Source organism: Gluconobacter cerevisiae (genome assembly GCF_015244675.1).
Classification (GTDB): Bacteria; Pseudomonadota; Alphaproteobacteria; order Acetobacterales; family Acetobacteraceae; genus Gluconobacter; species Gluconobacter cerevisiae.
This window is the reverse complement of record NZ_JABCQO010000002.1, coordinates 1-56805: the sequence shown is the minus strand read 5'-3', so window position 1 is coordinate 56805 and position 56805 is coordinate 1. Positions and strand designations below refer to the sequence as shown.

59 protein-coding genes and 2 tRNA genes (1 of these 61 only partly in view) are annotated in these 56805 nt (G+C 59.2%); 29 read left to right on the top strand and 32 right to left on the bottom strand.

Features of this window, described 5'->3' with window-relative positions; all coding sequences use genetic code 11:
* Nucleotides 1–258, top strand: the 3' end of a protein-coding gene (locus HKD21_RS03110; RefSeq protein ID WP_194254456.1) for an AAA family ATPase. The gene continues 996 nt to the left of window position 1, outside the view; only the last 258 of its 1254 coding nucleotides appear in the window; the start codon falls outside the window, past its left edge; the stop codon is at nt 256–258.
* Between the two features lie 3 nt (nt 259–261).
* Complete coding sequence (locus tag HKD21_RS03105) at nt 262–1203, top strand: hypothetical protein (RefSeq protein WP_194254159.1); 942 nt, start codon at nt 262–264, stop codon at nt 1201–1203.
* A gap of 21 nt (nt 1204–1224) precedes the next feature.
* Here the strand turns inward: HKD21_RS03105 and HKD21_RS03100 are convergent, their stop codons facing one another.
* Complete coding sequence (locus HKD21_RS03100; protein ID WP_194254158.1) at nt 1225–2757, bottom strand: ABC transporter substrate-binding protein/permease; 1533 nt, start codon at nt 2755–2757, stop codon at nt 1225–1227.
* Nucleotides 2757–3503 carry an ATP-binding cassette domain-containing protein gene (locus tag HKD21_RS03095; RefSeq protein WP_194254157.1) on the bottom strand — a complete coding sequence of 249 codons (747 nt, stop codon included), beginning with the start codon at nt 3501–3503 and terminating at the stop codon, nt 2757–2759. Before HKD21_RS03095 ends, HKD21_RS03100 begins: the two co-directional genes overlap by 1 nt.
* A 249-nt stretch (nt 3504–3752) precedes the next feature.
* On the opposite strand from HKD21_RS03095, the gene ccmA reads away from it, so the two are divergent.
* The 3 genes from ccmA (at nt 3753) to HKD21_RS03080 (ending at nt 8474) form a co-directional block, all read left to right on the top strand.
* The gene (gene ccmA / locus HKD21_RS03090; protein ID WP_194254156.1) at nt 3753–4388 is read left to right on the top strand and encodes a heme ABC exporter ATP-binding protein CcmA; all 636 of its coding nucleotides are present in this window, start codon (nt 3753–3755) and stop codon (nt 4386–4388) included.
* Nucleotides 4385–5050 (top strand): heme exporter protein CcmB, encoded by a 666-nt coding sequence (gene ccmB, locus HKD21_RS03085; protein WP_194254155.1) that lies wholly within the window; start codon nt 4385–4387, stop codon nt 5048–5050. Before ccmA ends, ccmB begins: the two co-directional genes overlap by 4 nt.
* Nucleotides 5051–5153: 103 nt before the next feature.
* Nucleotides 5154–8474 (top strand): S41 family peptidase, encoded by a 3321-nt coding sequence (locus HKD21_RS03080; RefSeq protein ID WP_228120886.1) that lies wholly within the window; start codon nt 5154–5156, stop codon nt 8472–8474.
* Nucleotides 8475–8809: 335 nt separating this feature from the next.
* On the opposite strand, the gene HKD21_RS03075 is transcribed toward HKD21_RS03080, so the two are convergent.
* Nucleotides 8810–9358, bottom strand: coding sequence for a cytochrome b (locus tag HKD21_RS03075; protein ID WP_194254154.1), 549 nt, complete (start codon nt 9356–9358; stop codon nt 8810–8812).
* Between the two features lie 144 nt (nt 9359–9502).
* Here HKD21_RS03075 and HKD21_RS03070 point away from each other — a divergent pair, with 144 nt between their 5' ends.
* Nucleotides 9503–10081, top strand: a complete 579-nt coding sequence (locus HKD21_RS03070; protein ID WP_194254454.1) for a YqaA family protein — start codon at nt 9503–9505, stop codon at nt 10079–10081.
* Nucleotides 10082–10106: 25 nt separating this feature from the next.
* Here HKD21_RS03070 and HKD21_RS03065 read toward each other — a convergent pair whose 3' ends face one another.
* Nucleotides 10107–12071, bottom strand: coding sequence for a transglycosylase SLT domain-containing protein (locus HKD21_RS03065; RefSeq protein WP_194254153.1), 1965 nt, complete (start codon nt 12069–12071; stop codon nt 10107–10109).
* Between the two features lie 182 nt (nt 12072–12253).
* Entirely contained in the window at nt 12254–13111 is an 858-nt protein-coding gene (locus tag HKD21_RS03060) for a uracil-DNA glycosylase (protein ID WP_194254152.1), read from the bottom strand.
* Between the two features lie 99 nt (nt 13112–13210).
* On the opposite strand from HKD21_RS03060, the gene HKD21_RS03055 reads away from it, so the two are divergent.
* Genes HKD21_RS03055 through HKD21_RS03045 form a run of 3 tightly spaced genes read left to right on the top strand, consistent with a single transcriptional unit; the run spans nt 13211 to nt 16325 of the window.
* Nucleotides 13211–14986 (top strand): tetratricopeptide repeat protein, encoded by a 1776-nt coding sequence (locus tag HKD21_RS03055; RefSeq protein WP_194254151.1) that lies wholly within the window; start codon nt 13211–13213, stop codon nt 14984–14986.
* Complete coding sequence (locus HKD21_RS03050) at nt 14983–15897, top strand: 4-(cytidine 5'-diphospho)-2-C-methyl-D-erythritol kinase (RefSeq protein ID WP_194254150.1); 915 nt, start codon at nt 14983–14985, stop codon at nt 15895–15897. The genes HKD21_RS03055 and HKD21_RS03050 overlap by 4 nt, the downstream gene beginning before the upstream one ends.
* Before the next feature lie 47 nt (nt 15898–15944).
* Nucleotides 15945–16325: a hypothetical protein gene (locus HKD21_RS03045; RefSeq protein WP_194254453.1), complete on the top strand. Its 381-nt coding sequence runs from the start codon at nt 15945–15947 to the stop codon at nt 16323–16325.
* A 4-nt stretch (nt 16326–16329) separates the two neighbouring features.
* Here HKD21_RS03045 and HKD21_RS03040 read toward each other — a convergent pair whose 3' ends face one another.
* From HKD21_RS03040 to HKD21_RS02995, 10 genes are all read right to left on the bottom strand, one after another.
* On the bottom strand, nt 16330–16659 hold the full coding sequence (locus HKD21_RS03040; protein WP_194254149.1) for a hypothetical protein: 330 nt from the start codon (nt 16657–16659) through the stop codon (nt 16330–16332).
* 1 nt (nt 16660) lies between these two features.
* Nucleotides 16661–17056 (bottom strand): response regulator, encoded by a 396-nt coding sequence (locus HKD21_RS03035; RefSeq protein ID WP_194254148.1) that lies wholly within the window; start codon nt 17054–17056, stop codon nt 16661–16663.
* Nucleotides 17053–18114, bottom strand: coding sequence for a protein-glutamate methylesterase/protein-glutamine glutaminase (locus HKD21_RS03030; protein ID WP_194254147.1), 1062 nt, complete (start codon nt 18112–18114; stop codon nt 17053–17055). The genes HKD21_RS03035 and HKD21_RS03030 overlap by 4 nt, the downstream gene beginning before the upstream one ends.
* Nucleotides 18111–18968: a CheR family methyltransferase gene (locus tag HKD21_RS03025; protein ID WP_194254146.1), complete on the bottom strand. Its 858-nt coding sequence runs from the start codon at nt 18966–18968 to the stop codon at nt 18111–18113. The genes HKD21_RS03030 and HKD21_RS03025 overlap by 4 nt, the downstream gene beginning before the upstream one ends.
* Nucleotides 18965–19387, bottom strand: a complete 423-nt coding sequence (locus HKD21_RS03020; RefSeq protein WP_194254145.1) for a chemotaxis protein CheW — start codon at nt 19385–19387, stop codon at nt 18965–18967. The genes HKD21_RS03025 and HKD21_RS03020 overlap by 4 nt, the downstream gene beginning before the upstream one ends.
* Nucleotides 19388–19389: 2 nt before the next feature.
* A complete protein-coding gene (locus HKD21_RS03015; RefSeq protein ID WP_194254144.1) occupies nt 19390–21438 on the bottom strand; it encodes a chemotaxis protein CheA in 2049 nt (682 codons plus the stop codon).
* The gene (locus tag HKD21_RS03010) at nt 21435–21794 is read right to left on the bottom strand and encodes a response regulator (protein ID WP_194254143.1); all 360 of its coding nucleotides are present in this window, start codon (nt 21792–21794) and stop codon (nt 21435–21437) included. The genes HKD21_RS03015 and HKD21_RS03010 overlap by 4 nt, the downstream gene beginning before the upstream one ends.
* Nucleotides 21791–22063 carry an STAS domain-containing protein gene (locus HKD21_RS03005; protein WP_194254142.1) on the bottom strand — a complete coding sequence of 91 codons (273 nt, stop codon included), beginning with the start codon at nt 22061–22063 and terminating at the stop codon, nt 21791–21793. The genes HKD21_RS03010 and HKD21_RS03005 overlap by 4 nt, the downstream gene beginning before the upstream one ends.
* The gene (locus HKD21_RS03000) at nt 22060–23532 is read right to left on the bottom strand and encodes a methyl-accepting chemotaxis protein (protein ID WP_194254141.1); all 1473 of its coding nucleotides are present in this window, start codon (nt 23530–23532) and stop codon (nt 22060–22062) included. The genes HKD21_RS03005 and HKD21_RS03000 overlap by 4 nt, the downstream gene beginning before the upstream one ends.
* Before the next feature lie 116 nt (nt 23533–23648).
* On the bottom strand, nt 23649–24671 hold the full coding sequence (locus HKD21_RS02995; RefSeq protein WP_322782894.1) for a retroviral-like aspartic protease family protein: 1023 nt from the start codon (nt 24669–24671) through the stop codon (nt 23649–23651).
* Nucleotides 24672–24779: 108 nt separating this feature from the next.
* Between HKD21_RS02995 and HKD21_RS02990 the strand changes: the two genes are divergently transcribed.
* A tRNA-Asp gene (locus tag HKD21_RS02990) sits at nt 24780–24856 on the top strand.
* 76 nt (nt 24857–24932) lie between these two features.
* Nucleotides 24933–25280 carry a DUF3147 family protein gene (locus tag HKD21_RS02985; RefSeq protein WP_456305534.1) on the top strand — a complete coding sequence of 116 codons (348 nt, stop codon included), beginning with the start codon at nt 24933–24935 and terminating at the stop codon, nt 25278–25280.
* A 9-nt stretch (nt 25281–25289) separates the two neighbouring features.
* Here the strand turns inward: HKD21_RS02985 and HKD21_RS02980 are convergent, their stop codons facing one another.
* A complete protein-coding gene (locus HKD21_RS02980; RefSeq protein ID WP_194254139.1) occupies nt 25290–26060 on the bottom strand; it encodes an ABC transporter ATP-binding protein in 771 nt (256 codons plus the stop codon).
* Between the two features lie 4 nt (nt 26061–26064).
* Nucleotides 26065–26904, bottom strand: coding sequence for an ABC transporter permease (locus HKD21_RS02975; protein ID WP_194254138.1), 840 nt, complete (start codon nt 26902–26904; stop codon nt 26065–26067).
* A gap of 136 nt (nt 26905–27040) precedes the next feature.
* On the opposite strand from HKD21_RS02975, the gene queE reads away from it, so the two are divergent.
* Genes queE through HKD21_RS02960 form a run of 3 tightly spaced genes read left to right on the top strand, consistent with a single transcriptional unit; the run spans nt 27041 to nt 28943 of the window.
* Entirely contained in the window at nt 27041–27682 is a 642-nt protein-coding gene (gene queE, locus HKD21_RS02970) for a 7-carboxy-7-deazaguanine synthase (protein WP_194254451.1), read from the top strand.
* A 2-nt stretch (nt 27683–27684) separates the two neighbouring features.
* The gene (gene queC, locus HKD21_RS02965) at nt 27685–28419 is read left to right on the top strand and encodes a 7-cyano-7-deazaguanine synthase QueC (RefSeq protein WP_194254137.1); all 735 of its coding nucleotides are present in this window, start codon (nt 27685–27687) and stop codon (nt 28417–28419) included.
* Complete coding sequence (locus HKD21_RS02960; protein WP_194254136.1) at nt 28416–28943, top strand: 6-carboxytetrahydropterin synthase; 528 nt, start codon at nt 28416–28418, stop codon at nt 28941–28943. Before queC ends, HKD21_RS02960 begins: the two co-directional genes overlap by 4 nt.
* 15 nt (nt 28944–28958) lie before the next feature.
* On the opposite strand, the gene HKD21_RS02955 is transcribed toward HKD21_RS02960, so the two are convergent.
* The 11 genes from HKD21_RS02955 to HKD21_RS02905 all read right to left on the bottom strand — a co-directional run bounded on the left by HKD21_RS02955 (nt 28959) and on the right by HKD21_RS02905 (nt 39938).
* Nucleotides 28959–29858, bottom strand: a complete 900-nt coding sequence (locus tag HKD21_RS02955; RefSeq protein ID WP_194254135.1) for a fructose bisphosphate aldolase — start codon at nt 29856–29858, stop codon at nt 28959–28961.
* 191 nt (nt 29859–30049) lie between these two features.
* Nucleotides 30050–30655 (bottom strand): CatB-related O-acetyltransferase, encoded by a 606-nt coding sequence (locus tag HKD21_RS02950; RefSeq protein WP_194254134.1) that lies wholly within the window; start codon nt 30653–30655, stop codon nt 30050–30052.
* 115 nt (nt 30656–30770) lie between these two features.
* On the bottom strand, nt 30771–31778 hold the full coding sequence (locus HKD21_RS02945) for a fatty acid desaturase family protein (RefSeq protein ID WP_194254133.1): 1008 nt from the start codon (nt 31776–31778) through the stop codon (nt 30771–30773).
* 176 nt (nt 31779–31954) lie between these two features.
* Nucleotides 31955–32863: an NAD-dependent epimerase/dehydratase family protein gene (locus tag HKD21_RS02940; RefSeq protein ID WP_194254132.1), complete on the bottom strand. Its 909-nt coding sequence runs from the start codon at nt 32861–32863 to the stop codon at nt 31955–31957.
* 19 nt (nt 32864–32882) lie between these two features.
* Nucleotides 32883–33275, bottom strand: a complete 393-nt coding sequence (locus HKD21_RS02935; RefSeq protein WP_228120881.1) for a cupin domain-containing protein — start codon at nt 33273–33275, stop codon at nt 32883–32885.
* Nucleotides 33276–33305: 30 nt separating this feature from the next.
* Nucleotides 33306–33848 (bottom strand): RrF2 family transcriptional regulator, encoded by a 543-nt coding sequence (locus HKD21_RS02930; protein WP_194254131.1) that lies wholly within the window; start codon nt 33846–33848, stop codon nt 33306–33308.
* A 118-nt stretch (nt 33849–33966) separates the two neighbouring features.
* Nucleotides 33967–34641, bottom strand: a complete 675-nt coding sequence (gene folE, locus HKD21_RS02925; RefSeq protein WP_228120879.1) for a GTP cyclohydrolase I FolE — start codon at nt 34639–34641, stop codon at nt 33967–33969.
* Nucleotides 34638–35537, bottom strand: a complete 900-nt coding sequence (folK, locus tag HKD21_RS02920; RefSeq protein ID WP_194254130.1) for a 2-amino-4-hydroxy-6-hydroxymethyldihydropteridine diphosphokinase — start codon at nt 35535–35537, stop codon at nt 34638–34640. The genes folE and folK overlap by 4 nt, the downstream gene beginning before the upstream one ends.
* Complete coding sequence (gene folP / locus HKD21_RS02915) at nt 35534–36331, bottom strand: dihydropteroate synthase (protein ID WP_215748009.1); 798 nt, start codon at nt 36329–36331, stop codon at nt 35534–35536. The genes folK and folP overlap by 4 nt, the downstream gene beginning before the upstream one ends.
* A 34-nt stretch (nt 36332–36365) precedes the next feature.
* Entirely contained in the window at nt 36366–38951 is a 2586-nt protein-coding gene (locus HKD21_RS02910) for a putative bifunctional diguanylate cyclase/phosphodiesterase (protein WP_194254129.1), read from the bottom strand.
* Between the two features lie 228 nt (nt 38952–39179).
* The gene (locus HKD21_RS02905; protein WP_228120876.1) at nt 39180–39938 is read right to left on the bottom strand and encodes a DsbA family protein; all 759 of its coding nucleotides are present in this window, start codon (nt 39936–39938) and stop codon (nt 39180–39182) included.
* 232 nt (nt 39939–40170) lie between these two features.
* On the opposite strand from HKD21_RS02905, the gene HKD21_RS02900 reads away from it, so the two are divergent.
* The gene (locus tag HKD21_RS02900; protein ID WP_194254127.1) at nt 40171–41601 is read left to right on the top strand and encodes a gamma-glutamyltransferase; all 1431 of its coding nucleotides are present in this window, start codon (nt 40171–40173) and stop codon (nt 41599–41601) included.
* Nucleotides 41602–41655: 54 nt separating this feature from the next.
* Here the strand turns inward: HKD21_RS02900 and fliP are convergent, their stop codons facing one another.
* Entirely contained in the window at nt 41656–42408 is a 753-nt protein-coding gene (gene fliP / locus HKD21_RS02895; RefSeq protein WP_194254448.1) for a flagellar type III secretion system pore protein FliP, read from the bottom strand.
* Nucleotides 42409–42419: 11 nt separating this feature from the next.
* A complete protein-coding gene (locus HKD21_RS02890; protein ID WP_194254126.1) occupies nt 42420–42725 on the bottom strand; it encodes a flagellar biosynthetic protein FliO in 306 nt (101 codons plus the stop codon).
* Between the two features lie 225 nt (nt 42726–42950).
* On the opposite strand from HKD21_RS02890, the gene HKD21_RS02885 reads away from it, so the two are divergent.
* From HKD21_RS02885 to recA, 7 genes are all read left to right on the top strand, one after another.
* Entirely contained in the window at nt 42951–43343 is a 393-nt protein-coding gene (locus tag HKD21_RS02885; protein WP_194254125.1) for a flagellar basal body rod protein FlgB, read from the top strand.
* A 13-nt stretch (nt 43344–43356) separates the two neighbouring features.
* Nucleotides 43357–43764 carry a flagellar basal body rod protein FlgC gene (gene flgC, locus HKD21_RS02880; protein WP_194254124.1) on the top strand — a complete coding sequence of 136 codons (408 nt, stop codon included), beginning with the start codon at nt 43357–43359 and terminating at the stop codon, nt 43762–43764.
* A 5-nt stretch (nt 43765–43769) separates the two neighbouring features.
* The gene (fliE, locus tag HKD21_RS02875) at nt 43770–44117 is read left to right on the top strand and encodes a flagellar hook-basal body complex protein FliE (protein WP_194254123.1); all 348 of its coding nucleotides are present in this window, start codon (nt 43770–43772) and stop codon (nt 44115–44117) included.
* Nucleotides 44118–44119: 2 nt separating this feature from the next.
* Nucleotides 44120–44392 (top strand): flagellar biosynthetic protein FliQ, encoded by a 273-nt coding sequence (locus HKD21_RS02870; RefSeq protein WP_194254122.1) that lies wholly within the window; start codon nt 44120–44122, stop codon nt 44390–44392.
* A 59-nt stretch (nt 44393–44451) separates the two neighbouring features.
* On the top strand, nt 44452–45306 hold the full coding sequence (locus HKD21_RS02865; protein ID WP_228120864.1) for a flagellar biosynthetic protein FliR: 855 nt from the start codon (nt 44452–44454) through the stop codon (nt 45304–45306).
* Between the two features lie 3 nt (nt 45307–45309).
* On the top strand, nt 45310–46386 hold the full coding sequence (locus HKD21_RS02860) for an EscU/YscU/HrcU family type III secretion system export apparatus switch protein (protein ID WP_194254121.1): 1077 nt from the start codon (nt 45310–45312) through the stop codon (nt 46384–46386).
* 205 nt (nt 46387–46591) lie between these two features.
* Nucleotides 46592–47629 (top strand): recombinase RecA, encoded by a 1038-nt coding sequence (gene recA / locus HKD21_RS02855; RefSeq protein ID WP_194254120.1) that lies wholly within the window; start codon nt 46592–46594, stop codon nt 47627–47629.
* 64 nt (nt 47630–47693) lie between these two features.
* Here the strand turns inward: recA and HKD21_RS02850 are convergent, their stop codons facing one another.
* Together HKD21_RS02850 and HKD21_RS02845 are read right to left on the bottom strand one after the other, a co-directional pair.
* Complete coding sequence (locus tag HKD21_RS02850) at nt 47694–48668, bottom strand: ferritin-like domain-containing protein (RefSeq protein ID WP_194254119.1); 975 nt, start codon at nt 48666–48668, stop codon at nt 47694–47696.
* A gap of 54 nt (nt 48669–48722) precedes the next feature.
* Complete coding sequence (locus HKD21_RS02845; protein ID WP_194254118.1) at nt 48723–49400, bottom strand: ATP-dependent Clp protease proteolytic subunit; 678 nt, start codon at nt 49398–49400, stop codon at nt 48723–48725.
* Between the two features lie 165 nt (nt 49401–49565).
* Here HKD21_RS02845 and HKD21_RS02840 point away from each other — a divergent pair, with 165 nt between their 5' ends.
* The 7 genes from HKD21_RS02840 to HKD21_RS14615 all read left to right on the top strand — a co-directional run.
* Complete coding sequence (locus HKD21_RS02840; protein WP_194254117.1) at nt 49566–50558, top strand: OmpA family protein; 993 nt, start codon at nt 49566–49568, stop codon at nt 50556–50558.
* 136 nt (nt 50559–50694) lie between these two features.
* A complete protein-coding gene (locus HKD21_RS02835) occupies nt 50695–51921 on the top strand; it encodes an LL-diaminopimelate aminotransferase (RefSeq protein ID WP_194254116.1) in 1227 nt (408 codons plus the stop codon).
* On the top strand, nt 51918–53207 hold the full coding sequence (locus HKD21_RS02830) for a homoserine dehydrogenase (protein WP_194254115.1): 1290 nt from the start codon (nt 51918–51920) through the stop codon (nt 53205–53207). The genes HKD21_RS02835 and HKD21_RS02830 overlap by 4 nt, the downstream gene beginning before the upstream one ends.
* Nucleotides 53204–54205, top strand: coding sequence for a class II fructose-bisphosphatase (gene glpX / locus HKD21_RS02825; protein ID WP_194254114.1), 1002 nt, complete (start codon nt 53204–53206; stop codon nt 54203–54205). Before HKD21_RS02830 ends, glpX begins: the two co-directional genes overlap by 4 nt.
* A 10-nt stretch (nt 54206–54215) precedes the next feature.
* Nucleotides 54216–56015: a single-stranded-DNA-specific exonuclease RecJ gene (recJ, locus tag HKD21_RS02820; RefSeq protein ID WP_194254113.1), complete on the top strand. Its 1800-nt coding sequence runs from the start codon at nt 54216–54218 to the stop codon at nt 56013–56015.
* A 41-nt stretch (nt 56016–56056) separates the two neighbouring features.
* Nucleotides 56057–56132 (top strand) — tRNA-Glu (locus HKD21_RS02815).
* A gap of 538 nt (nt 56133–56670) precedes the next feature.
* Nucleotides 56671–56805: NAD-dependent epimerase/dehydratase family protein (locus HKD21_RS14615; RefSeq protein ID WP_194254112.1), on the top strand; the 135-nt coding region annotated here is incomplete at its 3' end.

The following is a 56805-nucleotide window of genomic DNA, read 5'->3' as shown; positions in this document are numbered from 1 at the left end:
GGCTACGGCCTGCATGTCGAAACCGGAGGCATCGACGCCGGCATTCTGTTCCAGGTCATGATGAAGCAAAAGAACCTCGGTACTGGCGCCAGTGCACGCGATCTCGTCCGCTCCATTGAAGAGATGGTCAGCGAAAGTCTGATCGTCGCACGCCAGAAAGGCGCCAAACGCGTCCGCCTCGTCGCACAGGAGAACGGGACAGTAACCACGGAAATCGCCAACGATTCCGAAGTACAGCTTGGCCGGGTGAGTCGCTGATCCATGACGGCATTTGGACGGCTCTGGGGACGAGCGCCACTATGGCGCACCAGCGTGATCGTAACACTGGGCGCGCTGGGCATGACTGCCTTTTACCCTACCCCGGCGCTCAAAAAAGCCATGCCCTGGCTTCCGGGGAGTGCGCCAGGCGCAGCACGGAGTAACTTGGGTTTCGGCGCATCACAGTCGGACGGGCAGGAGATGCAGACCGGCGACGCGTCTAATCTTGGCGACCAGGTTGCTGCTCCCGATCCGGGGATCGTCGAGCATGGCAGCATCGCCATTGCCGGACGCATCCTCCCGCTTCCGGCCGGAGACTGGCACCCGATCCTGACCTCCCGGAGTGGCGCCCATGGCGAAATCTCCCAGCAGGTTCTGGCCCGGACCGATCGCGGAGTCGTCTCGGGCGTCATCGTCGTACGCTCCACGCAGCAGCCTGTCCCGGCAGATCTGGCCGAACAGCTCGAAACGCCCTGCCACGACGATCGCAACTACGCAGCCCATATTTTGGATAAACCAGACGTCTCGCAGGAATGCAGCTACACCGGCAATGCCGTCCTCGAAAACCAGAGCGTCAGCAGCGACCCATTCATCACGGCGGCATTTAACCGAATGCACACGCTGGGCTTTCCAATCCCGAACCTGATGATCAATATGGGTTGGTATTATGCTGCAGCGGCCAGCAATGGCATGGCTCACATCGAAACGGTCGAGACGCTGGTCGCTCCCATTGAACGCGGATCACGCCAGCTTCTGGCGCCCCAACAATACTGGAGCAAGGCTTCGGTACATAAAAATCCCGAAGCTTCCCAGTTCATCGACGCTCTGGACCGATGGATGATCGGCTGGTCGCGGGTACTGCGTCAGGGATTTGACGGAACGCTGGATACGGCAACGCTCGTGCCCCCACTCATCAACGACCCGTCCGCACCTCAGCCATCCTGAACAGGACGGGGCATCACACTCTCAGTGGTGCCCGGCTCCCGAAAAACCACGCCCCAGCCGCCGCTCCGCCATCCGCGCCAGCCGCACGAACGGCAGGCCGAGCAGCAGATACGCCATGCCGACCATGATTCCCGTTCCAAAATAATCGTAATAGGTCGAGGACAATCGCACATAGGTCTGACTGAGCTCTGTCAGCGTAATGACGGAGACGAGCGAACTATCCTTAAGCAGCGAAATGAAATCATTGGTCATGACCGGCACGACCGTCCGGAATGCCTGCGGCACGATCACCAGCCGCAACGCTTGCCAGTGCGTCATGTTGAGTGCAATCGCCGCTTCCATCTGCCCGCGCGGCACGGAAAGAAGCCCGGCACGGTAGTTTTCCGCCTCATAGGCCGCATAGTTCAGACCCAGCGAAATCACACCCGCCACGAAGGGCGACAGGCGGATTCCGAAGGCGGGCAGCCCATAGAAAATGAACAGCACCTGAATCAGAAGCGGCGTCCCGCGCACGACCTCGACATAGATCCCCGCAACAAAGCGCAGCGGAGCAGGGCCATAATGCCGGGCCAGCGCCAGCAGAAGCCCCAGCGCCACAGCCAGAACCATGGCCAGCGCCGAAACCGCAAGGGTCATCAACGCCGCCTGCCCGATCAACGGCAGGAAACTCACATAGCGCCGCATCAGAACACGCCAGCCACTGCCGGTCGTGTTCGCCATGGCTTCCTGATACCGGTTCCATTCCGTCGGCGCGATATCCGGATGGCTGTTGTCGCCCGTATAGTTCGCCATCAGCGGCGTCCACAGGTTCCAGCGCGCCAGAATGCGATGCAGCGTTCCGTCCTTGATGACCTCGCCGAGCGCCGCATCCACCTGGTCGCGCAGTTCCCGGTTTTCCGGCGAGAACGCGATCCCGTATTCCATGCTGCCAATCGGCTCGCCCACGAGCTTCATGTCCGGCGAGATGCTGCCATAATAAAGTGCAATCGGAGCATCGAGCAGGATCGCATCCAGCCGCCCGTTCCGCAGATCCGAGAACGCATTCGTCTCTTCTTCATAGGAGCGCACATTCGAGCCGCCCTGTCGGCGCAGCATCCGCTCCGCCGTCGTGTCCTTGATCGTCCCGACGGTATGACCCTTGAGGGCTTCCATCGTATCCAGCCCGGTCTGATCATGCCGGACGATGATCCGCTCGCTCGTGACATAATAAGGACGTGAGAACAGAACGGCCGCCTTGTGCTCCGGCGTCATTTCGATGCCGTCCAGCACCATGCCGTACAGCCCGCGGGACAGACCGGGAATCAGACCATCCCAGTCATTCTGGATAAACTTCGCCTTACGGTGCATCCGCTCCGCGATCGCATCGGCCAGATCGTATTCAAAGCCGGTCATTCGCGATTCATGAGCGGGATCATGAAAAACGTAAGGCACGTTCGCCTCACCATCCGAAGCCCAGAGTAGCTCCTGTGGTGCAGCAACCGGAGGTGTATCCGCCAGCGCAAACGATACGGGACTGACCGCAAGAGCCAGCACCAGCGCAAAAAATTTCTTCATCACAGCAAGGTCCGCAGGAACTGGCGTGTCCGTCCCTCCCGGGGGTTGGCGAACATCAGGTCCGGATCACCGCTTTCAACAATTTCTCCGCCCTCCACAAAGAGAACGCGGTCAGAGGCGGCGCGTGCAAAGCGCATGTCATGCGTCACCACAAGCTGCGTCATGCCATCATCGTCCAGCGCTCGCATCACGGACAGGACTTCCTCGGAAAGCTCGGGGTCGAGCGCGGAAGTCGGCTCGTCATACAGCATGACGGACGGCTTCATCGCGAGCGCGCGCGCAATGGCCGCGCGCTGTTTCTGCCCGCCCGAAAGACTGTCCGGATAGCGATCCTTGGTCGCGGCAAGACCGACCTTTTCCAGAAGCTCGCAGGCAATGGACTGCGCCTCGTCACGGGACATCTTCTTGACTTGGATCGGGGCCATCATAACATTGTCGAGCACCGTACGATGGGGAAACAGGTTGAAGGCCTGAAACACCATCCCGACATGCGCGCGCAGCTTATGGGCCTCGGCCTCATTGGCGCGGCTCCAGTGCTTCCCCGCGCGCGCGACCGTCACATCCTCGATCCGGACAGAACCCGCATCCGGATGTTCCAGAAAATTGAGGCAGCGCAGGAACGTGGATTTTCCACATCCCGAAGGTCCGATCATCGAGATCAGCTCCCCACGCTCCACATCGAGCGACAGGCCCTTCAGAACCTCGTTCCCACCAAAAGACTTGGCGATACCACTCGCCTGTAGCACCAGATCAGCCAGTTCCGGAAACCCTTGAAAAAAGACACACGATCACACGACCGTGCAGCCCTCTTAACGGACCTGAGCACGGGTATCGAGACCTTAATGCAGCTCATGGCACAATTCATACGATCATCACATTCCGCCTTGCCCACGCGCAGACGCCACACCAACCCTTGCGAAGGACGCCCGCAGGGTCTCTAAAACAAAAAGACACACACACCGGGACAGAACCGAACCCCGCCCATGAGACCCTCGATGACCACCCCGTCTGATTTTCCGTCCCCTCCCACGCCCGACCGTCTGCTTGATGTCGAGGACGTCACGGTGTTCCGTGGAGACCGTCTGGTGCTCGACGGGGTCTCCCTGACGCTGGACGCCGGAGATGCCATGATCCTGACGGGGCCGAACGGAGCTGGGAAATCCACCCTTCTGCGTACGATCTCCGGCCTGCGCCGTCCCGATTCAGGGGACGTCATCCGTTATGGCGCCCTCGCCTGGCTCGGCCATCAGGATGCCCTCAAACCGGGTCTGACACTGGCGCAGAACCTTGCTCTGGCCGAGAAACTCGGAACAACCAGCCTCTCCGACGCGCTCGACGCGCTCGACCTCACACATCTGACCGATCTTCCGGCCCGGCTCCTGTCCTCGGGGCAAAAACGCCGCGCGGCCTTTGCCCGCGTCATGCTGTCTGGCGCCCCGCTCTGGCTTCTCGACGAACCGACGGTCGGACTGGATGTCGCCAGTATCGAGCGCCTCGATGCCGTCATGGCCGCCCATCGCGCAAAGAGCGGTGCGATGATCGTCACGACGCATGTGCCGCTTCCCCTCGACAACACCCGCTCGCACGAACTGCCCTCGCTCGCGCATGTGGACTCCTTCTGGCTGTCATGACCGCTTTTCTCGCCCTGATCGACCGTGACCTCCGTCTGGCTTTCCGCTTCGGCGCCGACACGCTGGCCTCGCTGCTTTTCTTTATATTATGTGGCAGCCTGTTCCCGCTCGCCCTTGGCCCTTCGCCCGACCTTCTGCGACATATGGGGCCGGGCATCATCTGGGTCTGCGCGCTGCTGGCCTGCCTTCTGCCGCTGGACCGTCTGTTCGGAGCCGAACTCGAAGACGGCTCCCTCGATCTGCTGATGCTGACCGGTCCAGCCCCCGCCGCCGTGGCCTTCGCCAAGATGACCGCCCACTGGCTGACGACCGGCCTGCCTTTGCTGATTGCAAGCATCCCGCTCGGCATCATGCTGGGCGTCAAGGGTCCCGAACTGCCGCTTCTGCTGGTCGGCCTTGCGATGGGCACGATGTCCCTTTCGCTTCTCGGCGGCATGGCAGCCTCAATCGTACTTGGCGCGCGGCGTGGTGGCGTTCTGCTCCCGCTGCTCGTTCTGCCACTGGCAACACCCGTCCTGATCTTTGGTGCGGCCTCGTCCTACGCCGGGCAACTCGCCACATCCCCCGCCGCCAGTCTGGATCTGCTGGGAGCGTGCCTTTTCGCCTGCCTGCCGCTATGCCCCCTCGCCGCCGGGCAAGGCCTCAAGGCCGCCGTGGGATAAAAGAAATGTTATATCTTAACAGGATGTCATCGGAGGGCCTTTGACGCGATGACACCTTTATGAAACGACTGGGGCATAATCGTTTCATATCGGGATCATCATCATGCCCCAACGCCCCTCTCTCAGAAGCTCCCTCCTGTCCTGCGCAGCCTTGATGGGGCTGGGCCTCGGCGTTGCTCAGGCCGAACCGGGCTATCTGCGTGAACCCTCGATTTCCGGCCAGACCGTCCTGTTCAACGCCGAACAGTCCGTCTGGAGCGTTCCCCTCGCAGGCGGCCAGGCCCAGCGCCTGACGACCGTGCCGCAGGGCGCCAACGCCATCGACCCGCACCCCGTCATTTCCCCCGACGGCACCCAGATCGCCTTCGCCGCCAATTTTGATGGTCCGACCGAAATCTACGTCATGCCCCGCAATGGCGGCACGCCGCGCCGTCTGACATTCGAGAACGTCGCCCGCCTGAAGATCATCGGTTGGGACGCACATGCCGGAGTGCTCTATGCCAGCCCTGCCGCAACCGGCCCCTATTACAGCCAAACCGTTTCGGCCATAGATCCGAAAACCGGCGCAACACGCATCTTCCCGCTTTCCGGCGCGAACGATGCCGCTCTCAGCCCGGACGGACACTGGCTTTACGCCGTCCGCTTTGGCCTCGCCACGACCGGCGATCATATGCGCGCCTATCGCGGGGGCGCCCTATCCCAGCTCTGGCGCTTCGATCTTCAGAACGGTAAGGAAGCCGAGCGCATCGGCACGCATGACGCCAACCTGATCCGCCCGATGCCCTGGCGTGACCGCCTGATCGTCATTTCCGACGAGAACGGCCGCTACAATCTGTGGAGCCTCGCCACCGATGGCTCGGACGCGAAACAGCTCACCCATTTCACGGATTACAGCGTTCTCGAAGCCGCTATTTCCGGCGATCACATCGTCTTCCGCAAAGGCGCGGACCTGTTCGATTTCAATCTGGCCAGCGGTGAGACCACCCCCGTCAAGGTGGACCTGACCTCCGACAACCTGCCCCGCAGCCCGTACTGGCTGGAAAAGCCAACGCGCTTCCTGACGTCTTCGATCATTTCGCCAAAGGGGGACGCCGCCGCCTTTACCATGCGCGGTCATGTCGTGATCGCCGGAGCCTCGCCCCGCCGGGTCGTTGTGCTAGCAACGCCTGACAACGTGCGCCTGCGTCTGGCCCAGATCACGCCGGACGGCAGATCCGTCATCGCCTTTAGCGATGTGGGCGGCGATTCCGCCCTGTGGCGTTTTGCAGCCGATGGCAGCGGCAAGGGTGAGGCCATCACCCAGCCCTCATCCACCGAACCTGTGTCCCTATCCCTCTCGCCGGATGGCAAATACGCCGCCCATACCGATCTTCTGGGTCGCCTTTGGCTGACGGACCTATCCACCAAGGCCGACAAGCTGGTCGACAATGCCACCGTGGACGGCACCAACGTCTTTGACTCCGTCTCATGGTCCCCGGATGGACACGTTTTGGCTTACGTCCGCACACGCGGCACGAATCTGCGTCGGCAGATCGCCCTTTACGTTCCCGCCACGGGCCAGTCGAACTGGGTGACGGACGGGCGCTACGAATCCTATACGCCCAGCTTCTCCCCGGACGGAAAATGGCTGTGGTTCCTGTCAGACCGCACGTTCTCGCTCGCCAACGGCTCGCCCTGGGGAGACCGTAATATCGGACCAGCCTTCCCAAAACGCACCGGCATCTACGCCCTCGCTCTTCAATCCGGCGAACGCTTCCCGTTTCAGCCCGCAACCGAACTGGACCCGGCGGACAAGAAGGCCGACGCCGATAAAAAGGACGACAAGAAGAAAGACGGCGACAAGAAAAAATCCCTTCCCGCCATCGAATGGGCTGGGATCGCCACACGTCTCTATCAGGCTCCGATTCCAGCGGGAGACTATGAAGGCCTCGGCGTCTCTGACGACTATCTTTTCACGATCGACAATTCCGGCTCAGGCGACGGTCCGGGCGATCTGAAGTCGATCCATATCGACAATAACGAGCATAAAATCGAAACCTACGCCGCCAAGATTTCGGATTTCGACATCACCCCGGACGGCAAGACCCTGCTGACCCTCAGCCGTCGCGGTAAGAACGCGCCGGAACTGCTCCTGACGCCCACTGGCGAGAAGCAGCCCAAGGAACTGGACGGCAAAAAGATCGAGCTTGATCATCTGCGTCTGCGGATCGACCCTGGACAGGAGTGGTCGGACGAATTCGTGGATGCTTGGCGCCTGCACCGCGACCATTACTATGACCGCGACCTGCACGGCGTGGACTGGAAAGCCGTGCGGGCGCATTTCGCACCGTTCGTGGACCGTCTCGGCGACCGTGCGGATCTCGACGATCTGCTCGGTCAGATGGTCGCGGAAATCGGCGCAATGCACTCGCAGCTCCACGCCCCCACGACCGTCGACCAACCCGCTTCCAGCCTCATTGCAGGCCTCGGCGCGCATCTGACGCATGAGGACAAGGGTTTCCGGATCGACCACATTTATCAGGGCGACCGCGACCTTCCCGACCAGCAATCGCCGCTAGCCGCCCCCGGCGTGGACGCCCGGAACGGTGACCTCATCACCGCCGTCAACGGTCAGTCGACCGCAGGCCAGCCCGACCTCGGCTCGCTCCTTGCCGATCAGGCCGGAAAGCAAGTTCTCCTGACGCTCTCGCGCGGCGGGAAAGACCACAAGATTATCGTGACGCCCGTGTCTTATATGAAAGAGCGTGATTTGCGCGCGCGGGACTGGGAAGTCAGTCGCGCGGATATCGTCGATCGCGCCAGCCACGGCCGCGTCGGTTATCTGCATCTGCAATCCATGGTCGGTGACGACATGGAAGCATTTGCCCGCGAGTTCTATGCCAATATCGACAAGGACGGCCTGATCGTGGACGTCCGCGGCAACACGGGCGGCAATATCGACAGCTGGGTCCTCACCCAGCTCATGCGTCGCCCGTGGATGTTCTGGGGTCGCTACGGCAACGCACCGTCGGTGGACATGCAGCAGTCTTTTCAGGGGCGTCTGATCGTTCTGTCCGATGAAATGACCTACTCGGACGGGGAGACCTTCTCGCAGGGCATCAAATCCCTGCATATCGCTCCTCTTCTCGGAGAGCGTACCGCAGGCGCGGGCGTCTGGCTCTCGGACGGAGACCGCCTGATCGACAACGGTAATGCCCGCACGGCCGAAAATCCGTATTTTGACCTGAACGGACAATGGTTGGTCGAGAACAAAGGTGTCTCTCCGGACATCGAAGTCGAGAACATGCCGGTCGCCACCTTCAACGGACAGGACCAGCAGCTTGACGCCGCCCTCACATGGCTGCGCAAGGATATGGCCGACCATCCGCGCCCAACCCTGAAACCGGCTCCCTTCCCGGCCCAGCAACCCGCCGCGCCACGTTGATTCAGAAAACCTCTGACGGACTGGCAAACAGCTGGTCCGTCAGGATGCGGAAAAATGCCAGAGCCTTACGACCGTCAGATCTGTCGATAACGCAATAGAAGGCACACCCAAGATAATGATGAAATTTTCTCTGTGGGTTTTATTAGTAACTTCTATTCTTATTTTCGTATATATATTATATAATTATAGAACTATGTTTTTAAATAAAAATAAAATTAGCGGATTTATTTTGTCTTTAATTGTTATTTTATTATTTTTAAATATGTTTTATATTTCCTATGTTATTTTCTTTATTATATTCACGCTCTAACGAGCATACCGTACAGAGGTCATTCTCAGAGCATCCGGCTCATGACTGTATCCTTACGGCCGTAGCGATGCAGCAGTGCTGCGATCATGTGTCCAGCGATCAAGATACCTAAAATCCATGACGAGAACTGGTGCAGCACATTCACCAGCGGCACGAAAACGGGTGCCTTATGCGCCAGCGGCGGCAGATCGACGATCCACAGCATCGGGATCGGCAGGCCATGAACCGAACTCCGCACCCAACCCGTCAGCGGTACAACAAGCATCATCGCATAGAGGCCAAAATGCCCGACCTGCACCGCCAGATGCTCTTCCTCGGGAATATCCGATGACATTGCAGGCGGCCGGTGCGTCGCCCGCCAGACAAGCCGCAGAACCGTCAGGATGATGATGAACGGTCCAATTTCCTTGTGGATCAGCAGCAGGAGCGCCTTCTGGGGCGTTGCTGCATGCGGCATGATCCGCCCCACATAAAACCCCAGCAGCCACAGCGGAATGATGATCGCCGCCATACCCCAGTGGAACAGTCTGGCCACAAGGGAATAACGCTGAAACGGCGCAGGGGTGTTGTCCATGAAACGGCAGTACTCCGGAAGAACGGTTCCATGTCCTATAGCCGTTCGTTTACCGAAACACATGTTGCACAGAGTTACGGATTTGCAAGCTCCCGCAGGCCGGGTAGGACAGTACGCACGTTCTTACAGGAATATCAGACCACCATGCTGACACTGCTCTACACCCGCATCACCGAACTGGCCGCCTCTCCGCGTGCCGTCTGGTGGCTGATCGTTGTCGCCGTGGCGGAATCTTCCGTGTTTCCACTCCCCGTGGATCTGATGCTCGTGCCTATGCTGCTCGCCAATCGTGAGCGGGCATGGTTTCTGGCTTTTGTCTGCACGACCGCCAGCGTCGTAGGCGGTCTGATCGGCTGGCTCCTCGGGGCCTTCCTGATGAAGCATATCGGCATGCCGATCGCCCATTTCTATCACGCCGACCAGCGCATCCTGAACCTGGAAGCCATGTTCCGTCGCTATGGCGTCTGGATCATCCTCGCCAAAGGCCTGACCCCGCTTCCCTACAAATTCGTCACGCTGGCGGCAGGTGCGGCGCATTTCCCGCTACTGCCGTTCATCGCCGCCAGCATCGTCACCCGGGGCGCACGCTTCTTTCTGGAAGCCGCTCTGCTTCGCGCTTTCGGAGAGCCCATTCGCGATTTCATCGAAAAGCGTCTGGCGCTCGTCTTGTTCGGCGCCCTGATCCTGATCGCAGGCGGCATCGCCCTGATCGAATTTCTTTAAGACATTCGAATCTTAATTCCGGATCTTAATTCAGGGCCATGCGCTCATGCGCCATAGCCTGTTCTTCACCAAAAGACGGCCATTCCGAGCGCGTCAGCGCCTTCAGGGACGGAGATGGCAGACCCATACGGTGCGCATAGAGCCACGTATAGGTCAGGGCGCGATGGACATAATCGCGCGTCTCATTATTCGGCAGCGTTTCCATGAAGAACAGCGGATCATGCATGTCCGCCTTCTGCGCGCCTTCCCAGCGCGCAATCGCCCCCGGCCCAGCGTTATAGGACGCCAGAACCCGAACCAGATCGCCACCTTCGGGAGGCGTTACCGTCGCAATACGGCTCGACTGGTTCGCCAGATAAAGCACATAAAGCTGCCCGATCTCCAGATTGGAAGACGGATTGTGCAGACGGCTGACCATATCGGGCGCCACTGGAATCACTGCCACGCCATGCGAATCATAGGTCATGTGCGACGTGGTGACGAAACTCGCCGTCACCGGACGGATCTGCATCAAGCCATGCGCACCAGCCCCTGACGTCGCGGACGGATCGAAATTGGATTCCACCCGCGTCAGCGCATAGACCAGCGCCGGATTCATCCGAAAACCATGGCTGGGTTTCAAGGCGGGCAGAGGCAGGGGGGTCGCCGGCGTCACCTCAGATTCCCGATGCATGACCAGAGAGGCAAGCTGCTCGGACAGATCCTCATAACCCGCCGCCTGAGCCACAAGCTGAAGGGATCGCGAGCGCGCGCTATCCGCCGCCACATCAACCCACATGCGCCGGATCAGGTTTTCGGCCCGCATCCGTTCGCCGATCTGAAGCAGTGCAAAAAGCTGACGCCCCTGCGGTAGAGCGCCCACAGCCTCGACGTCAATTTCCGCAAGCACAGGCACTGGGTCATGCAGCGTGACCTCAATCCGCCCACCGGGCAGACGCGCATGGCCATGACGTCCAAGTTCCAGCGTCTGGGAAGCCAGCATGCCATAGAAGGTTTCGTGATGCGTGGCAGCGCGATGCAGCCACTTCACATAGCCCGCCATATCATGACGACGCCCCTCGGCCCGTGCTGCCCAGAACGCGGCAGCTGCACGGATTTCCAGCGCCGTGACAGGCGCATTGGCCGCAGACTGGAACAGGTCATAGGCCGCCTCGACATGCCCTTCGCGCCAGGCAGCAAGCCCGGCAACATAGGCGGGCAGCCCAACCTGATGGTCTCCACGACCAAATCCCGCACTCGCGTTCCGCAAAGCCGCAAGAGTTTCCCCCTGTGACAGCAGACCAAGCGCAATCTCGCCGTAAAGCTGCGCCGCGTAAGGAGCAGTCATCCCCGGTGTGATGTCCACCAAGTGCAAAGCGCTTTCCGCGCCCCGCACACCCGTCAGAGCCCGTTCCTGAACTGTGCGGTCCAGTAGCGGATTGCGGGAAAATGCATGCATCAGCGGGTCAACGGGAACGGCACTCCCCTTCGCATCGTCAGCCCGCGCATCAGCCGCAAGCGGACGAACGAAAGACTGCGCCTGCACCGTTCCCGGCAGCGCGATTTTCAGCAGGAGTGCCTGAATGTTCGACGCATCAGGCTGAGAGGCGTAGTCATGTAACCATTCCCGAAGCTGTTCGACCGCAGGATGCGCGCCCGGCGCCAGATAGCGTTCGGCCAGCACATCGGGCAGTAGAACATGATCCGTCAGCAGACGCATCTGCTCCTGAATAATCCGGGAATTGCCTTCGCGCTGGGCCTGAAAGATCAACCGGTAACGGCTGGCCATCGCCGCCGTCAGAGGATGGGGCAGCGACACAACGCCGTCCCCGCCCAAAGACGGCCGGGCTTCGGCAAACGCAGTCTCATCCCCGACCGGTTCCGGCTGGGGGGAAAGGTTGCGTGTGCTGTCAGCACGCGCCGGAGACAGTGAGCCGCCGGCCAGAATCAGTACGCTGACGAGCAAAGCCCGGGCGCTACTGCCTGAAATGAAAGGGGGGGTCCTTCGCATAGCAGCGGGTTGCTACCCGCTTTGCAGTGCCTTGGCAAGGAATTGTTAAGTTCTACGCATCCTTGGACTGGGCAATGATATAACCCAACCCTAAAACAATCCAGTGGCAAACACCTGTCATCGCGCGTTTTTTTACGTTTTTCCGAAGTTTTTTAACGATAGAATTTGAACCCGTTTAGTCCTCATTCTTCCGGAGACAGTTTCTCCATCAGAATCAGCAGATCCTGCCAGGCATTCCGCCGCGCAGCCGCACTTGCCCGCAGTTGCAGAGGGTGACGCATCGGCAGAAGCGGCAACGGAGTCGCAAGCCCCGGCACCGACACGTTTGTCCACCGTCCCCGCATCCGCCCGACGGCAGCATCCGGACCCACCAGCATCTTCAGCGGCGTCACCCCCATCGTCACCAGAAATCCCGGTTGACACAGGGCGATTGTCCGTAACAGAAGCGGAAGACAGGCCTGCATTTCCGCATCGCTCGGCGTTCTTCCGCCGGGCGGACGCCATGGCAGGGCGGGCGCCATCGAAATCCCTCCACGCTCCAGTCCCGCAGACCGCAGCATTTTCTCCAGCAATGCCCCGCCCTCGCCCGCAAACAGTGTGCCGGAACGGTCCTCATCCGCATCAGGCGCCTCACCGATCAGCATGAACGGCGCCCCCTCCACGAAAACCGGCTCCAGCCGATGCGTGGCAGTCCGGGCCAGAAACAGGTCACCCGGTGCTTCAGTCAGGCGCATCAGCGTCGGCAGATCCGGCGCCTCTTCCACCGCACGCGCAGACAGCCCGCTCACCGACGCACTACCCGCCTTCGCAGGAATCCGACGCACCGCGTCGCCTCCCGAAAAAGCCTCAGGCAAACGTTGCGCAAAGTCCTGCCGCTCCGCGCTGACACGCGGCGGCAGTTGCGGTGTCGCCTCGGCCAGACGATCCACCGGCATTTCACACAGGGCCTCGTCCACACCCCAGTCATACTGGAGCTGAAGCGCGGCCAGCAGATCGGCCCGGCTGAGAACTGCCGACACACTACTGACTGGGGGCGTCATGGTTGATCCGTCCTGATGGCCTCCTGCTCCATCACCACACAGCCCCCGCAGGGATGCCGGTTGGCGTGGAGCCTCAAGAGGGCTAGAGTTTCCTCCATTATGCAGATCACACGCGGCTGGCCCAGATCATTCGAGGAATTTTCCCGCCCGCTCCGTCTGGCGCTCCCCGCCCTTGCGCTGGGCGGTAGCCTGACAGGGAGCGCGCTGGCCGCCTTGCCTCCGGCGGTGAAGCCCACAGTCAACCCGGAAAACTCCCTGACTGGCTGGATGCTGGCCGCCACGGTCATGATGGAACGTGGAGACGTCCCCGCCGCCAATATGGCCCTCTCCCACGCCCTGCCGCTCGCACCGCATAACCTTCAGTTACAGCACGACTCCCTGCGCTATGCGGCCATGGCCGGTCATCAGGCCGAAGCCCTCAAACTCGCCAACGCCCTCCCCGACCAGGGCTCCGGCAGCGATATTGGCACGCTCATTCTCGCGCAGGACGCCTTTGCCCGCCAGGACTGGGCCGCGATGCGCCGCATCCTCACACGCAGCCCCCATCACGGTCCGCTCGTCACGATCGCCGCACCTGTTCTGATGGGCTGGAGCCTTGCTGCGGAAGGCCATCCCGACAAGGCCCTGAACCTGCTGGCGGAAGCCGCAGGTCAGCCTACCACGCGCAGGCTCTATCTTCTGCATGCAGCCATGGTCGCGGAACACCTCCCGACACCCCTGCTCGCAGGCCAACTCTATCACCGCACGGGAAGCGCATCCGGAGATCCACTGACTCTCCAGATCCTCTATGCGCAACTCTATGGCGACTGGCTGGAACGCCATGGTCATCACAAAGAGGCCAGCGACGCCGTCGCCGCTCTGGGCGTAACCTCTCCGCTGGCCGCACTCGTCATCGGCCCGATCCAGCAGGATCTTCAAAACCTTAAAAAGCCGACGCCAGCGCTTGGCGGGGCCATCCTCAACCTTCAGATGGCCCTTATGATCACGGACGCCATCCAGCAGGATGGTATTCCGCGCGACCCGGCCATCATCGCCCTACAACAGGCCATTTTCCTTGATCCCGGCCTGACAATCGCACGCATTTTTCTGGCTGACACCTTCCGCGAAGCCAACCAGATCACCAGCGGCCTGGCCGAGTTGAACAACATTTCGCCCTCCGATCCCCTCGCGGCTCTGGCCGCACAGGAGCGCATCAACCTTGCCCTGCGCTCAGGAGACCTCGCGCAGGAAGCCGATGCCCTGCACCGCGCGCTCGCCCTGCGTCCCGAAAACCCGGAATTCCTGATCCAGCTTGCCGAAGTCGAAGACCAGCGCGGTCATCATACAGACGCCATCGCACTCTATACCCGCGCCCTCGAAGCCTCGCCGCCCCGCAAGGAAATTCTCTGGCCTATTTTGCTGGGCCGCGCGATGGCCGCTCAGGAAAGCGGCAACTGGCCCATGGTGCAGGACGACATGAAACATGCGCTTGAACTCGCCCCGGACCAGCCCGAAGTCCTGAACTTCGTCGGCTATGCCAATATCGAGCATAACGCCGATCAGGCACAGTCTCTCGCCATTCTGAAAAAAGCCGTCGACCTTCAGCCAACAGACGCCTCCATTCAGGATAGCTACGCCTGGGCCCTTCTCAAATACCGGGCTGACCTTAAAACCGCACTCCCCATGCTGATACAAGCTGCCGAGCACGCACCCGGCGACGCCGAAATCGGCTACCATCTTGGCGTGGCCTACTGGTATCTCGGACGGCATACAGAAGCACAGGACCAGTGGAACCAGTCCCTCGACGACAACCCGCAGCCGCAGGATCGCGCCCTTCTCCTTCAGGCGCTCCAGAACGGCGGCCCCCATCTCGCAGCTTTCGAACAGAAACCATGACCTTTTCAGACACACCTCAAGCTACAGCACACGCCAAGATCAACCTGTTCCTGCACATCACGGGCCGACGCGACGACGGATACCACCTGCTCGACAGCCTCGCGGTTTTTGCAGGTGCTGCAGACCGCATCACGCTTGAAGGCCCTGCCGATACGATGTCACTGACGATCGACGGCCCATTCGGTCGAGGACTGGAAGCGGACAGCCAGAATCTGGTCCTGCGCGCCGCCCGCGCCCTTCAGGCCAAGGCCGGCACAGCTTTTAATGGCCTGACCGAATCTTTTCGTCTGAAACTGGAGAAGAACCTGCCCGTGTCTTCAGGCATCGGCGGCGGTTCCGCCGATGCGGCAGCAACGCTGCGTCTGCTGGCCCGTGAATGGGACGCGGATCAGACCATACTCTTTCCGATCGCCGAGAAACTGGGGGCAGACGTCCCAGTTTGCATCGCGCAACGTCCGGCGCGAATGCAGGGGATCGGAGAAATCCTCGCTCCTGCTCCGATCCTGCCCGATGCGGGCCTTCTACTCGTCAATCCCGGCGTCGGCGTCTCGACACCGGAAGTTTTCCAGGCCTTTGCCGCAAGTGGGGGCATTACGGAACGGCCCGAAGCCTTCCTGCCCACCCGCTGGAACAGCGCACAGGACATGGCCGCCGACCTGAACACCACAACCAACGACCTTCAGGCCCCGGCCCTGTCGCAATGTCCGGTGATTGGCACGGTTCTGGCGTCCATCGGCAGCCTTCCCGATTGCCTTCTCGCGCGCATGAGTGGTTCAGGGGCCACCTGCTTCGGCATTTTCCCCGATCCTGATACCGCCATAACCGCTGCCCGGATCCTGAACGAACAAAACGCACGTCTGGGTTGGTGGACATGGGCAGGCGGCTTCCACCACACTGGATCTTCAACCTGATCACACCACAACCGGGCAGGGAGCCGAACATCATGACAGCCCCACGCATGCAGGTCACACGTTCAGAAGATGGCGTAACGGCCGTTTTGTCTTTTCTTGAAGGCAGCGGCGTTTCGGGCAGCCTTTCCCTCGACGAGGCCCAGTTGTCCCAACTGATCACAAGTCTGGGCCTGGCCCATGCGGCCCTGATCGAAAAACGCCCACCCGCACCGATTGCAGGCGCACGTTTCACGCCCGTCTACACTACAAACTGGGCCCTTCAGATCGATGCCCTGACAGAGGGCTCAATGTTGGCCTTCCAGCATCCGGCTTATGGCCCTGTCGGTGTCGTTTTCGGCCCGCAGGACGTCGAACAGATCATTCGCGGCCTGCAAAAACAGCGCACCATGATCCGCTCCAACCCTCAGGATGCCAGCCAACCAAGCTGATCCTTCAGAAAAGCTCAACATCTCCTGAACCGACAGACGTATGGGATTCTTCCGCTAACAGGCGCTGACGGATCTCTCCCATCGTCAAACGATCCACGACACATCGTTGGACCTGCACAGCCTGCACTCCAGACTCACGGCTCAGTCCTTCACAGCAGGTCGCCAACTGATCCAGAACCTGTGCGATCCTGTCAAAGTCCTGCAACTCAAGTGGATTTTCTCCCAGAAGAGCCTGCAGACAGACTGCCTCCAGTCTTCGTAGTTCCTGAAGACTGACGGTAAGCTGCGCTCCAAGCCCCTCGAGAACCTGCGGCAAAGGGAGTCTCGCTGCCACGTCACGCACCACTGATTGGCCCGAATACGGCCTCAATGCGGGATTTGAGAGAACTGGCCGTAAAAGGTTTGGCCAGAAAATTGTTCACCCCTTCCGCAACGGCCTGCTGCACCAATTCCTTGCTGGCCTGCCCCGTCAGCATGATGAAACCCGTTTTCGCGGTCCGGGCATTGCTCCTGACGGCCTTCAGCAGCTCAAGCCCATCCATATCGGGCATATTGAAGTCCGAAATAATCAGATGAACCGAATTGCTCTTCAGATGCTCCAGAGCCTCCACCCCGTTCCGGACACCGGCAATCTGCACAAAACCGATCTGGGCAAGCGTATTGCGCAGTATCGAACGAATGGAAGTCTGGTCGTCCACAAGGAGCACGGACATGGAAGAGGCGGAAATCATGGATACGTCTCCAAAGAACGGCGTTCACAAAGATTGAGAATAGCGGGGCCAATGGCGGACAGTGGAAGCTGCGTGTCCACCGCACCCAGTTCGTAGGCAGCGCGCGGCATGCCATAGATGACAGAACTTGCCCGATCCTGACCGATCGTACAGGCGCCGGCATGGCGCATGGCCAGCAGTCCCTGCGCGCCATCGCACTCCATTCCGGTCAGGATGACGCCCACGGCGTTTTTTCCCACTGTGGCGGCAAGAGAATAAAACAGTTCGTCCACTGACGGCCGGTGCCCATTAACTGGAGGCGCCGTCACCAACTGGCAGACATACTCACCGGGCCGAGCGCTGCACCTGACCCGCAGGTGGCGCTCACCGCCGGACGCGACATAAACCACACCCGGTTTCAGTACATCGCCCTCTTCTGCCAACCTGACGTCAGGTTTCACGATCCTGTCCAGACGGCGCGCAAAGCTCTCGGAAAACTGCTTTGGCATGTGCTGAACAATGACTGTCGCGGGGCAATCTGTTGGAAAATGCTCAAGCACATCTGTCAGAGCTTCCACACCGCCCGTCGACGCACCGATCCCCACGACAGTTCCGGTTTTCGTGGCAGCCATCACTCTGGCCCCCAGACTTTCACCTATCGACACAGAGGGATGGTTTTTTGTTGTTGCAGCTCGAACGATCGCGTCTCCCAGACCCGCAAAAGGCTCTTCTCCGCTCCCGAGTGCCATTTTCGAATACCATTCTGCAGCCCCCATACGGAGGGCCTGCTCAACCAACCCCTGATGACTGGAAAGACGCCCCGATACCATCACCACGGGCATCGGACGCAACCTCATGATCTTTTCAAGGAACTGCAATCCATTCATGGACGGCATTTCGTAATCCAGGGTTAGCACATCGGGATTCAGGCGCACGATCAAATCGCGAGCCTCGAAAGGCGTTCCAGCCGTCCCAACGACCTTGACGCGAGGATCACGTTTGAGAGCGGCCGCAATCAGCGCCCGCGTTGTCAAGGAATCATCGACGACAACGACCGTCAGAGGTTTTGAACAACTCATGGAGACATCTCTCCAGGCGAGACCTTACGGTAGGTGTTATACCCGATGCTCTCCATTCCGAAGCGCTCGGGATGAGCAATACGTTCCGAATGTCCCAGATAAAGCTCCCCGCCAGGGAAAATGCGTGCTGCAAGATTACCCCAGAGTCTGTCCTGAGTTTCCCGGTCGAAGTAAATTGCGACATTCCGGCAGAAAATGGCATGAAACCGAGAGGAGAACGGCCACGGCTCAACCAGATTCAAGCGACGAAATCGTATCATATCCCGAATTTTTTCAGACATGACGACCCGGTTCCCTTCAAGTCGACAGAAGGACAAAACGCCCGATTCAAAAAGCGCTTCAGCTTCTACAGAGTTGTAACTGCCCCGTTTGGCCTGATTGAGAATGTCGGAATCAATGTCCGTCGCCAAGATTTTCACCTTCAGACCTGGCACTGCGGATAGACATTTCATGACAGTCATGGCGATCGAATATGCTTCTTCGCCACTCGAACACGCAGCAGTCCATATCCTAAGCTCTTCGCCACGTTCGAGACGTGAGTATAATTTCTGGCGCAACAACTGTTCCAGATACGCAAAATGATGTTTTTCGCGATAAAAACTGGTGACGTTTGTCGTCAGGGCGGAAACGAGATGGTGTCTCTCATCCACGCCAGCGCCACTAACCAGAAAAGCACAATAGTCATCGAATGATCCAAAGCCTTCCTGCCGAACACGACGGGAAATTCGCGAATAGACGAGGCTTTTTTTCTTTTCCGACAAAGAAATCCCAGCAGATTTTTTAGCGATATCTGCAATAATCTGAAAATTGTCGTCTGATATTTCTTGCAAATCCTGCAATTCCATCACGGTCATTGCAGACTTCCGTCAAACAACGAAGACACATTTACAGAAAAAACCAAGCGCCTGCCTAAAGACAAAATCCCATTTGAATAATATTTAAGATTATCGCTAGAGAGTTCTGGAAGAGGCTTAAAATCGTCTTCATCGATATCCGAAATATCAGTGACATTAGAAACTGAAAAACCAATAATTTTTTTCTCGTTTTTCAGGAAAATAATGGCTTTTTTTTCGTCATTATCATCAGAAACTCCCATCATCTGAGCCATATTCACAAGCGGGATCACTGAGCCACGAACATTGACCACCCCTTCCACAAAAGCCGGAGCAGCCGGAAAAGGCGTCGCCTTCGCCCATTCTTTGATTTCCTTCACAGCAGAAATCTGAACAGAAAATTCCTGGTTCCCCAGAGAAAAGACCAGAGCTTTTTCCATGATCATACCCTTTCCTCCAACGAACCTTCTCTTTTCTTCAGAACTTCACCAAATAGAAATTCAACGTCCAGAATAAACGCTACGTTTCCATCACCAAGAATAGTAGCCGTCGAAAAACAGGCGATTTTTCTATAATTATCCTCAAGATTCTTTACCACAAACCTTGAGTGATCGATGATTTTATCAACAATAAATGCTAGTTTTTCTTCGTTTTCATTTTCAATGACGAAGCATATTTTTTGGTTTATTCCACCAGAAGACGTCCCGATAATATCGGAAGCATAAATCACAGATAAATAACCATCCCGATAAGGATATCCGTATTTACCTTCCCCCACATGAAAAGCTTTTTTTGCGTCGAAGATGATTGTCTCAAGAACATTATTGACCGGAATTACAAAATCCTGCCCTTCAGCCTTGAAAATAATTCCCTCAATAACTGATAGTGTAAACGGCAATGAAATTGAAAAAGTCGTTCCTTTCCCTTTCGCAGAGTTAATAAAAATTCTTCCGTTGATTTGCTGAAGGCTTTGCTTGACCACGTCCATTCCCACGCCACGCCCGGAAACATCAGTGACTTCCGCAACTGTGGAAAAACCCGGCTCGAAAATCAGAGAATAAATTTCTTCTCGATCCAGTTTTTGACCTCTTTCGATAATCTTTTTTTCAACCGCTTTTTCGTAAATTCTGTCAGGGTCCAGACCGGCGCCGTCATCCTGAATTTCCACAATGATCCGCCCAGAACGCTGAAAAGCCCGAAGTCTGAGCAGTCCTTCCGGCTCCTTTCCAGCGTGAGACCTGATTTGTGGGCTTTCGATGCCATGATCAATCGCATTACGGACCATATGCGTCAGAGGGTCGGACAGTTTTTCGAGAATGGACCGGTCCACCTCTGTGTCTTCTCCTTCCAGCACAAGCCGGACCTGCTTTCCCGTTAGCCTTGCGGTCTCGCGTACGACCCGACCCAGCTTTTGAAAAACGGTTTTGATCGGGTAGGCGCGCATGGTGATGACGTTTTCCTGAAGCTCGTGAATAAGCTGCTCCTGCGCCGTCACGACATTCCCCAGAACCGAATCTCCATGAACTTTGTTACGCCGCATCTGTGATTGGATGGCGCCCTGATTGATAACCAGTTCTCCGATCAGATCGACGAGCTTGTCGATGCGCTGGATATCGACCCGAACAGTCGCGGAATCCTTGCGTTCAGGAGACTTCTTGATCTGAATGTCTCTTTTTTCTTCAACCACCACAGGTAGAGAGGCGGGAACGTCTTCAATATTTTCAGCTACGAGCGTGACCGTCGCCTGAAGATCCTCTCCGGACCATTCGAAAATTTCCTCGACATCACCACGTGACTTCTGCGTTTCCAACACAAGCTTCCACGTCAGATAACTCCGCTCAGGTGAAATATCCCCTATCAGCGGAACGACGTCTGTATCCACCTCGACCTGAAGCGTCCCCAATTCCCTCAACGCAAGCAGAATATTCCGGACATCATCGCCGCATTCGTAAAACTCAGTCGTTACTCTCAGGGAAATCAAAAACTGCTGATCGATCGGCGCTTCAATCTCAATTTTGACAGGCGCGAATGCCATCCCGAAGATGTCATCCATCTCGATATTTTCAATTGGCGGCTCCGGCTCCCCCTTCCCTGAGTGAAGATATCGCTCCAGTTCAACAACCGTCTCGGGGGCGACCTCACAAGCGGCCCCCTCATTTTTAAAGGCTGCAACGATGTCGAACAGAGCATCCTTGCACTTTAAAAACGTAGCGATGCTCTCAGTACTGACTGGCAGTGCTCCTGACCGGAACAGGTCGAGCACGCTCTCAAAGAGATGGGAGAATTTTACAAGCTCTTCCATTCCAAAGGCCGCCGCTCCGCCTTTGATGGAATGAACGCATCGAAAGATCGTATTGATCTTTTCTCCGTCTTCCGGCTCCTCACCAAGTATCGTCAGTTCTTCTTCAAGAAGCGCGAGCTGTTCGTCGCACTCATCAAAGAAAATCTGCCGGATGGCATCCATGTCATCCGTAAATTCTGCCTTACTCATGAGCTGACGCGCCTGACGGCTGCGAGCAGTTTGGGACCTTCAAACGGCTTGACGATCCATCCTGTCGCCCCGGCCTCGCGTGCAGCGCGCCGAAGCTCGTCACCGGATTCTGTCGTCAGAAAAATGATGGGAACAAACTTCGTCTCATCTTGGGCACGCAGGACCTGGGTCAGTTCCAAACCGTTCATACGCGGCATGTTCAGATCCGTTATGATAACGGCAGGTGAAAATCCTTTGATTTTTTCCAGCGCATCCACGCCGTCTTCAGCCGTTTCGACATCATATCCGCCATTGCGAAGCTCCCGGCCGACAAGATCCCGCATGGTTCTGGAATCATCAACAACCAGAATGTTCATGCCTCACCTGCCATGTTCAGAAGAAAGTTTCCGCCCAGAAGCGCAAGGTTTTCTTTCATTTCATCAGAAATATTTCTGATTTCAAAAGATGTGCCCAGCGCCTGTGCAGTCGCAAAAGCTGAGACCAGCAATTGAAAACAGAGTCCCCCGACACGGCGCACGCTCTCTCCATCCAGAAGAAAACCGCCCTCCTGTTTTTTCAGGAGCTCTGAAAACGGAACCGCATATCTGGTGTCCAGAAATTCTGGGAGAATGAGAACTTCCATCACCGGAACTCCTCCCAGCCTTCGTCCGACGTTTGAAAAGAACTTTCCCCCCATTGCGGACTTAAGGGCGCCAAAATGGAATCCTCTTTTACAGAACCGAACTCGTCATCTCCGTGTTCCTGAAGATGAAACCGCTGGAGACTTCCTACGAGTTCCCTGGCTTCAGCACTCAGATTATGACTGGCGGCCGTTGCTTCTTCGACCATGGCAGCATTTTGTTGGGTATTCTGATCCATCTGGCTGACAGCCACACTGATTTCTGACAGGTCATTCGCCTGACTCCGCGCCGCCGTCGCAATTTCGCCGATCAGGACACTGATCTCACTGACGTTCTCCACGATGGATTTCATCGCGACCCCAGTCTCTTCAACCAGAGAGCTACCTCGACTGACCTGTTGTGTGCTCGAGGTAATCAGGCCCTTGATTTCCTTGGCCGCATCCGCCGATCGCTGAGCCAGCGCGCGGACCTCAGCAGCAACAACAGCAAATCCTTTGCCTGCGTCACCTGCCCGGGCAGCCTCAACACCGGCGTTCAGGGCCAGCAGATTGGTCTGGAAGGCAATGTCGTCAATTAGTCCGAGTATCTGCGCAATGTGGATCGAAGATTTCTGAATGTCCTGCATGGCCGCCGTGGCAGCCATCATCACTTCTCCCGATCTTTCAGCACGATCACGCGTCTGAGTAGCAACTTCACTTGCATGAACGGATGCCGCAGCCGTCTTGCGAACAGTTTCCGTGACATTTCCAACAGAAATCGTCGTCTCTTCAAGGCGGGCGACCTGAAGCTCCGTACGACGGGCCAAATCGTCTGCCGCTGATGCAATTTCAGCTGACCCTGATGAAATGGTCGAAATACTATCGTTCAGCGAGACCATTATTTTTTGAAGGGTCGACGCCGTTTCGTTAAAATCCTGTCGCAGCCGGTCATAGCGGGCAGGTAATGCCTCCTCGAGACGAAATCCCAGCTCACCATCGCGCAGACTCGCCATGGCATTACCCAGAACATCAATGACCCGCTCATGCTCTGCGGCTTCCTGCTTGGCCGATTGGCGCGCATCTTCTGCTTCGATCCGGGCAGCCGCAAGAGCAGACTGCGCCTGCGATGCCAGGACTTCGCTTTTCTCAGAGCCCGTGCGAGCCTCTCCCAGCATGACCTGCAACCGGACCAGACCAGCCTCGCGAGCGTCCTTCGGCAGGGTTCCTTGCGCAGCGAGTTGCCTGACTGCGCCCGTCAGAGCATCCCCGCGGCCCGCCACTTGAACAAATGCAAAAATTCCAGAGACCACAAACGCTCCAAGGAGCGCGATCCCGGGGATAAGCAACTGCCTGACAGATAAGGCAGAAATGCCGACCATCCGCAATTCCCAAACCAACCCACAAACCCCGACGGCCACAGGAATGACAAATGCCAGAAGCAACCGCCGGCGAAGCAGGAAAGTCCCTTGCATGGGAACAGAGCGTATGTCGGACATGCCAAGCCGTCTCCAGAAACACAGATCACACCACGCCGGCCACAGGCAGCCAGCCAGATGCTCTCCTTCTTAGAGAACAGTTGATTGAAACTCCGTTAATGCGCCGTCAGACAATCTCAGTGGGGGGAGGCTGGAATATCGATATCGTGCTGCACGAACATCCTGTTGCCATAACGGGGAATCCAGATCCGGTAATGCTTCAGAACATCCGCGCCCAGTAGGGCCTCCGTATCTGGCAGCCCTTCCCCAACCTTCAGAGAGATATCCCGGAAAATGATATCGCCCACCTGAAGGGTATCAAAATGATGAAGATAATTTTTCACAGGATCCCGTGTCAGCCCATATCCAATTGAAACAGGATCTTTTTCCAGCATGACACGCGTCACACCCGCCGCCCGAGCTGCATCCAGACTGATGAAGGTCGTTGCCGCTCCCGTATCCAGTGTCGCATCAACTGGATGACCGTTCAGGCTTATCTCCAGAGTGGTCTTATGCCCCTCATTATAGATGTGGCTGATTGGAACGCTGTGGACATGCCCTTCCCAGCCCGGCGTGGGGGTATCACAGTCCTGAGTTTCGACCAGTCGCACCTGATGTGAAGGCATATCTACGATCGTGTCGTAACGCCCAAGGAAATCACGTCCGAACAGTCCTACAACTGGAAGTCCCGCAACCTTTCCAACAAACTTGCCCGCACCAGCAACAGCGATGTTGGTGGCTTTGGAACTCCCCATGTCCAACGTATTAATCGTCGCGACACGTCCATAGTCCTGACCGCCGACGCCGTGGATCAGCACCGTCGTTCCCATATCATTCAATCCAAGGGGCTCGACAAAGCTCTGTCCAACAACTGTGGAAAAAGCCCCGGTATCAACGATCAGCGCGACAGGATGCCCGTTGATCGCCGCGCGTACGACAGGGCTGCCCCAGTCGTTCAGAACCAGCATATTTCCGCTTGTGATCAGCTTGCACTGACGCGGTCCTGTCTCGCAACCAGCCAGGGCTACCCCCAGCAACAACAATGCACCCAGTCGTCCCAACGCCATGAGGCCCTCCCGCCTGTATCGTTCCGTTGCACAGGACACGCCCTCTCCATGCGCGGCAAGGCAGTTTTTTGATCCGAAAGGCTTTTTTTTCACAAAACCCTCTTGCCACCCCACAGGCAGGCTGATACATCACCGCCACCGACCAAGAGGAAGCCAAACAGCTTCCGAACGGAAGGTCCCAAGATACTGAAAAGTGTCTCTGCGGGTGTAGCTCAGTTGGTTAGAGCGCCGGCCTGTCACGCCGGAGGTCGCGGGTTCGAGCCCCGTCACTCGCGCCACTCCTCTTATGGAGTTGGCCATATTTTCCAAAAAAAAATCTGAAGAAGCCACTGCCCGTTTTTAGGGAAGACTATGCTGTTCTTCATTCTAAAATGCCTGATTTCAGGGCTACTGATCGCTACCGCCTCAGGCGTTGCGCGACGTTTTCCCGGCTTCGGTGCGCTGATTGCATCCCTACCGCTTGTATCGGTTCTGGGCATGATCTGGCTCTGGCTGGAAAAGCCGGACCGCGTCGTCATGAGCCGTCATGCGGAAGCGACATTCTGGTATGTGCTTCCGTCACTGCCCATGTTTCTGCTGATCCCGCGACTTCTCCGGGCAGGATTGCCATTTTGGCTTGCCCTGGCAGCAGGATGCGCACTTACGATTGTTCTGTATCTCTGTACGACATGGGCACTCACCCGTTTCGGCACAGGCGGCTGAAACTGACCTTCAGCCAGCCTCTTCCAGATAGACATCCAGAACCTCATCTGGCGTGCCGTCCATCCGGATACGTCCGTTCTCAAGCCAGATGACGCGTGTGCACCACTGACGCATAATCTTGGGCTGATGCGTGGACAACACGAGGATTTCCGCCTGCTGGACGAGTTCTTCAAGGCGCACCTTGGCCTTGTTCATGAACACCCCGTCCCCTGCGAGAAACCATTCATCCATCAACAGGATTTCGGGAGCAGACGCCGTCGCAAGACCAAACGCCAGACGAACACTCATGCCTGCACTATAAGCTTTGACCGGCATGTCCATATACGGCCCAAGCTCTGCGAAATCCTGCACATCCTGCTCGATCCGGTCGATCTGCTGACGTGAGAGTCCCTCATACCGTCCCTTGAGGCGAATATTTTCGCGCCCTGTCAGTTCAGGATTCATGCCCAAACTGCTGTCCAGTAGCGTCCGCATCGTTCCATCAAGCCGCACGCGACCGGAAACGGGCTCATAAATCCCTGCAAGCGCACGCAAAAGGGTGGTTTTTCCAGCACCGTTGCTGCCGATCAGACCCAGCCGCTCGCCGGAATTCAGCGTAAAACTGATCTCTCGCAGCACGCTCACGATCGTGCGCTCCCGCATATCACGCATCAGATGAGCCGAAGGCGAGGATGGCGCAAACCGGGCCATCGTCTTGCCAACCTGCTTTTTCAGGGAGCGGCTCTGCCCATGATACAGCGGAAAATCGATACAGAGGCGGTCAACAACAATCCCGGGCATCAGATCAGATCCAGTAAGGAATGCGCGACCGCATCCGGCAGAACAGGATGGCCGCCAAAAGCCACAGAAGCACGCTATGCCCAAGGGCTGCTTCCCAGACGACGGGCTCTACCGTCTGTCCCAACAGCGGTGCACGCACGATTTCAAGCAGCGGATAAAACGGATCAAGCAGCAGATACTGCCGTCCGGTCGTGATCAGTTCCGGCTTCCAGATAACCGGTGTCACGAAAAAGAAAATCTGCATCAGCGACGCCACGATGGGCGCGATGTCCCGGAACCGCGCACCCAGCATTCCGATCAGCAGAATGATGCAGAAACTGTTCACAATCCAGATGGGTAGGCTGAACAGCAGGCTCCAGATCTGCTGCGGCCAGACGTGAAAGAGCGCAAACACGACGACAACGACAACCATATTATGCAGCAGGATCAGCAGATTCCTGACAATCACCTGCATCACAGGAAGACTGGCCGGAATCCGCATCGCATGAAACAGGGACGTACTCTGCGTAAAGACCGTTCCCGCATCATTGATGACGGTCCCGCCATATCCCCACAACACAATCGAGAGTGACAGGAACGGCAGATAGGCTTTCAGATCCATATGAAAGAGATAGCCATACACCACCCCCATCGCACCGATCATGACAGCCGTGGACAGCGTCAGCCACAGCGGCCCCAGAATGGAGCCGCGATACCGCATCTTGATATCCAGCCAGCCGAGCGTTGCAGCAAGCGGCAGCAAGCGCAAACCCGCCCGCAAGTCGCTCCAGGCGGCGCGGACAAGCCCCCATCCCCGCAGGGGCTCAAGGGTCAGAACAGGAGAACGGGCATTCATGTCTTCCATGCCGCCTTCCCTACCATGAAAGCAGGCGCTGCCCATCCCCCCTTGCCTGCGAAACATCCCACTTCGCATGACACCTTCAGTCCGGGATGATGATTTCCCTTGCATCCTGCGCCATCCTCGCCGACATGCTGCGGTCATGTCTTATGCTGTGAAGGAAATGTTCGTGACCCTCCAGGGCGAGGGTGCACAGACAGGCCGTGCCTCGGTGTTCTGCCGGTTCGCGGGCTGCAACCTGTGGTCGGGGCGCGAACAGGATCGCGCCACGGCCGCCTGTACGTTCTGCGACACCGATTTCATCGGTACGGACGGCGAAGGCGGCGGCCGCTTCGACACCGCCGAGGCTCTGGCCAACACCATCGCGGCCTGCTGGACCGGCACCGCTGATGAGAGCGGTCGGCGCTATGTGGTCTTCACCGGGGGCGAACCCCTGCTCCAGCTTGATGATGCGCTGATTGCCGCCGTAAAAGCGCAGGGCTTCGAGATCGCCGTGGAAACCAACGGCACGATCGCAGCGCCTGCCGGAATCGACTGGGTCTGCGTCAGCCCCAAGCCGAACAGCACGCTCGTCCAGACCGAAGGCGCAGAACTCAAGCTGATCTACCCCCAGCCGGACCTACCGCCTGAACTGTTCGAGACACTGCCCTTCCAGCATTTCTGGCTTCAGCCGATGGACGGCCCCGACCGCATTGCCAACACGCAGGCCGCCGTCGCCTACTGCCTGCGTCACCCGCGCTGGCGCCTGTCGCTCCAAACGCACAAGCTGATCGGAATCCCCTGACCATGAGCACGAACACGGCCATCAGCAGCAACACCGCGCTCGTCCTGTTCTCCGGCGGTCAGGATTCCGCAACCTGCCTCGCCTGGGCCCTCTCCCGCTTCGACCGCGTCGAGACGGTCGGATACGCCTACGGACAGCGCCACGCCATCGAACTCGACTGCCGCGACACCCTGCGCGACCAGATGGCCGCGTTTTCGCCGGAATGGAAAGCACGCCTCGGCGACGATCACACGATCGACCTCGCCTCACTCGGCGCGCTGTCCGAAACGGCCCTGACCCGCGAAGCCGAGATCGGACTAAGCGAAAACGGTCTGCCCAACACGTTCGTGCCGGGCCGCAATATCATTTTCCTGACCTTCGCCGCCGCCCTCGCCGTTCGCCGCAATGCGCGCCACATCGTCACCGGCGTCTGCGAAACCGACTATTCCGGCTACCCGGACTGCCGCGACGACACGATCAAAGCTCTTCAGGTCGCCCTGAATCTCGGTATGGACCAGCGTTTCGTCCTGCACACGCCGCTGATGTGGATCGACAAGGCCCAGACATGGGACCTGACCGAAGAACTCGGCGGCCAGAAGCTCGTGGACGTCATCAACCGTGACAGCCATTCGTGCTACATGGGCGATCGTACGCATCAGCATGACTGGGGCTATGGCTGCGGCACCTGCCCGGCCTGCAATCTGCGGGCCGACGGATGGCGCCGCTACCAGCAGAGCCGCCACGGAGGCACCGTATGACCGCCGAACTCGTCTTCACCCGGCGTTTCTGCATGGGGCACCGGCTCATTACGGGCACCAGCGAACGCTGTGCCATCCCGCACGGCCATAACGAATATGTCCGCGTCACGCTCCGTCCGGCCAGACAGACCCGGCTGGACGGGCACGCGAACATGATCCTACCCTTCGCCGAAGCCAAAACTCGCTGGCATCATTTCGTGGACAACAGCCTCGACCACGCGCTCCAGCTTTCGGAAACAGACCCGCTGCTCGCATGGTTCCGCGCCAACGAACCCGAGCGCGCCAGCCGGATCGTCGTCACGCCCGGCGATCCGACAACGGAACTGATGGCCGCCCTCATGCTCGCCAAACTGACCGCTATTCTCGCGGATCAGGGCGACATTCTGCGCGTTCATGAAATCGAACTGGAAGAAACTCCCACCAACACCGTGCGCCTCGGCGGCAATCCGCAGCATTACCTGCCTGCCGTCTCAAGGCCTCCGGAACAGTGCTGGTGGAATAAAGCGGACGCCAGCATTTCCTGACGTCCGGACTATGCTTCAGGCCTTGTGGACCGAAGCGTCGTAAATTTCCCCGATCACCTCTCCCAGCGCGGCGTCGAACTGCGCATCATCCATCTGATGCCGTAGATCACCGATCAGCGCGCGGGAGAAGCTCGCAATCATCCGGTGATTGTGCCGCAGCTTCTCGCAGGCCTGATCCAGCGGATAGCCTCCTGACAGCGCCACGACCCGAACCATCCGCGGATCACGCGCAATATCGTCATAGAGGTCCGCAACTTCCGGAATCGTGACCTTCAGCATGATCCGGGCGTCCTCGGGCAGTTTTTGTAGCTCTTCGAGAACGTAATCGTGCAGGAGCTGCTCGCACGCGGCCTTGTCCGAGCTCTTGATAAGCACTTCCGGTTCCAGAATGGGCACCAGCCCATGTTTGCGAACCTGTTCGGCCACCGCGAACTGCTGCCGGACAATGGCCCGGATGCCGCTTTCGGATGGCAGGCGGATCGTTGAACGCTCTTTAGTTCCATAAACGCCCAGCTTTGCCGCACGCGCCAGCAGGGCATCCAGATCGGGCATCGGCTTCATAAGCTGAACGCCGTCCGCTTCCGCCTCCAGCCCCTTGTCGATCTTCACAAACGGCACAACGCCCCGCTCGCGCCACAGATAGGCCGGAACGGATTCACCGTTCACATCGCCATCCATCGTGCGCTCAAACAGAATGGCCCCAATCACCTTATCGCCCGTGAAAGAAGGCGCCGTAATGATCCTAACCCGCATGTCGTGCATGAGCGCGAACATCTGGCTTTCGTCCGAATATTCGCTCTCGGCAATGCCATACTGCTTCAGCGCGCCCGGCGTGGAACCGCCACTCTGGTCCAGAGCGGCAATAAACCCGCCTTTATCCGCCATCTGTGACATCATTTTATCTGCGGTGCTCATCAAGATCCCCTTCGATACAGGAAAACAGTCACCGCTCCCGAAGGACCCCACGGATCACCCCGCCTCGCAGTACGTTTCCCGACACAGTCCAATCGCGCCGACGCCCGGAATGGTTCCTGCCCGACGGCTTCGGAAAATCATAGCCCACGCCTGACACCCGATGAAGCGGCTCCTCGCTCACCAAATTAGGATCAGCCCCCTTCAGAGCCGTTGTGACCATTTTCATAAAGCGCCAGAAACGCCTCGATATCGTCGCTCATCAACCCTCCGCAGCGCTCTTTCACCAGACTTTCCGGCCATTCCCACCATGCCAGCGCCAGAAGCCGTACAATCACGCTTTCCGAAAAGCGATACCGGATCACTTTTGCCGGATTACCCCCCACAATCGCATAAGGCGGCACCGATTTCGTCACGAGAGCCTGCGCGGCAATCACCGCCCCGTCGCCAATCGTCACGCCAGACATGACCGTAGCCTGCGCCCCGATCCAGACGTCATTACCGATCACGACATTACCTTTGCTGGAGTGATCGTATTGCCCCTCCTCGGCAGCAGGCCAGAAATGCGAGAGCGTTTTGAACGGATAGGTGCTGACCAGATCGGCCCGGTGATTTCCCAGAATGATGATGACGCCGGGACCGATCGAGCAATAGTCGCCAATCCGCAGCCCGGCTTCTCCGCCTTCCAGAACAGTGGGGACGCCATAAGTATGCGGGCCGATCTCCCAGCCCCATTCGTCCTGCTGATAGGCCAGCGCATAACGCGTGAGGGCCTGAAAGGCACGGTTTCCAAACGACATGGGCTCATTCCTTCATGCTGATGCCTGCGGGAAAAGCCGAGGCAAAAACACAGGGAGCCACGACTACAACAAGCGCAAACGCCTCAGATTGGGAAAGGGCGGCATGAAGCGCTCCTTATGTCACCGAACGCAGATCAACCATGGCCTGCATGTCCTCGTCCCACAACACATTCAGCCGCGCTTCACGAACACCGTCACGCCAGTTTAGAATTTTCACACCCTGAAAGACAGGATGAGCATCGTGGCACGCCAGCAACCGGTAGTTCGGGATACCTGGTGCCATATGGTGGATATGATGCGTTCCGATATCGCCGGTAAACCATCGCATGATCCGAGAAAAACGTAGGAAAGAGCACCCCGTCACCGCCGCATCATAGCTGTTCCATTGTGGGTGTTCGGCCCACTGCACACCTTCGAACTTGTGCTGCACAAGAAAGAGCCACACGCCGGTCACCGCGGCCGGATAGATCACCATGAAGCTGACAAGCATCACGAGTTTCACCCCGACCAGCCACGACAGGGCAAACCCTCCCGCCAGCAGGCAGAGATTCGTGCCATAAACGCCCGCCCGCTCGCGGATCCAGTGTCGCGGCGTATCGAAAGCAAATCGATAGACAATAAAGAAGATGACCGGCGGCATCAGAAAGACTGTCAGAACCGGATTTTTGCTCATGCGGTAAAGAAATTTCTTCAGGCGCGTCATTTTCCGGTATTCAGCAACAGTCATACAGTCCGAATACAGGTCAGACAGCCGCCCGCGCGTGTCCATGTTGTTCCAGGACCCGTGATGAAGCGCGTGATGCTTCTTCCAGTGATCATAGGGTGTCAAGGTCAGCAACGAACATAGCCAGCCCGTGACGTCGTTGGCCCAGCGGTTGCGGAACAGGGAACCATGCCCACAGTCATGCTGAAGAACAAACGTCCGGATCGACAGACCGGACGCAAGCGGCGTGAGCACCAGCGACCACCACCATCCCCGCATTAGCCCTACATAAATCAGAACGTAACAGAAAAGAAGCAGACTGACGGTGGAAACGACCTGAAACAGACTGGTCCAGAAATGGGAGCCCTGATATTTCCGAACCGACTTTGCGGTTTCATCCGGATATATCAAACCCTTCAACTGGTCTTCCACAAAAATTACCATGGTATTCCACAAACTATTTTGGGAATTTCCACTAATCCATAAACCAGATCTCATCAATTTATTATAAGTTTAAGATTTGTGACACGTAATAATTTTTCATTATTAAATGACGTTACATAACCGGATTTTTATCCCATCGATGCCTTAGGTCATCAAACGCCAAGCCATGGTATCCTGCCAAATTCAAGGCCGAGAACCGCTCTCGCTTTGCGATTACAGGCCCCGCTCAGGCTGTTCTGGTAATAGACGCTCTCCTCTCCACCCCGCCTGACAGCCTCGTCCTCATCCACATGCGCCGGAGCATCTGCCCCAACCCACTCCGCATAGGCCGGCAACCATCGGCCAAGCGTCGTCGGCTGGTCATCGACCACGTTATAGACCCCTGAAGGTGCTTCCAGCGCCGCAACTGTCGCCTGTGCCGCATCCTCCACATGAATGAATGAAAACGTACCCCGTCCTGCTCCAATCACGGGTACCTCACCCTTGCGGACATGCAGGCTGAACGCACCATCAGGCCAGTACCAGGTGCGCGGACCGTAGAAAAACCCGTATCTGAGCGCCACACCCTCCATGACATCATCGCCCAGAACGCGCTTTTCCAGCGTCTCATACATCCGCGCACTCTCCCCGATCCCCCCAGGAGCATCTGTCCTCAACGGTGACTCTTCGGTCGCAAGTGCTCCGCCCCCATTCAGGTAAAACCCGCAGGACTGCTGCACATAACGCTGTACCCCCGCAGACCGTGCAGCATCATGAAGATTGCCCCCGCCCGCCAGACGCAGCACCCGATCCGCAGGCAGTCTCTGCGCCAGATCGAACGGGCTGGACGGCAGGGACGTCAACTGATCGATCACTACATCCGGCCGTACCCGATCCAAAAGAGCGAACATCTCCGCCCGATCCAACGCATTCCCCACCACCGGCCGTGCGCCAAGCTCCTGAAGAACAGGAGCATTTTCAGCCCGACGCACCATGCCCCAGACCTCATGTCCCGCTTTCACCAGACGCGCGATCAGAGGGCGCCCCACAGCACCGCTTGCCCCAGCCAGCAGAATTTTCATGGTTCGGCTCCTTCAGACGTCACTTCGCGGGCAAGACGAACGGCGCAGCCTTGTCCTTGACGAAAAACGCAAGGAACCTGGCTGGCTCGGTCTGGCTGGCATTGCGTCCGACGAGATGCACATCATCCGGCCCTTCAAAGAACGTCTGCCCCGGATGCAGGGTTACAACCTTCCCGCCCCGAACCTGCATGACGACACTGCCCTGCAACACATAAACGAACACCGAAGCCCCATGCCGATGGATCGGGTCCGACCCGCCGGGCGGGTAATCGACGGTCAGCATGGCCCCTTCTTTTCCCGGTATGCCCGGCAGATCATGGGCCAAAAGCGGCGTGACCTTCGTCGCGGCATGAAGGGACGACGTGCAGCCGCACAAAGCCAAGGCGCCAAGCGCAATAAAACGACGCATCATTCTGTATCCTGATGTTGGATGTGAAAAAAATTAGTCCGTATCCGCTGTCCGCCGCTGCCTGACTTTACTGGTCCGGCGTGTCTGGGCCCGGTTCTCAAGCCATCCCTGCGCTTCTCCCAGAAACGCAGAAGGCGCCTTGTCCCGCATGGAGCCTGCAAGATCAGCCAGAGACGTCCGCGCCAGTTCCTCGCGCATGGTCTGCTCAGCCCGCAGCATGGCCGCATGAATGCTGCACACGCCCTTCGTGGCCCATTGCGGCGGCGTGTCGTCGAACAGGACGCAACGCCCGCGAATTTCCTGACAGTTAAAAAGGCTCTTCCGGCCTTCCGCCGCGTCCACGACATCCAGCACGCTGATCTGCGCCGGATGGCGGGCCAACCTGTAGCCGCCCCTCAGCCCTTCGGAAGCTGCAAGAATCCCGGCCTTCTCCAGCTTCGGAAGCTGTTTGGCCATAAATGCCGCCGGAATGTCCTGAAGTTCCGCCAGATCCAGACTGCTGACCGGTTCGGGATGCTCCACGAGCCACAACAGACTGTGCAGGACGTATTCGGTGCTTGCGCCATAAAGTGCCATACGCAGACCATATAAATCCGCGTTTTGATTCGCAAGCCATCCACGCGCAGAAACGCGGGCTTCAAAAGCCCTGAAGAATCATCCGTTTTTCAGATTACCCCGGAACGCCCGGCGCGGATTACCCGCGCAGAAGCGACATAATCTCCATCCGGGCCGCATTGTCATGCTGCCAGCTTCCTCGTGCGATGGACGTCACGGTCGTGGAACCGGGCGAGCGCACGCCGCGCATGCTCATGCACATATGCTCGGCTTCAATCACGACCAGAACGGCTTCCGGTGCCAGAACATCTTCCATGCCCTGCGCGATCTGGTCCGTCAGCCGCTCCTGAAGCTGCGGCCGACGCGCAAAGCCTTCCACCAGCCGCGCAATCTTGCTCAGTCCCGTCAGACGCCCACCTGCCGGGAGGTAAGCCACATGCGCCTTGCCATAAACTGGCAGCAGATGATGCTCGCACATCGAATGGAAGCGGATATCCTTGACGATCACCGCACCATGATGCCGGTCCGCCGAGAACTGCGTCTTCAGATGATCCCGCGGGTCCTGATGCAGGCCACTGAACACTTCCAGATACATCTTCGCCACGCGCTGCGGCGTATCCAGCAGCCCCTCGCGATCCGGGTTTTCACCCAGCGCCTCAAGAATTTCCCGCACAGCCCCCGCAATCCGCACTTCCGCATCCGCAGGCAGCGGCAACGCTCCCATCGGACGACGCTCCTCGGACGAGAGGCTCTCCTGATTGTCCGACTGATAGGCCGATGCAGTGGCTACGGTCGTGGCGTTCAGGTTGGTCATGCGGGTTCAGGCTCCTCTATGCCCCAACGGCCCGTGCCATCAGGGACGCGCCGGGTCACATCCCCCGGGCTCCGCGGCAGGACTGCTAGCGCGTCCCGCACGCGACGTCCACTAATGACATGATCTGGATCAATTTCCGCCAGCGGTTCCAGCACGAAAGCCCGCTCGAACAGACAGGCATGCGGCAGCCTCAGAACCCGGTCCCGAACATCCCGCGCGCCATAATAAAGAACATCAATATCCACGGCCCGCGCGCCCCAGCGCACGCCCGGCACACGTCCCAGCTCCGTCTCGATCGCCTTGCACTCCCGCAGAAGCGCATGAGGCGCCAGAGTCGTCCGTCCGGTCACACAGAGATTCACAAACGTCGGCTGCTCTACCCCGCCCCAAGGCGCACTGTCATACAGCGACGACACCTTCACGATCTCCAGCCCGTCCACAAGCGACAGCCGATCCACTGCCGCCGCCAGAACAGCCTCACGTTCCCCGAGATTGCTGCCCAGAGAGAGCGCAACCTCGTGAACCCGGGCCTGTTCCACCACCACGGCCGTCCCCGACACCACATACGGCACCGGCGCGGATGGTTTGCGGACTTCAACCCGAACCCACTCCACACGCTCCAGCTTCGCCAAGATCGCTTCCGCAATCCGCCCGGCGACCGTCTCGATCAGCTGAAGCGGCTTTCCAGTCACGATGTCCGACGCGATATCGCACAGCGTCCCGTAACAGACGGCCTGTTCGTAATCATCGCCCGCAATCGCATCCGACAGGTCCGCACGGATCTCGATATCCACCACGAAACGCTGCCCGATCCGCGTCTCTTCGGGCAGCACACCATGATAGCCAAACAGACACAGATCCCGCACGAAAACGGACGTCAGGGCAGGCACAATCATCGGACATCCTTCAGAATCTGGCGAATTTTCAACGCATCCACATGCTCGCGCACGTCATGCACCCTCAGGATCGCAGCGCCCTGCTCCACCCCATACAAATGGGTCACCAGCGTTCCCGCCAACCGCTCGGACGCCACACGCCCCAGAAAATGCCCGAACATGGATTTGCGCGACACCCCTAGCAGAACCGGCAGCCCATACTCGGCCCGCAGATCGCCCAGTCGCGCCACGGCCTCCACATTCTGCGCCTGCGTCTTGCCGAACCCTACACCCGGGTCCAGCACGATCCGGTCGCGCATAATCCCGGCCTTTTCCGCCAGTTCTAGCGACCGATCGAAGAAACGCCGCCAGTCCGCGCGCAGATCCAGCGCCTCGTCCACGTCATGACGGTTATGCATCACAACCACCGTCGCGTCCGAATCCGCCACCACCGAGGCCATGTCCGGGTCCGCCTGCAATCCCCAGACATCGTTGATGACCGCGACACCGACTTCAAGCGCCCGCTTCGCAACGAACGCCTTGGTCGTATCCACCGAAACGACCACTCCGTCCTCGACCAACTGCCCCACGACCGGTGCAAGACGCGCCCATTCTTCTTCCGCCGCAACCGGCACGAAACCCGGCCGCGTGGACTCAGCCCCCACATCCAGCAGGTCCGCCCCGTCCGCCACGAGCGTCCGACCATGGGCCAGAGCTGCTTCAGGCCGAAAAAAACGTCCCCCGTCAGAAAAGGAATCCGGCGTGACGTTCACAATCCCCATGACCGCCACCTGCCCGTTTCCAAACCGGTTCATGCTGCCGTTCCCATCCACAGTCTCCACATATCTTTCAGGACAGGTCCGCCACCCGCCGCCCCCAGAAGAGCGGCACGTCTTCCTCCGGAACCGGGCGCCCCAGATAGAACCCCTGAACTTCCGTACAGCCCTGCTCCTGCAAATGGCGGCAATGCTCCGGCGATGACACGCCCTCTGCCGTCACCGCGACGCCTAGATCCCGCCCCAGCGCAATCACATTCCGCACCACCGCCGCACTGCGCGCATCCTGCAACATGTCCTGAATAAAGGCCGCATCCAGCTTGATTTTGGAAAACGGAAACTGCCGCAGATACATCAGCGTCGAAAATCCTTTACCAAAATCATCCAGCGCAATTCGCACCCCTCTGAATTCCAGTTCGCGAAAGGCATGATGTACAAGCGGACCTACCTCAAGCGCCTGCGTCTCCGTCACTTCAACTTGCAACCGGTGCGGCGCCAGACCCACCTGATCCAGAACCCGGAAAATACGCTCCGCGATATCGGGAAGGGAGAAATGCGTCGCTGTCATGTTGACCGAGACCCACAAGGGCGCAGGCCAGCGCCGCGCCACCCGACATGCGCTCTCCAGAACCCAGAAATCGAACTCCAGACCGCTCCCCGTCTCGGCAATCGTGTCGATGACCTTTTCGATCGACAGATGTTTATGTGCCGACCCCTTCCACCGGGACAGCGCCTCGAACCCGATCACCAGCCCGGTCTGGGCATTCACGATCGGCTGATACACCAAGGCGAACGCTTTTTGCCGTAAAGCCTGACGCACATCGCGAAACAGAGTCTGCTGGCGGCTTCCTGCCATTTCCTCGCATGGATCAAAAATGCTGTAGCGCCCGACACGTTCGGCCCTTGCATCCCGCAACGCCGTCTCAACGGCCTCGACCAGAACCTCACCATCTCCTGTCGTCGATATCGCCATGCCGATTGCAGGCTCCACGTCGAGCCTGTCTTCGACCACATCTTCAGGCACGGTCACAGGCCCACTCAGTGCTGACAGAATCTCCAGAGCCAGAGTCTCCATGAAGTGACGCTTCTGTTCGACCGGAATTCCCGTCACAACCGCCAGATCCATCGCGCCATACCGGGCCACAAAACAGCCATCCGCACCGTTCAGATCTTTGGGCACATTCTGGGCAAGACAGGCATCCAGACGCGACAGGCTCATCTGAAATACTGCCGCCGCCTCGTCCGACGTCATGACGCGTCGCCTTCCCAGACTGAAAACGTCCAGCGAGATAAGAATCACCACGAATGTCTGCGCGAGCCGCATCGCCTCTAGCAGACTTTTCTGAAGATATTCCTGACAAGCCAGCCGGTTCGGCAACCCCGTCAGGGCATCATGCCTTACACGATGAAAATGCCGGTCCCGGATACGCTGAAGGGCCGTCACATCCGCACCGACCCCCAGATATCCACGAAACACCCCGTCGCGGAAGACCGGCTCTCCCGTCAGCATCCACCATCTTGCATCCGGCGCGGCCATAGCCCGAACAATCAATTCCCGAAACGCCAGTCGGTGCGTCAGGCAATGCGCCAGATGCCGTTCCGGAGAGATCGGACCCGACTGATCGATACCTGACGCCGGAATTTCCAGAAGACTTCCCAGTGTCCTTCCCGCAATCTGCGTTTCATCGCGCCCTAGAACCCGGCAAAGCCCTGCAGAAGGATTGCGCAGAACACCTGCCTCGTCCGTTTCCCAGAGCCAGCGCCCGGTCGGCGCCGCAGACTGTCGCGTAAGCAGCGACAGGATATCCGCCTGCTCCCGCTGCTTCAGGCGCGCCATCTGCATCCGCCACAGCAGAACACTCACCAGCCGGCTGATCCCCAACACGAAAAGCCCGCAAACCGTGGCCATGAGAAAAAACGAGGCCGTAAACAAGAGGGAGCGATCAAAACAGCCCTCCAACAATGCACCGTAAGCTCCCGCAATGACCGGCACGACCATGACATCGACCGCTCCACTCACCGGAGCACAGAGCAGAAGTGGCGCCATGAACCCAAAACACACACCGAGCGTCAGAAGGTGGATGTCCTCACAATGCAGCCTAAAGACCAGAATGATGAACGCGAACCAGACCGCCCCGAGAGTTCCGTTCAGCACCCGGAGCGCCCAGCGGAGCGACACGTAATCCGCAAAGCTCCTCATGTTTCGAATGTTTGGCTGAATCCGGAAAAACCAGAGCAGCAAAGTGCCTTCGACCCCTGCAAGCAGCAGGAGAGCCAGCCATCGGCTCGATGACCATACCCCAAGAGCCACCACAGGGGCACTGATGGCCTGCGCCAGAAGATGATGCGGAAGCAGCAATCTCATCGTCCGCAACTGGCCCCGGTTGAACGCCGTCTGAAAATACGCCGGAACCTGCGTCGCCTGAAAAAACAGGTCTTTCCTCAAACCGGAGGCGCGGATGCGATTGAAAATACGAAAGACAGCCCATCGCACGAACAGCGATCGTCGGAACCACCCTTTCAGGCGCGCTGCTCCGGAACCCTGCCGGTCAGGTTCTTCAGCACAGGCTCCATCCTGACACTCAGACGTGCCAGATGCCCCGGATCCCCGTTCCCCGCCGACGCTGCTCCCCGCGCCGGACTGTCTGTCGTCTGTCATACACCGTCATACCAGTGGAGCACGTCAAAAGTCCGAAACGACTTCTCTAGGATCAGGAGAACGCCGTTTCACGAAAACCGGAAAACCATAACGGCAAACACGCGCGTGCCAACCCCCGGAAAACCGGTTCTGCGCGAGTTCCTTTAACGTTCACGAAGTCTCCCTCCGCGAACCCCGACGGCACCAGCCGTTTTTAACCTTTTAGAAGGGTTTCTAACGCCCGCACCATCAGGCTTTGCGGGCACGTTCCAGAAAAGCATCCATCTGATCTGCCTCAAGCGCTCCAGGCGCCACAGCCGCCGTGCCGAAAATGAAAGTCGGCGTCCCATCCAGACCGACTGCGCGACCTTGATCCAGATTGGTCGTAATCAGCGCCACAGTCTGGGGCGAACTCATATCCGCGGTCAGCTTCTTGGCATCCAGACCATTGGCCTGCGCCAGTGCGACGATCCGTTCCATGCTCGGCTTGCTGGTATCTTCCATCAGCGCCTTGCGCATGACGTCGTACTTGCCCTGCGCACTGGCCGCGAAAATGGCGCGCGTGTCCAGAACGCTATTGCTCCCAAGAACCGGCACGACCTTTTCGACAAGCCTCACATCCGGATGACGGGTCAGGAAACGATCCACCTCGCCCATCATGGACCGGCAGTACGAACAGCGCGGATCGTAGAATTCCACAACCGTGATCTTCCCATGCGGATTGCCCCGGATGGCAAAGTCAGGAGCGCTCTGAAGCTCGGACTGATGCGCCTTCACGGCAGCAAGCGTCGAATCCTGCTTCTGCTCCTCGGCCTTTTCACGGATCGAACGGATGGCATCCGTCAGAATGCTCGGGTCGTTCTGCAATGCGTCGCGCATGATGCCGACGATCTCGGCGCGCTGGGCTGGCGTGAAAGACGTGGCCGGAGCCGCCAGAGCCTGTCCGCCCACAAGAAAGGCCATTCCGGCAACAACAGCAGACGCCGTGGCAAGCAGATGGTGTTTCAATGGAAAGCTCCGGATCAGCTGAAAGAAAGACAGAATGTCTGATCCATACGCCATAAAGAACGTCCACCGCAAAGAGAAGACACCAACTCGCCCCTCCCACAAACCGCAGATTGCCGTTATGAGGGAACAAAAGCCGGAACCGGACCCACGGCGCAGACCCGTCTGCCCGCGCCCGTCCTCCGCGAAGGCCACGAGGCCGGACAGTCGTGACCAGACATTGGAGAAACGCCAGGTGGCGCATCGTCAACACCAGATTTCCACCCCGGACGCCACACAGACCCGTCGCATCGCGTCCTGTCTTCCGGCCTCACTGATGGCCTCGGTTGCCTCGGGCCTCCTTCTGGGCGTGCCTCTGGGCGCCTGCTCATGGATCCCGGGCTCCCACCTCGTGGGCATCAGCGAAACGGCCGCTCCCGCAGGCGGCAGCATCGGCACGGTCGTCGCCGACGAGCCTCAGGCCGCACTGGTCGGCCATGACGTTCTGGCCCGCGGCGGCAACGCTGCCGATGCCGCGACCGCCACGGCCCTCGCCCTCGGCGTCACCCTACCCTCCCGCGCCTCCTACGGCGGCGGCGGAGCGTGCCTGATCAGCCGGCCCGGCGAAGCAGCGCAGTCCATTGCCTTCCTGCCCCGCCCCGGCACCAGCAAGGGCGCTGACCGCCCGGCAGGCACGCCTGCCAGCTTCCGTGGCCTGTATCTGATGCAGCTCCATTACGGCACGGTCGAGTTCAACGATCTGATCGCCCCAGCCCTGAACCTGGCCAGCACCGGCATCACTGTCAGCCGCGCCCTTGCGACCGATCTGGCAGCCGTCCGCACGGCCCTTCTGGCGGATGAAAGTGCGCGCACCATTTTCGGACGTGGCGAAGCCAACACGCTCGCCGCTGGTGACAGTCTGGCCCAGCCCCGCCTCGCAGGCTTTCTTGAACGCATTCGCGTCGCAGGCGTCGGCGACCTCTATAACGGCGCCCTCGCCGATGTTTATGTCACCGCCGCCCAGAAAGCGGGCGGCGGTCTGAACGACGACAACATGCGACAGACCCTCCCCGTCCAGACGGACGCGCTGACGACCCATCAGGGTGGCATGAACGCCTCGTTCCTCGCTCCGCCCGCTGATGGTGGCCTCGGCGCGGCCATCCGATATACGACGGGCGCCTCCGCACAGGGCGCTGTCGCCGCATGGCGCGCCTCGGGCAACACGACCTTGGCCGCCGCTCAGGCAGCCCTCGACAGCGGCCGTTCCGGCAGCGGCAGCCTGCCGTCCCTTCCGGCTTCGACGTCCTTTGTGGTGACTGATCATTCCGGCATGGCCGTGGCCTGCGCCCTGAGCGAAAACAACCTGTTCGGAATAGGCCGCATCGCCGGCAGCACCGGCGTTGTCCTCAGCGCCTCCCCGGCCCGCACGCCGCAGCCGCTGCTTTCCGCTGCAATCCTGCGTGACCAGCGCAGCCTGCGCGCCGTCATTGCGGCTTCAGGCCAGAACGAGGCCGCGGACGCCGTCGGAGACGCTGCACGCGCCGCCGCGCATGATGCTCCGATCCCTCATGAAGGCGCCGGTCGCATCAACGCGATTGTCTGCCACGGCGACGATTCGTGCCGCGGCGTCACCGACCCCCGCGCTGCAGGCCTCGCAGCAGGGACCACAAACGACAGCACCCACTAACAAAAAAAAGCCCCGCCGATTGTTGAAACGGCGGGGCTTTTTTATCTCTGGATTCTATCCGGTAAAACTTCGCACCAGACTTCCCGCCACCAGTGACCATCCGTCAACGACCACGAAAAAGATCAGCTTGAACGGAAGCGACACGGTACTCGGCGGCAGCATCATCATGCCTAGGCTCATCAGCACGCTGGACACCACCAGATCGATGACCAGAAATGGCAGATAGAGCAGAAATCCCATCTCGAAACCGCGCCGCAGTTCCCCGATCATGAATGCAGGCACCAGTACGCGCCAAGGCGTATCACCAATCTTCGCGGGGGGCTTCTCATGCGCGATATTGAGAAACGTCGCCACATCCGCAGGACGTGCCGTTGCCGCCATGAAGTCGTGAAACGGCTGGGCTGCTGCCGTCAGCCCTTCCATTTCCCCGACACGTCCGGCCATCATCGGCTCGATTCCCGCATCCCACGACTTCTGAAGCGTCGGTTGCATCACGAACAGGGTCAGAAACAGCGACAACCCGATCAGAACCGTATTGGGCGGCGTCCCCTGCGCGCCAAGCGCACTGCGCAACAGCGACAAAACAATCACGATGCGCGTAAACGCCGTAATCATCACCAACAGGCTCGGCGCCAGCGACAGAACCGTAATCAGCGCCGTAAGCTGCACCAGACGACTGGTCGTCCCGGCCCCTCCGTTCGCTCCACTCTGCCCCAAATCAATGCTCACAGCCTGAGCATGCGCCAGATGCGGCACGCACAGACACGCCAGCAGCAGCACGAAGGGCAAAGCCGCCCCAAGCCGCATCAGAACCTTCCTCACGCCACGTCCTCCGCAGCGGATTCATCCAGTGCCGAAGTAAAAGTCTCCCGCTCCGTCCAGTCCATCAGGATGTCCTGATTACCCCCTGTAAGAACCAGAACTTCCCGCGTGCCATACCGCACGACCGAGAGACGCCGCGTCCGATCAAGCGCCATTTGCCCCACAAGCGACAGCCCCGCCTGCCCGCCCCTCGCACCGCTCTTTTTTTGCTCCAGAAGCCTCAACAGAGGCCGGGTACAGAAAATCAGCACGACAATGAAAATCAGCGCGGCAATCGCGTTCACGCACTCATGCAGGGTCATAGGTCAGTCATCCTCATTCCCCGGCATGATGCCCAAGATCGGTTAATGACCGCTTAATTGACGACGACTTTTACGCAGAAGGCTGACGACAACCTCAGAGACGTGCGGGGCATATCGGTCGGTCGCCCCCGAATCTGCGACTTAGGCAACCATTTATTAAATATTTCGCGCCATCATACTCCACGCCGGCATTTTCCCGGTTCCTGCATGACGGAGACTGTCGCGATGCGTAACATCGACTCAACCAGCGCAGGCGGCACCGACCTCTTTTCTCTGGGTCGTGACCGTATGAACTGGCTTCAGGCCCGCCAGCAGGTACTGGCCGGTAACATCGCCAATTCCGACACGCCGGACTATCAGGCCAGAGACGTCTCCCCGTTCGAAGCAGCCCTGGGCGAGTTCGACATCACCCCGACCGTCACGCAGCCCAACCATATCGGATACACGGCCTCCGGCGCGCACGTCATCGAAACATCGTCGGAGCAATCCCTGGACGGAAACCAGATCTCACTGGACCGACAGATGGAACAGGTCGCGGATGTGAACGACCAGCAGCACCTCGCTGTGAACGTCTATTCCAAATATCTGAGCATGTTCCAGACCGCGCTCGGCAAATAAAGGACGCTGACGGATGAACCTGTCCACCACCATCGGTATTTCCGCAAGCGGCATGGACGCACAGGCCCAGCGCCTGCGTGTTGTTGCGGAAAACCTCGCCAATCAGGATACGACCGGCTCCCAGCCCGGCGCGGATCCCTATCGCCGCAAGACCATCACTTTCGCCGAACAGGTAGATAACGAAAGCGGTGCCTCGACCGTCGGTGTCCAGAACATCGGTCAGGACATGTCGGATTTCAACACCCGTTATGACCCATCCCATCCCGCCGCAGACACGCGCGGCTACGTGAAGGTTTCCAACGTGGATTCCATGACCGAAATGATGGACATGCGTGAAGCCGAGCGCTCCTACGAAGCCAACCTGAACGCCATGCAGAGCAGCCGGACCATGCTGTCCCGCACGCTCGATCTGCTGAAGTAATCCAGATGCTCAACTCCATTTCCCACGCCCATAACGCCTATGCTGCCCAGAGCCTCCAGAGTCGCCTTGAGGGTGTAACGGACGATATTGCGGACGGTCTTCGGACTTCATCTGCAACAGGTAGCAGCACTTCCGGAACAGATTTCGGCTCCGTCCTCTCCCAGTCCGTCAGCAGCGTCATCGACAGCGGCCACGATGCCGAAGCCAAGGCAGCTCAGGGCCTCAAGGGCGGTGGCGACATGACCCAGATCGTCACCGCCATTTCAAACGCACAGCTTGCCCTTCAGACCACGACCGTGATCCGCGACCGCATGGTGCAGGCGTATCAGGACGTGATGAAGATGACGATCTGACCATGCAGGCCATCGATCTAGGCGCCATTCTGGAGCAGACGTTCATTGTTGCTCTCAAACTGAGCGCTCCTGCCCTGCTTACCGCACTTGGTGTCGGCCTTCTGGTCTCCCTCATACAGGCCGTGACCCAACTCAACGAAGCCACATTGTCCTTTGTTCCGAAGGTTCTGGCCATTGGCGCCGTCATGGTGATGGCAGGCTCTTTCATGACCGCAACGCTCATCGGTTTTGCCCGACAACTCTTCGATCAGCTCATTCTCGTCGGCACGACCTGAACCTGCCGCCTTTCAGATCCGGATCGTACCGACATGCCCGCGCTCAAAGAAACCGTTTTATGAACATGGGTCTCGTCGATACGGCAGCCCCCACAGCACTTCAGGGCCTTGATCTCAGCGGTCCGGTTTTGAGCATCTGGGCCCTTGCCTTCGTTCTGGTTCTCTCTCGTACTGGCGGGGTCGTCATGCTCATGCCAGGCATTGGCGAACAGTCCATGCCCATGATCGTCCGTGCCGGATGCGCCATCACACTGACGATCCTGCTCCTTCCGCTCGTCGCCCCCCTTCTGATGCAGACGCATCTGGACACCCTCGCTCCTGTCGGCTTGTGCGGCATGATTGCCGTTGAGCTTTTCGCAGGGGTGCTGATCGGCTGGATGGCCCGACTGATCTGCATGGCCCTGCCAATCGCCGGTCAGATCATCGCGGTGTGCATGGGAATTTCCAGCGTCCTTCAGCCTGATCCGGATCTGGGTTCCGGCAGTTCCGCGCCCGCCCGTTTCCTCAACCTGCTGGCTCCGCTCGTACTGCTCGTGACGGGTGCCTATATCCTGCCCATCCACGCAATCCTCGGCAGCTACACCATCATTCCTCCCGGCGGCACGCTCCTCCTTGCCAACACACATGCACACTGGAACCTGCTGGGCGACTCCGCACAGGGCATCATTCAGCTCACGGAGCACAGCTTCGCTCTGGGGCTGGAACTCAGCGCGCCTTTCCTGATCCTGTCTCTTGTCTGGCAGGGCATACTAGGCATCATGACACGCCTGCTGCCAACGCTGCAGATCTATAATGCTGCCAGCCCCCTGCAACTTCTGGGCGGCATCGCCCTTCTCGGTCTCACCCTCCGCACCATGATCGCTATCTGGCAGGGACAGGCTTTCGACGTCCTCCGGGCTCTTCCAGGGCTCTAAGCAATGTCCGATTCCGACAACAAAACAGAAGCCCCCTCGGCCCAACGCCTGCAGAAAGCGCGCGAGGACGGCCAGATCGTCATGTCCCGAGAGGCCATGAGCTCTATGGCTCTGCTAGGCGGATTTGCGGGAATCTTCATGATTCTGCCCTATCTCATGGCGGATTTCGTTCACAGCATGAAGACGCTCATGGCCAATGCCGGAACCGTACCAATGGCGCAAGGAGGCCTGCTGAGCAGTACGGATCATGCCATTGAAGCAGGTATTTCCCTAGCCGTCCCAATGGCCGCTACCGTTGCCGTCTTTTGCCTCGGAGCCGGTTTCCTGCAAACGGGTTTCCTGATCCATCCCGGCTCATTACTACCAAAATTCGAACGGGTTTCCCCTCTCGCTGGCTTCAAGCGCATCGCGGGAGGCGGGACCCTGCCGGATACGTTCAAAGCTCTCGCAAAATTTGCCATTTTCGCCGCAGTCCTCTGGCACATTACTAAAAACGCCATTCCAACTGCATCGCGAATGGTCGGACTGGAGCCCGGCCCGCTTTTGAAAATGATGACGGATCTCGGATTCAGTGCCGCCGCGGCCATGATCGGCGCGCAACTGGTGATCGCGGGCTTAGATATTTTCTGGATGCGCTTTCGCCATCTTTCCAAACTAAAAATGAGTCGGGAAGACCTCAAGGACGAGTATCGAAATGCAGAGGGCGATCCTCATGTCAAAGGCCGCCAGAAAGCCCTGCGCGCCAAAGCGGCCAGACAACGCATGATGTCAGCCGTCAAAACAGCCACCGTCGTCGTCACCAACCCAACGCATTATGCAGTCGCTCTCGTTTACGAAAAAGGTACAGGCGGCGCACCGAAAATCGTCGCCAAAGGCATGGATGACGTGGCCGCCAAAATCAGGGAAATCGCACGGAACAACCGCGTTCCGATTGTGCCCAACCCGCCTCTGGCCCGTGCCCTCTTCACCCTGCCACTGGAAAGCGAGATCCCGGCCGAGCATTTCAAGGTTGTCGCGACCATTATCGCCTATGTGTGGAAACTCAAACGTCCCGGCGGTCTTTCACTTCCTCGGGAATAAACCTGACCGCCTGGTCTGGAAAAAATCTTCCTCCAAGGCCCATCTTCCCCTTGGCTTTTCAGGGGCCAAACATGATATGCCTTTCATAAGAACGTTTTGAGAACACGAGCAGGCGATAATCGTGTCTGATACGGCACTTTGCGAGAATGACTGCCCGGTCTATCGTATCCTGCAAACGCCAGCCCGAACCTATTGCGAGGATTGAATGGACAAGACCAAGGCGCTTGAAGGCGCACTCAGCCAGATTGAGCGTGCTTTCGGCAAGGGCTCGATCATGCGCATGGGCCAGCGGCCAAAAGTGGAAGCCAATGTGATTTCCACCGGCTCGATCGGGCTGGACATTGCTCTGGGGATCGGCGGCATGCCCCGGGGCCGTATTGTTGAGATCTATGGCCCGGAAAGCTCGGGCAAGACTACGCTCGCCCTGCATGTTCTGGCCGAAGCCCAGAAGAAGGGCGGCACCGTCGCCTTCATCGACGCCGAACACGCGCTGGACCCCGGCTACGCCCGCAAACTCGGCGTGAATATTGACGATCTTCTCCTGAGCCAGCCGGACGCCGGCGAACAGGCTCTGGAAATCGCCGATACGCTGGTTCGCTCCGGCGCCGTGGACGTTCTGGTCGTAGATTCCGTGGCGGCCCTCGTCCCACGCGCAGAGCTTGAAGGCGATATGGGCGATAGCCATGTCGGTCTGCATGCCCGTCTCATGAGCCAAGCGCTGCGCAAGCTGACGGGAACAGTCTCGCGCTCCAACACGCTCGTGATCTTCCTCAACCAGATCCGCATGAAAATCGGCGTGATGTTTGGCAATCCGGAGACGACGACAGGCGGCAACGCTCTGAAGTTCTACTCCTCCATCCGCCTCGACATCCGCCGCATCGGGTCCATCAAGGACAAGGACGAGGTTGTTGGCAACCAGACCCGCGTCAAGGTTGTCAAGAACAAGATGGCCCCGCCTTTCCGTCAGGTTGAGTTCGACATCATGTATGGCGAAGGCATCAGCAAGATGGGCGAACTGCTCGATCTGGGCGTGAAGGGCAACATCGTCGAGAAATCGGGGGCATGGTTCTCCTTCGACAGCCAGCGGATTGGTCAGGGACGTGAAAACGCCAAGCAGTTCCTGCGCGACCATTCGGAAATGGCATCCGAAATCGAACGGCGCATCCGTGCCGAAGCCGGTGTCCTCGCCGACGCCCTGATGACGGACCCAGAACCCGACGCAGACGGCACTTCGGAAGACTGAAACGAAAAAGGGCTCCCGTACTGGAGCCCTTTTTATTGCCTGCGTTTCTTGCGAAAAAGACCGTTCAGGCGACAGCCCGATTGCGAACCCGGTCCCAGAGCTTCGCACCCTTGATAATGACGCGTGCAATCGCCGGGGTCGTCGTGGGCCGCAGCAGCCGCGGATCATAGCCTGCAAACCGACGGTCATTCTCATCCAGACAGAGCTGCATGAGGTCAGGAACCTTGACGTCCATAGCCGTCATGTCCTTGGCACCCGTGACGGTGAAGTTGTTGTCCTGAGTGTGTTCTTCGCCATTGTCGTCAATCGAGCGGGCCAGCCCCATGCGCTCATAGGCGAGGAACAGCCACACTCCGATTACACGCAGCTCAAACCAAGGCCGCTTCCACACCGGCATGGTCGCCCGATGCCAGGCCAGCCAGTTCGCAAACAGCAGGATATGACGGCATTCCTCCTGCATCACCGGCTCGAACGTCTCGATCAACTCCTGTGGAAACAGACCGGCTCGTTCGGCAAGAGCAAACAGTCCGAATGCAAAGAAGCTGTCCACACATTCCGAAAAACCCGTGACCAGATACGCCCATTCCGTATCTTTCGGCGTAATGTACGGAGGCTCCGGCGCCATCGGAATCTTGTAGGCCTCGACCAGCTTGGACAGGACTTCCTTGTGCCGGTTCTCTTCCCATGCATTCCGAGAAAGAGCGTCCTTCATGTCCGGATCGCTGATCATGTCCGCATAGGCAGCCATGCGCAGACGCGCCTTACCCTCGGTCTGAACCGCAATATCCCAAATCGGCAGAGACGTGATGCGATGCAGCGTCTCCGGGTCCAGTTCAGGCCAGTCGATGACGGAGGGCTTGTACGGATTGAACGTGTCGCGGAACATCACAGCGACAGCCCGCTTGTGCTCTTCCGTACCGGGCTTGAGCGGACCCTGGATCGGGCTGCTCCAGTGGCGCGCTTCGTAATCAACGCGCTCTAGCGTCTTCTCCGATGGTGCGTCGGGAAGATGGGAATAAATTTCGGCTAGACTTTTCATGATGGTCTTCGCGGCGTGTCCGAAGACACGCCGTGCCCCTTGGAGCTTGTCGTTTTACTTCAGATCGGTCGCAGAGTGGATGATACGGTTCACAAGCCCGTATTCGATCGCTTCCTGCGCTGACATCCAGTAGTTGCGGTCCGTATCCTTGGCGACCTTCTCGTAGGTCTGTCCGGTTTCTCTAGCGAAAAGCCGGTTCAGACGCTCGCGCATCTTGATGATCTCGCGGGCCTCGATGTCGATATCCGTAGCCGGGCCGCGCACCCCGCCCATCGGCTGATGCAGCAGAAAGCGCGTGTTTGGCAGGCAGACACGCCGTTCCGGACGGCCAGCCGCATAGATCAGCGCCCCGGCGGAAGCGACCCAGCCGGTTCCGATCATGTTGATCGGCGCAATCGAATCCACGAAGCGGATCATGTCATGGATTGTGTCACCACTCTCCACATGACCACCCGGCGAGTTCACATAGACGTCGATCGGCTTGTCGGACGTTCCGGCCAGCGCCAGCAGACGCCCCGTGACATCACGCGCGATCTTGTCGTTGATACCGCCGAAAATCAGAACTTTCCGCTGATCGAACAGACGGCCTTCAAGCTCGCTGATCGGGCTGTTCAGCGTCTTGTTGTCTTCCTCGCGGGTTTCGCGCTCCGGAGCATCCGGCTCGTCATCCAGGCGGGTCGGGTTCATTCTGGTGATATCCATATCGTTTCCAGATCCAGCATGCATCTTCATACCCCCTATCCTGCGCTTCGTTTTCGTCGGTGCCAAGTCCTCCTTCTACGTGAACCGGACAGCACCACTCGCCTTCCCGGTTCCGAACCGCTAGTGTCCGCCATATTTCGATATTCCAAAGACGGCAGGAACGGCACAGTGGCCCCAGGGATCAACAGGCAGCCCATGACAGCGGCAACACGCAGAACTGCGGGGAAAATCCCGTTTCTTCTGCTGATGACCGCGCCACTGCTCTCAGCCTGCCAACATCGGGACATGACCGATACCGTTACTGGCTGGTGGCATGGTTTCCAGGGCGGCGAAATCGCAAAGCTGCGCGCCCCCCCGCCAGGCGAAAATCTGGCCTACCCCCATGTCGGCCGCACCCCTACACAAGCGCCAAACCTCCCAACCCCGGAAGCCCGGCTGTCGCTAACGACCCGCCTTGAGGCGCAGCGCAACCTCGCCCATCGCGAAAGTGCCGCCCAAGGCGCCCTCCCGGTCATCCCGCCTCCACCCAAAACCACCCCGGCAGCCGTGACGACCGCCAACGCAGAACAGAGCGGCATGACCATGACAACTGTTGGCCAGCCGGAGCCTCCTGCCCCGTCCGCCATCAACCCGGCGCCAGACCTCCCCGCAGTAGCGTCTGCACCGCCCCCGGCCCCCGCGAAAAAGCCTCCCGTTCAGGCTCAGCCCCCCGCCCCGGAAGCCGAACTTCCTCCCGTGGTGGCCAAATCCATCCCCCCCACCCCTCCCGGCCAGTTTCCGAAAATCGGGGACCTTCCCCCGCCGCCGCCGCAGTTTCCGGGGTTCGACCTCCCGCGTGACGCTCTGCTGAGCGATCCCATCCGCCCGGACATCGACACCTCAACTCCCGAAGGCACCCTGATCCGCTTTCAACCCGCCACCGATCACGTCATGGGCAGTCCACAGGGCGACTACCAGCATATCGTCTCGCAGCGCGGAAACCGCTCTCTGACAATCCGGGGTTTCGGAGCCTTCATGAGTTCTGATGCTGCCCTCGCTCCTGCGGATCAGAACCGCGAAATCGCCCTTGGCCTGCTCCGTGCCCGTGTGGTTGCCCGCGCTCTGGTCGAGCGCGGCGTTCCGGCTTCGGCCATTATTCTCAAGGCCGAAGCCATCGGCGACGGAGTACGCGTCACGATCGGGGGCTGACAGGAGGCTTATGACAAGGGGCTGACCAAGAGGCGAAAAGACACATTGTGAGGTCTGTCACAGTCAGACTGTTCCACTCCTGGAAAAACCTGTCTATCGTCCCCTCTCCCTTTCACCCTCTGCCCCAGAGCTGGTCATGACCGAAGAGTTCCACCGCATCCGCCGCCTGCCGCCCTACGTGTTCGCTGAAGTGAACAAGGCCAAGGCCGCCGCGCGAGCCGCCGGTGACGACATCATCGACCTGGGCATGGGCAACCCCGACAGTGCGCCTCCGGCTCATGTCGTGCAGAAACTGATTGAAACGGTCGGCGATCCCCGCGCTCACGGTTATTCCGTCAGCCGCGGCATTCCGGGCCTGCGCAAGGCCATGGCGAATTATTACGAGCGCCGCTTCAACGTCTCGCTGGACCCGGAAACCGAAGTCATTGCAACGCTCGGCTCCAAGGAAGGGCTGGCGAACCTGTCCGCCGCCATCACGAGCCCCGGCGACACGATCCTCGTCCCGAACCCGTCCTACCCGATCCACCAGTTTGGCTTCATCATCGCCGGAGCCTCCGTCCGCTCGATCCCGGCCACGCCGGATGAGGACATGCTCCGCGCATTGGAGCGCGCCGTCCGCCATTCCGTACCCAAGCCGACAGCACTGATCGTCAACTTCCCGTCCAACCCGACAGCCTTTGTCGCAAACCTCGATTTCTACAAGGAACTCGTGGCCTTCGCGCGCCGGGAAGAAATCTGGATCCTCTCCGATCTGGCCTATGCGGAAATCTATTTCAACGAGAACGAGCCGCCCCCGTCCCTCCTCGCTGTTCCGGGCGCAAAGGACGTGGCCGTCGAATTCACGTCCATGTCCAAGACCTACTCCATGGCTGGATGGCGGATGGGCTTTGCGGTCGGCAATCCGAAACTGATCCAAGCCCTCACACGCATCAAATCCTATCTGGACTATGGCGCCTTCACGCCCATTCAGGTCGCCTCCGTTGCCGCACTGAACGGCCCGCAGGACTACGTGTCCGAAATCCGCGCCATGTACAAAGACCGCCGAGATGTTCTCCTGCGTGGTCTTCAGAGTGCCGGATGGGACGTGCCCGTTCCCGCAGGCTCGATGTTCGCCTGGGCCCCCATCCCCCCTGCCTTCGCCGAAATGGGCAGCGTCGCCTTCTCCAAGCTCCTGCTCAAGGAAGCCGGGGTTGCAGTTGCGCCAGGCCTCGGATTCGGGGAATACGGCGAGGGCTTTGTCCGGATCGGACTTGTCGAAAACACCCAGCGGCTGCGTCAGGCGACGCGGGCCATCAAGGGCTTCATGACCCGGCACGGCGCCGGGGCCGGAACCGCTGATCTTCTTGGAGCTGCATCATCGTGAAACCACTGCGGATCGGACTGGCTGGACTCGGAACTGTCGGGATCGGTGTCATTCGTCTCCTGCGTGAGAATGCTGACCTGATTACCGCCCGGGCCGGCCGGCCGATCGAAGTCGTGGCCATCACGGCCCGTGACCGCACGCGCGATCGTGGCGCCGACCTGTCCGCCATGAGCTGGCACGACAGTGCCGCCGCCGTGGCGCAGGACCCGGACATCGACGTGGCCGTCGAACTCATCGGCGGCTCCGAAGGTCCGGCGTATGACATGGTCCGCACCGCGCTCGAGCGCGGCTTGCCGGTCGTGACCGCCAACAAGGCGCTTGTCGCTCTGCACGGCGACAGCCTCAGCCGCCTGTCTTCGGAAAAGAACGCCCCCCTCCTGTTCGAGGCCGCCGTTGCGGGCGGCATTCCCGCCATCAAGCTCGTGCGCGAAGGTCTGGCCGCAGACCGCCTTCTCAGCGTCGGCGGCATCCTGAACGGGACCTGCAACTACATCCTGACCGAAATGCGCGCCACAGGCCGGGATTTCACGGACGTCCTGACCGAAGCACAGGCCAAGGGCTATGCCGAAGCCGAACCCTCCACGGATGTGGATGGCTGGGACACGGCCCACAAGCTCGCCATTCTGGCCGGTCTGGCCTTCCGCCCCATCGCGTTCAATACGCTCTCCGTTCAGGGCATCCGCGACATCACCGCGACCGATCTGAAATTCGCCGACGAACTCGGATACCGCATCAAGCTCCTCGGCATGGCCCGGCAGGCTGACAACGGCAGTGTCGCAGCATGGGTCCGCCCCTGCCTCGTTCCCGCCAAAGCTCCCATCGCTGCCGTCGAAGGCGTGTTCAACGCCGTCTCCACACAGGGCGTCTTCAGCGGTCCGATGACCATCTCCGGCCGTGGTGCAGGCGAAGGCCCGACCGCCAGCGCCGTCGTCGCCGATCTGATCGATCTGGCGCGGGGAACCGCCATTCCCGTGTGGGGCACGACCACTGTTTTACCTGCCGCTGACTGTGCCAGTCTCGCTGATTTGAACAGCGCTTTCTATTTACGTCTGAACGTTCAGGACCGTCCGGGCGTAATGGCAGAGCTGACATCGGTTCTCCGGGACCACGATGTCTCCGTTCACTTTGTTTCCCAGCATGACGCTGCAACCGGATGTGCCGACCTGACAATCATCACCCATCAGGTTCCTGAAAAAGCCATTCATGCAGCCGCAACAGCACTTGCCGTCCTTCCTGTCGTGACCGGAAAGCCGCTTGTGCTCAAAATCGAGGATCCCCTTGCGTGATTGACCCTCAGAACATCCCTCCCTATCGCGTCACTGACCGCAACCTTGCCCTTGAGCTCGTGCGCGTGACGGAAGCGGCCGCAATCGCTTCCGCGCACTGGACCGGTCGCGGCCAGAAGAACGAGGCAGACGGCGCAGCCGTACAGGCCATGCGCGCTGCCTTCGATACTGTCGCCATCGACGGCGTCGTCACCATCGGCGAAGGCGAGATGGACGAAGCCCCGATGCTTTATATCGGCGAGAAAGTCGGCTCCGGCGGCCCTGCGATGGACATCGCGGTCGATCCACTCGAAGGCACGAATCTGTGCGCCAAGAGCCTGCCCAACGCCCTGACAGTCGTGGCGCTGGCCGAACGCGGCAAGTTCCTCCATGCGCCTGACATCTACATGGAAAAGATCGTCGTCGGCCCGGATCTTCCGGAAGGCGTGGTGGATCTGGACGCCTCGATCGGCAACAATCTGCGTTCGCTGGCCAAGGCCAAAAAGCGCAACGTGTCGGACATGGTCCTGTGCGCGCTTGACCGTGAAAGACATGAAGAGCTGATTGCCTACGCCCGCGAAGCCGGCGCCCGCGTGATGCTTCTCAGCGACGGCGACGTTGCGGCTGCCATCGCAACCTGCGTGGACGGTGGCGGTGTGGATCTGTACGCCGGTTCTGGCGGTGCGCCTGAGGGCGTTCTGGCCGCCGCAGCCATCCGCTGCATGGAAGGACAGATGCAGGGCCGTCTTCTGTTCGAAGACGACAGCCAGCGCCAGCGCGCCCGGGAAATGGCGAATGGCCTTGATCCGGCCCGCAAGCTCTACCTGCACGACATGGCCGCCGGCAACGTCCTATTCTCCGCAACAGGCGTCACATCCGGTCCGCTCCTGAAGGGCGTGGAACGTCCGAGCGCAACCCGCGCCCGCACGCATTCCATCGTCATGCGTTCAAAATCCCGCACGGTGCGCTATATAGAGAGCCATCACAGCTTCACACCACAGGCAGAACCCGCGTCCTGAACGGAGAACCATGCTCGCAGACGATACGGGCGCCGTCCTCGGCGTAACCCGAAGCGCAGGAAACCGCCGCTGGATCTGGCGCGATCCCAGACTGGCGGAAGCAGACAACCGACTGGCTCTCGCTCTCGCCCAGCAGGCCAATATTCCTGAACTTCTTGCTCGTATCCTCTCGGCACGAGGCGTCGCACCCCACGACGCCTCTTCGTTTCTCAATCCCCGCCTGCGCGACGCCATGCCCGACCCCTCCTGCCTGCAGGACATGGACCGGGCCGCCGAACGTCTCGCACAGGCCGTCCGCAACCACGAGCATGTCGGCCTGTTTGGTGACTACGACGTGGACGGCGCCTGCGGCACGGCCCTCGTCTGCGACACGCTGCGCGAACTCGGCTGTACCGTCAGCACCCATATCCCCGACCGCCTGACCGAAGGCTACGGCCCCAACACCGCAGCCCTCGAAAACCTGCTGTCGAAAGGTGCGACCCTGCTTGTCTGCATCGACTGCGGCACGGCAGCGATCGACATCCTCAACAGCCTGACAGACCGTGCCGACATCATCGTTCTCGATCACCACAAACCCGATGGAGCAGCCCTGCCGAAAGGCATCGTGGTCAACCCGAACCGGCTGGACTGCGCATCGGGACTGAACAACATCTGCGCCACCGCCGTCGCATTCCTCACCATGGTCGCCACGATCCGCCTCCTGCGCCGCACCAGCTGGTTCGACGACGGGCAGACCATCCCCGACCTGCTCCAGCGCCTCGACCTCACGGCCCTCGCCACCATCTGTGACGTCATGCCCCTGACCGGCCTGAACCGCGCACTGGTCATGCAGGGTCTGCGCGTCATGTCGCGCGGAGAGCGCCTCGGACTGGCCACACTTTCCTCCGTCGCAGGCGTGAAGGAAGAAGCCAGTGCCATGGCCTGCGGTTTCGCCCTCGGCCCCCGCATCAATGCCGGAGGCCGCATCGCACAGGCGGATCTGGGCCTGAAACTTCTGCTCTCCGAAGATGTCGTGGAAGCCCGCGCCCTCGCCGAACAGCTCGACCGCGTCAATCGCCAGCGCCAGACCGTCGAATCCGCGATCCTCGATTCCGCCATGGAACAGGCCCAGCAGCAGCTTGATGCAGGCCATGCCGTCATCTTTCTGCACGGTGAAAACTGGCACCCCGGCGTCGTCGGCATCGTCGCAGGCCGCCTGAAAGAGCGCTACAACCGCCCCGCTCTGGTCGCTGCTCTGACCGATGGCGTCATCAAAGGTTCGGCCCGCTCGGTCCCCGGACTGGACCTCGGAACCGCCATCATCGCCGCCCGTCAGAACGGCCTCCTCCTCACAGGCGGCGGACACGCCATGGCCGCCGGGTTCTCCCTTGCCGCAGACCGAGCCGAAGAGTTTCACGCCACCCTGAACGCCCAACTCTCCACCGCGCTAGCGTTGCCCCAACAGGACGCGCTGAAACTCGATGGCATCATGACACTGGCCGGAGCATCCATTGCCGTGGCCGATCAGCTCGCCCGACTGGAACCTTTTGGCCCCGGCAATGAAGAACCGGTCCTCGCCATCAGCAATGTCCGCTGTGTCAAAAGCGAACGGATCGGCAAGGACGGCAACACGCTCCGCGTCATCCTTCAGGGCGAGGACGGAAACACCCGCCTGCGGGGTTTGATCTTCCGTGCGGGCGACAAACCCTTCGCCCCCCTGCTGGAAGACCGCGCCATGCCCCTGCTCCACGTCGCAGGCACATTGCGCGCCGAAACATGGCAGGAGCGAAAAAATCTATCTTTTTTCATTTCCGACGCAACAGCCGCTTGACGCCCCCCGAAACCCCTTCTATACACCCGCTCACGCCTCCAGTCCCGTTCGTCTAGAGGCCTAGGACACTGCCCTTTCACGGCGGCAACACGGGTTCGAATCCCGTACGGGACACCAATTTTTTGGTAATAGCGTCAGCAATTCAGAGCTGAACTAGGCGCCAAAGCTAAAAATTAAGTGGCGATTCTGGACCAGCGATAGCTCCGTTCTTTTTCGGAGTCTGTCTTGTGGACCACACCAAATCCATCGCGAATGCTAACGATCTCGCCGCAGGCACCCTCTCCCATATGGTGTGAGCGGTAGAGGCCCGAAGCAGTACAGGTACGCAAGCCCGTTAAGGGTTAGTGGATCGTCAGAACATTCAATACAACCCGTTTTACCCATACTTGGCCTAAAGAAACTGCAATCAAAGTGCGCGGTCTCGATCCGATCAGGGAAATAGACGATCCAATAGGTCTTTTCTTCAATACAATGCAGAAATCCTACACAAAATCTTTGATCGTCCTCGCGCTATCAATAGCTATGAAAAGACCGTCTATTTTGTTTTGGTGAGTTCTCTTCATCGCTACATTGAAAGAGTAGAGGAAAGAAAAAGCTGCAGTAGGCGCTATTCTCAACGACACACTGTGAACATGTATCTGCATGGAGATTAGCAATGTCGAGAATTATCGTCATCGGTGGCACGGGCCATATCGGGACATATCTTGTGCCAGCGCTTATCGATCAAAGTCACGAGGTGGTCAGTGTCAGCCGTGGGCTAGCCAGAAGCTACACCCATAACGCCGCATGG

Bases quoted from the DNA above. Each gene is read 5' to 3' on its own strand.
- HKD21_RS03105 (WP_194254159.1), top strand. From the start codon at position 262: ATGACGGCATTTGGACGGCTCTGGGGACGAGCGCCACTATGGCGCACC.
- HKD21_RS03100 (WP_194254158.1), bottom strand. From the start codon at position 2,757: ATGAAGAAATTTTTTGCGCTGGTGCTGGCTCTTGCGGTCAGTCCCGTA.
- ccmA (WP_194254156.1), top strand. From the start codon at position 3,753: ATGACCACCCCGTCTGATTTTCCGTCCCCTCCCACGCCCGACCGTCTG.
- ccmB (WP_194254155.1), top strand. From the start codon at position 4,385: ATGACCGCTTTTCTCGCCCTGATCGACCGTGACCTCCGTCTGGCTTTC.
- HKD21_RS03080 (WP_228120886.1), top strand. From the start codon at position 5,154: ATGCCCCAACGCCCCTCTCTCAGAAGCTCCCTCCTGTCCTGCGCAGCC.
- HKD21_RS03075 (WP_194254154.1), bottom strand. From the start codon at position 9,358: ATGGACAACACCCCTGCGCCGTTTCAGCGTTATTCCCTTGTGGCCAGA.
- HKD21_RS03070 (WP_194254454.1), top strand. From the start codon at position 9,503: ATGCTGACACTGCTCTACACCCGCATCACCGAACTGGCCGCCTCTCCG.
- HKD21_RS03065 (WP_194254153.1), bottom strand. From the start codon at position 12,071: ATGCGAAGGACCCCCCCTTTCATTTCAGGCAGTAGCGCCCGGGCTTTG.
- HKD21_RS03060 (WP_194254152.1), bottom strand. From the start codon at position 13,111: ATGACGCCCCCAGTCAGTAGTGTGTCGGCAGTTCTCAGCCGGGCCGAT.
- HKD21_RS03055 (WP_194254151.1), top strand. From the start codon at position 13,211: ATGCAGATCACACGCGGCTGGCCCAGATCATTCGAGGAATTTTCCCGC.
- HKD21_RS03050 (WP_194254150.1), top strand. From the start codon at position 14,983: ATGACCTTTTCAGACACACCTCAAGCTACAGCACACGCCAAGATCAAC.
- HKD21_RS03045 (WP_194254453.1), top strand. From the start codon at position 15,945: ATGCAGGTCACACGTTCAGAAGATGGCGTAACGGCCGTTTTGTCTTTT.
- HKD21_RS03035 (WP_194254148.1), bottom strand. From the start codon at position 17,056: ATGATTTCCGCCTCTTCCATGTCCGTGCTCCTTGTGGACGACCAGACT.
- HKD21_RS03030 (WP_194254147.1), bottom strand. From the start codon at position 18,114: ATGAGTTGTTCAAAACCTCTGACGGTCGTTGTCGTCGATGATTCCTTG.
- HKD21_RS03025 (WP_194254146.1), bottom strand. From the start codon at position 18,968: ATGACCGTGATGGAATTGCAGGATTTGCAAGAAATATCAGACGACAAT.
- HKD21_RS03020 (WP_194254145.1), bottom strand. From the start codon at position 19,387: ATGGAAAAAGCTCTGGTCTTTTCTCTGGGGAACCAGGAATTTTCTGTT.
- HKD21_RS03015 (WP_194254144.1), bottom strand. From the start codon at position 21,438: ATGAGTAAGGCAGAATTTACGGATGACATGGATGCCATCCGGCAGATT.
- HKD21_RS03010 (WP_194254143.1), bottom strand. From the start codon at position 21,794: ATGAACATTCTGGTTGTTGATGATTCCAGAACCATGCGGGATCTTGTC.
- HKD21_RS03000 (WP_194254141.1), bottom strand. From the start codon at position 23,532: ATGTCCGACATACGCTCTGTTCCCATGCAAGGGACTTTCCTGCTTCGC.
- HKD21_RS02980 (WP_194254139.1), bottom strand. From the start codon at position 26,060: ATGCCCGGGATTGTTGTTGACCGCCTCTGTATCGATTTTCCGCTGTAT.
- HKD21_RS02975 (WP_194254138.1), bottom strand. From the start codon at position 26,904: ATGGAAGACATGAATGCCCGTTCTCCTGTTCTGACCCTTGAGCCCCTG.
- queE (WP_194254451.1), top strand. From the start codon at position 27,041: ATGTCTTATGCTGTGAAGGAAATGTTCGTGACCCTCCAGGGCGAGGGT.
- queC (WP_194254137.1), top strand. From the start codon at position 27,685: ATGAGCACGAACACGGCCATCAGCAGCAACACCGCGCTCGTCCTGTTC.
- HKD21_RS02960 (WP_194254136.1), top strand. From the start codon at position 28,416: ATGACCGCCGAACTCGTCTTCACCCGGCGTTTCTGCATGGGGCACCGG.
- HKD21_RS02955 (WP_194254135.1), bottom strand. From the start codon at position 29,858: ATGAGCACCGCAGATAAAATGATGTCACAGATGGCGGATAAAGGCGGG.
- HKD21_RS02950 (WP_194254134.1), bottom strand. From the start codon at position 30,655: ATGTCGTTTGGAAACCGTGCCTTTCAGGCCCTCACGCGTTATGCGCTG.
- HKD21_RS02940 (WP_194254132.1), bottom strand. From the start codon at position 32,863: ATGAAAATTCTGCTGGCTGGGGCAAGCGGTGCTGTGGGGCGCCCTCTG.
- HKD21_RS02935 (WP_228120881.1), bottom strand. From the start codon at position 33,275: ATGATGCGTCGTTTTATTGCGCTTGGCGCCTTGGCTTTGTGCGGCTGC.
- HKD21_RS02930 (WP_194254131.1), bottom strand. From the start codon at position 33,848: ATGGCACTTTATGGCGCAAGCACCGAATACGTCCTGCACAGTCTGTTG.
- folE (WP_228120879.1), bottom strand. From the start codon at position 34,641: ATGACCAACCTGAACGCCACGACCGTAGCCACTGCATCGGCCTATCAG.
- folK (WP_194254130.1), bottom strand. From the start codon at position 35,537: ATGATTGTGCCTGCCCTGACGTCCGTTTTCGTGCGGGATCTGTGTCTG.
- folP (WP_215748009.1), bottom strand. From the start codon at position 36,331: ATGAACCGGTTTGGAAACGGGCAGGTGGCGGTCATGGGGATTGTGAAC.
- HKD21_RS02910 (WP_194254129.1), bottom strand. From the start codon at position 38,951: ATGACAGACGACAGACAGTCCGGCGCGGGGAGCAGCGTCGGCGGGGAA.
- fliP (WP_194254448.1), bottom strand. From the start codon at position 42,408: ATGCGGCTTGGGGCGGCTTTGCCCTTCGTGCTGCTGCTGGCGTGTCTG.
- HKD21_RS02890 (WP_194254126.1), bottom strand. From the start codon at position 42,725: ATGACCCTGCATGAGTGCGTGAACGCGATTGCCGCGCTGATTTTCATT.
- HKD21_RS02885 (WP_194254125.1), top strand. From the start codon at position 42,951: ATGCGTAACATCGACTCAACCAGCGCAGGCGGCACCGACCTCTTTTCT.
- flgC (WP_194254124.1), top strand. From the start codon at position 43,357: ATGAACCTGTCCACCACCATCGGTATTTCCGCAAGCGGCATGGACGCA.
- fliE (WP_194254123.1), top strand. From the start codon at position 43,770: ATGCTCAACTCCATTTCCCACGCCCATAACGCCTATGCTGCCCAGAGC.
- HKD21_RS02870 (WP_194254122.1), top strand. From the start codon at position 44,120: ATGCAGGCCATCGATCTAGGCGCCATTCTGGAGCAGACGTTCATTGTT.
- HKD21_RS02865 (WP_228120864.1), top strand. From the start codon at position 44,452: ATGAACATGGGTCTCGTCGATACGGCAGCCCCCACAGCACTTCAGGGC.
- HKD21_RS02860 (WP_194254121.1), top strand. From the start codon at position 45,310: ATGTCCGATTCCGACAACAAAACAGAAGCCCCCTCGGCCCAACGCCTG.
- recA (WP_194254120.1), top strand. From the start codon at position 46,592: ATGGACAAGACCAAGGCGCTTGAAGGCGCACTCAGCCAGATTGAGCGT.
- HKD21_RS02850 (WP_194254119.1), bottom strand. From the start codon at position 48,668: ATGAAAAGTCTAGCCGAAATTTATTCCCATCTTCCCGACGCACCATCG.
- HKD21_RS02845 (WP_194254118.1), bottom strand. From the start codon at position 49,400: ATGAAGATGCATGCTGGATCTGGAAACGATATGGATATCACCAGAATG.
- HKD21_RS02840 (WP_194254117.1), top strand. From the start codon at position 49,566: ATGACAGCGGCAACACGCAGAACTGCGGGGAAAATCCCGTTTCTTCTG.
- HKD21_RS02835 (WP_194254116.1), top strand. From the start codon at position 50,695: ATGACCGAAGAGTTCCACCGCATCCGCCGCCTGCCGCCCTACGTGTTC.
- recJ (WP_194254113.1), top strand. From the start codon at position 54,216: ATGCTCGCAGACGATACGGGCGCCGTCCTCGGCGTAACCCGAAGCGCA.